The sequence below is a fragment of the Sphingomonas sp. UYAg733 genome, from assembly GCF_054057355.1.
This window is the reverse complement of the sequence record NZ_JBSRZE010000001.1, coordinates 857,501-915,171: the sequence shown is the minus strand read 5'-3', so window position 1 is coordinate 915,171 and position 57,671 is coordinate 857,501. Positions and strand designations below refer to the sequence as shown.

Here is a 57,671-nt window from a genome sequence, read left to right as displayed (position 1 = left end):
GACGCGGACAGCTGCACCCTGCTCGGCATCGCCTATCACAAGGGTAATGGCGTGCCGCGAAGCGCGGAGCGCGCGTCCGCCTATTTCGCTCAGGCCTGCGAGAAAGGCAGCCCGGCCGATTGCGGCAATTTCGGCCTGTCGCTGGTCAATGGCGATGGCGTGAAAAAGGACGTCGGTCGCGCGTTCAGCTATTTCTCCGCTGCCTGCAAAGACGGCAATGCCGCGAGCTGCTCCAGCCTGGGCGCGGCCTATTCGTTGGGTGTCGGGGTCAAGGCGAATGCGCGCGAGGCGAAGCGCCTGTTCAAAAAGTCATGCGACGGCGACGATGCCGGCGGCTGTTATAATCTCGGCGTGGTCTATGATCAGGGTCTGGGCGTGAAGAAGGATCCGGCGCGCGCAGCGTCGCTCTATATCAGCGCCTGCGATCAGGATGATGGCGGCGCGTGCGGTAATCTCGGATCGCTCGTCCGGGATGGTCGCGGCATCGCTCAAGATGTCGTTCGCGCCGCTGAGTTGTTCCGCAAAGGCTGTGACCTTGAGGACACAGACGGGTGCCTCAATCTTGGCCGGGCATATCAGGCCGGTTCTGGCGTGACGCAAGACCCGGAACAGGCCGTCCTCTTCTTCCGACGTGCGCTGGAGATCGAGCCGGACAAGGCCGATGCCCGTCGCGCACTCGCGGCGATCGAGCCGAACTGATCGCCGGCCGCCCTCAAGGCGTCGTTTCGGTCGCTTCAGCGGCAGACGGAGTTGCGACCGGATCTTCACACCCGCCCGGCGGGCAGAAGGGTTCAGCTGACGCCATGGGCTTGATCGCGACGCTATAGGTGATGCGGTCGGGCAGCGCCTGTTTGATGGTGATGGCGAGGCTCAGGATATTGACCTTCTTCTCGCCGGGATAGGCCGACTGGCTCTGGCCCGACCCGGGATGGACGAGGTCGTCGATCGAATAACCGCGGACCTCGAACTGGACCCGCCCGTCCTTGATCCCCTGATAGGCGATATCGTAGATTCGCCCGACTTCGTTCGACGGATAATCTTTCGGGTCGGGGATCTGCGGACCCTTAGCATAGTCGCGTGGCGGCACCATTGGCTGGCCCAGCTTGACGGTCTGGATTTTGCCGAAAGTTGACGTCGCCGGCGCGGTCGACCGGATCACCACCACGGCGGGATCGGCGAGCAGACGATCCTGCAGTGCGCGCGGTGAAAGGCCCTTGTCGGATTCGGCCAGCAAGGCTTCGGCAAAGGCCGCGTCATCGACGCCCAGGGGAAAGGCGCCGCCCGCCTCACGCGCCTTCGCGTCGGCGCAGGCGAAATCCAGTTCGGCATGGCTGGCGGCATCGACGGCATCCTCCATCTCCGCGTCGGGGCGGGTCGAGGTGTCGATCACCGCTTCGTCATAGCCGAATCGTTGAATGCCGGACCAGCCAAGCCTCCGCTTCGTGCAGTCTGCACGCATGAAATTGACCGTCATCGCCGCCGGATCGCCCTGCTTGCGGATCACGGTCTTCGACGAATAGGTGACGATGTCCTTGTCGCGCTGGATCGAACCCGTATCGATAAACACGACGCGATCGGCCCCACGCGCCGCATACCACCAAGGGGCGGCCGTCGCCGGCGCGGCCAAGACGAGGAATGGCAAAGCGAACAGGCTGACAGGTCGATGACTGAGCATTCGATTTCGATCCTCTTTCGAGCTGGTTCACCTGTGACCCGATGCGGCGAAAGCCACGAACGGAAAGCATGTCGGCGTTACGCTTGTGACAGTGTTTCGATCCGCATAAACCATGGCCCATGCAAACGCCCTTTACCCTGGAAGACATAGACCGGACCCATGCCGGCGTGACGCGGATGACCGTTCGGAAATACCTTACGGACCTGCACGATCTCGGCGTCGTCTCCTACACCACCTATATCTCGGACGGCCATTCCAACTATTTCGACAGCGAGGGCAACAGCCTCTCCTCGGCGCCGGTCCATGAGACCTATGAGATTTCGGATCAGGCCGATCGAACCGCTGCCCGGCAAGCGCTCGACGCACATGGCCGGGGAGAGACGAACTATCTTGCCTTCACCAGGCAATTGGCGGCCGCGGGCGTGTGCATATGGGTCATGGATCCGGTCGAAATGACCTGCACACTCCATTCCAAATCCGGCGAGCGGCTGCTGGTGGACGATGTGTGAATTAAATACCGGCGTTGAAGATTGCGCGGCGTGCGCCCCGCGCTAAAGCACTGCTCAGATATATCGGCCACTGGTCGCCGTTCGGTTTCGGGTGCTGGATGCTCCGCGACGCCAACACAGACGCTTCGTTGGCAAGCGGGCATCGTCTGTCAATACCGCGCCGGTATTCCTGCGCTACACGATGATCCGGAAGCCGGCTGGGCGCTCGCCTGGGATCAGCTCAGCGCCGCATCGGCCGCGCGCCGGAATTCGGTATGGAGCGGCCGTGTCTGATCCATAAGGCCAAGTGTTTGCGCCGTTCGCTAACTCACCGCGATCGCGTCGATCTCGACCAGTGCGCCCGGCACCGCGAGCGCGGTGACCACGGTGGCGCGCGCCGGATAGGGCGCGGCGAAGCGCGCGGCATAGACCGCGTTGAACGCCGCGAAATCCTCGATCCGCGTGATCCACACCGTCGTCTTGACGATCGCGGCGAGCGTCAGGCCCGCCTTGTCGAGCACGGCTTCGATCGCGTCGATCACCGCGCCGGTCTGAGTCGCGATATCGACGCCGACGATCGCGCCGTCGCGCATCGGCAATTGCCCCGACACGAACACCAGCCCGTTCGCTTCGATCGCGGCCGAGAGCGGCAATATCTGTCCAGTGGGTGTGACAACGGGGCCGCCGATCTGTTTCATGGTCGTTCTTCCTGTGTTCAGTGGGCAAGCGCGTGTTCGAAGGCTGCGGTGCGGGTGGGGCCCGCAACCGCACCCATCGCCTTGAGCAAACCGGCAGTGGTGCGCGGTGCGCCCGGTCCGGTAAGCAATTTATCGAGTGCGGGGCGACCGATATCCTGTTCCAGATCGAACAGCATGACCGCTCCCTTCTGGTACATCGCCGCGTTGCCGGGCCGCTCGCCCGGCGTGATCAGCGGCCCCGCCGTCGCCAGCGCTGGGCGCTTGCGCTCAAGCATCTTCTGCCGTTCGGCGAGGCCGAACCTCGATTCGACATAACGCATCCCGTAATATTCGGCATAAGCCTCGGACATCCAATAATCCGCATAATCGGCACTGAAGCCAGGTCGCCAGGCATGAAAGATCTCGTGCGCGACGAAGCGCCCCGGGCTGCTCTCATCATATTTGGGTATCGGCGCACCGGGTTTGCGGAAATCGGGCATGACCACGAAGCCGGCGCGGGCATATCCCCCGCTCGCTTCGCGCGGCACGATAGTCATGCGAACCGGCGAGTGCGTCGCCGGTCCGAACAGGCCAGTGTAGAACCGCACCGCACCGGCGGCATGCGTCTTCATCAGCGCGACCAGCGGATCGGCCGGGTTGGCCGCGGCGAAATCCAGCCCGTCCTTGTCCTCATGCGTCAGTCCCGGCACCGCGATAATCGGCAGATCGATATCGGCATAGTCGCGGTGGATGATGACGGCACCGTCCCGCCCCCTGCTTAGCTTGCCCTGCGAAACGAGATCCATGCCCGCCGGAATCCCGGCAATCCGCGCATCGATCGCATATTCGAGCGTCAGGTCGCTGCGGAATGGGATCCAGCCTACTTCAAGCGACAATTCGATTAGGCCAGGCGAGAAAAAGTCGCTGCTGCCCGGCGGGTCGATCGGCCCGGCATAATTGAGCCGGACCACCACCGCCCGCGTCGGCGTGCCGCGCGGGATGACGCGGATGCTGGTGAGACCCTGCATCGGGCGATCGGTCTTGCCGATCACGACCCGTGCCGGCCCGGTGACCTTGACTGGTTTGAGCACGAAGCGGTTGGCCAGCACGAACTCGATCTCCCTGGCCGCGTCACCTGGTGGAAGCGTGATCGTCACTTCGGCGCTGAGCTTGTGCGCGGCGTCGAAGCTCGCCTTCACATCATAAGCCGGCCTGGCCTGAGCTGGTGTCGCGACCAAGCCCAACCCCAGGTACAATGTGAATGCGGCTAATCGCGCGACGAATTTCATGGGATGACCTTCATATAACGGTCGCGCAATTCCAGCGGCCGGGCGGTGAGGGGCATTTGCCGCCCCCTGATGAACAGCGCGAGCGGGCGCGACAACGGTTCGAGCGGATCGCCATTCCACAGCACCAGATCCGCCTCCTTGCCCGGTTCGAGCGAGCCGATGCGGTCGGCCACGCCGAACACGCGTGCCGGGTTGATCGTGATCGCGGCCAGCGCCGTGTCGAACGGCAGCCCCCACGCGACGGCATTGCCCGCGCCATAGCGAAGCTCGCGCGCGCGGTGCGCCACGCCGCTGCCGGTCTTGATGATGACCGTGACGCCGGCCGCGGCGAGCTTGGCGGCATTGTCCATCGTCGCCCCGATCTCCGAAAAGCTGCGCGGCAGATCGGCGAGCGGATCGACCACCACCGGCACTTGCGCCGCGGCGATGGCGGGCGCGACACGCCAGCCCTCACCGCCGCCATCGACGATGATCCTGATCTTCTCCGCGCGGGCAAAGGCGATCATCTCGATGATGTCCGACGCGCGATCGACCTTGACGATCAGCGGCATGCGGCCCTCGACCATCGGGATCAGCGCTTCGAGGTCGATCCGAGACAAGGGCTGCGGCCGGCCCGCGCCGCGATCATAGGCCGCGCGGTTGCGCATGAAGTGGCGCACATCGGAAATCGTTTCGCGGAGCTGGACGATCGCCGCGCCGCGCGCGCCGCCAGCGCGTTCCGCCCCGCCTTCGCCCATCTCGATCACCATTGCCACGCGCGGCTGCGTGACCATGTCGGGCTGCTGGCCAAGGTCGATCACCGCCGCCTGTCCGGCGAACTGAAGTTCGCGGCCGTTGCTGTCGTCGTACAGCGGCGCGGTCACCGCGCGCGTGATCCCGGCGAGGCGCGCGACCGGCAACAGGATCGAATCCGGATTGAGCCCCTGCGAGATATCAAACCCTGCGCTGATCGTCGCGCTGTGCGTCGCGCGATCGGCGCTCGGCGGCACCTGGCTGACCTCGACCGCGCCGAGCGTGCTGTCCGCCTGGATGAAGCCGGGCGTGACGATCCCGCCCTTGCCGTCGATCACGCGCGCATTCGCGGGCACCGCGACCGCCGGCCCGACCGCGACGATGCGGCCATCGCGGATCACGATCGTGCCGTTCGCGATCTCGCCCGCCGGCCCCATGGTCAGGATATGCGCATCGACGATCGCAACGGTTTCGGCGGCGGGGGTTTCGGCAGCGGGTGTTTCGGCAGCGGGGGTTTCGGCGGCAGCGGGCGCAGCGGCAATCAGCGCGACCGCCAAAAAAAATACGGCCGAGTTTCGGCGGATCATGGCGTGGCTCCCGCTTGGCCCAGCGTGAAATCGGAATGGCGGCGATAATGCGGGTCGGCCCGGTCGAAGACCGTGTTGCCCTCGATCCACACCCGGTCGGCACGGGCGTAGATGCTGAACGGATCCGCGCTCCACAGCACGACATCGGCGAGCTTGCCGGGTTCGAGTGTGCCCGTTTTGTCGGCGATGCCAAGCGCCTTTGCCGGATTGGCGGTGAACCATTTGACCGCGTCCGCCTTGGGGATCTTCATCCCCGCGCGCCAGGCCGACGACAGCGCCACCGCCGCTTCCTGGTTGAGCCGCTGAATGCCGATCGGGTCGTCGGAATGGATGATCGCGCAGCCACCCGCCTGATGGATGATCGGCGCGTTCTCCTCGATCGCGTCGTACACCTCCATCTTGTAACCCCACCAGCTCGCCCAGGTGGCGACGCAAATGCCTTCTTTCACCAGCAGCGGCGCGATCTTGTACGCTTCGTTGGCATGATGGAACGCGCTGATCCTGAAGCCGAATTCGTGCGAGATATCGATCATGTTGGCCATCTCGTCGGCGCGGTAGCAATGATTCTGGACGAGGATCTCGCCCTTCAGCACGCCGGCCAGCGTCTCCATCTGCAGGTCGCGCTTGGGCGGGTCGTCGGTCTTGCCGCCCTTTTCCCATTTGTCCCGGCGCCGCGCATAATCGGCGGCGTCTATCCACGCCTTGCGATAGCCCGCGACATTGCCCATCCGGGTCATCGGCGCGCGGCCCTTGCCACCATAGACGCGCTTCGGATTCTCGCCACAGGCGATCTTCAGGCCATAGGGCGCGCCGGGAAATTTCATCTCCTGCATCGTCGTCGCCGGCACGTTGCGCAACGTCACCGTGCGCCCGCCGAACAGATTGGCCGATCCGGGCAGGATCATCATCGTCGTCACGCCAGCCTCGCGCGCGGTGTCGAAACCGGGATCCTGCGGCCACACCGAATGCTCGACCCACACCTGCGCGGTGTTGGGATCGGTCATCTCATTAGCGTCGTTGACCGCATCGACCGTCTCGGGCTGCGCCCAGGCGCCGAGATGCGAATGCGCATCGATCACCCCGGGCGTGACCCATTTCCCCCGTCCATCGACCGTCGTATAGCCATCCGGCACGGCCAGCCCCGCGCCGACCGCGACGATCTTGCCGTCGGCCATCAGCACGGTGCCGTTGGCGATCTCCGCGCCGGTGGCGGTCAGCACCGTCGCGCCGACCACCGCGATGCGTCCCGATGGCGCCGCGTGATAAGTGCTGGGAAACGCGATCGGTGCAGGACGGGCTTCTGCCGCCGGCGTGGCGGACAGCGCTCGCGGATGCTCGCCGGTCGAGCACGCCGCGAGCGCGGTCAGGATGAGGGGAGCGCAGCGCTTCATTTGCCGTCGGGCGTCACGGAGCGCTGCACGGCACCCTTTTCATCGAGGAAGTCGATCGAGGCTTTACCGTCCTGCGCCACCTTCATCAGGATGCGCGGGCGGCCCATTGCGTCGTTGAGCATGACCGCGGATTCCCGGTCGCGGGTCTTGCCGACATAAAGGCGCTGGCGGCCGAATGTGCCGTCCGCCTGGACCTTTTGCAGTGCGGCGGTCTTGGCCGGACCGTCGGGCATCTTGGTGATGCGTGTCGCCAGGTCGAAATCGATCGATTCGCCCGGCCGGTCGTTGACGATCATCGCCGCCCAGCGGCGCCCGTCATATTCACTCTGGGTCAGCTGGATGACCTGATCCTGCTCATACTGGTCGAAGCTCAAATGTCCGCCACCCGAAACCTTGCCGTCCTTGTCCTTCTCGCCGCTGAAGGTCAGCCCGCCATTCTCGGTGCCTTCATTGTTGAAGAAGATGATGCCCGCGCCGCGATTGCCGCTGGGATGGGGGCGTTCCTTGCCGTGGAAGATGATGCCCGGCGACCGGCTGGTGTTGGACACGACCATGCGCAGCGTACCATCATCCTCGCGAACATTGATGCGCTTCACGTCGATCTCGTCAAACGCGACCTTTTGCGGCTTGGTGTCGGCCGACGCGCTGGTGCCGATGGCAAAGGCCATCGCGGCGGTGAGCACGCCCGAATAGATGAGCAGGAGCTTGTTGGCGTTCATCGATCGTCTCCGTTGATTCAGCGTGGTTTGAGGGCGGGAAGATAGCGGTCACGAAGTTGCGTGGGGCGCGATGTCATCGGCTGGTCGACGCCGCCGATCAGCACCGCGACGGGCCGCGCGGTGGTTTCGAGCGGATCGCCGTCCCAAATCACCACATCGCCATCCTTGCCCGGTTCGAGCGAGCCGATGCGGTCAGCCAGGCCGAAGATACGCGCCGGGTTGATCGTGACGGCGGCGAGCCCCGCCTGCCAGGGCAGGCCGTTGGCGACGGCATTGCCGGCATTGTAACGCATTTCGCGCTCGCGGTGATTGCCATTGCCCTGGATCGCGATCGTCACCCCGGCCTCGGCCAGCCGCCGCGCATTGCCAAGCGTCGCGCCGAGCAGTTCGAACGATGCCGGGCTATTCTCGATCGGGGTGATCAGCACCGGCACCTTGGCGGCGGCGATATCGCGCGCGACACGCCAGCCTTCGCTCGCGCCTTCGAGGATGATCTTGACCCGCTCCTCGTGCGCCATGGCCAGCGCGTCGCGGATATCCGAAGCGCGGTTGACGCTGACCAGCAACGGCATCCGTCCCTCGACCACCGGCACAAGCGCTTCGAGATCGGCATGCGACAGCGAATAGGCCCGCGTCTCGCCGCGATCATAGGCGGCACGGCGCGCGAGAAAATCGCGCACTTCGCCAAACACCGCGTGCAGCGCGACGAGCTCACCCGCACGCGCGCCACCGGCACGTTCGGCGCCGCCGTCACCCATTTCCAGGATCATCGCCACGCCGCGCTTGCGTAGCATTGGCGCACCGCCGAGCGACACCGCCGCCGCCTGCCCCGCGAAAAGCAGTTCGCGGTTCGGCGCGTCGTCATAGACCGGTGTCGCGATCGCGCTGGTGATGCCGCCGAGCCGTGCGACCGGGATCAGCATGGTATCCGGATTAAGCCCGTACCCCGCATCGAACGCCGCGCTGATCTCGCTATTATGACTGCCGCGATCGTCGCTCGCCGCGACGAAGCGAACCTCGATCAGGCCGAGCGCGGTGCCCGACGCGACCAGTCCCGGGGTGACGATCCGGCCCGTCGCATCGATGATCCGCGCCCCGGCCGGAACCGGCGTATCGGCACCGACCGAGACGATCCGGCCGTCGCGGACGACCACCGTACCGCGCGCCAGCTCGCCCTGCGGCCCCATGGTGACGACCCGCCCGCCGGTGATCGCCACCGTCTCGGCGGCGGCGGGCGCGGCAATGCCAAGCGCCGCGATAGCGGTCAAAATGCGGATCATCGCGCGAATTCCTGTCCCGGCTGGCCGAGCAGGAAATCCGAAGGCCCCTGATAACGCGGATCGACACGGTCCCAGGTTAGCGCCCCGTCGATCCAGACCTTTTCGGCGACGGCATAGACGCTGAACGGGTCGGCGCTCCACAACACGACATCCGCCATCTTGCCCGGATCGAGCGACCCGGTGCGATCGGCAATGCCCATCGCTTTGGCAGGATTGGCGGTGATCCATTTGATCGCCTGACCACGCGTGATCGCCATGCCGGCATGGTTCGCCGCGGTCATCGCGATCGCCGCCTCCTGATTGAGCCGCTGGATCAGCAGGCCATCATCGGAATGGATGATCGCACAGCCGCCCGCCGCGTCGATCATCGGGGCATTTTCCTCAATTCCGTCGAGCGATTCCATCTTCGCCCCCCAGCTATTCGCCCAGATCGCGACGCAGATGCCTTCCTTCGCCAGCAGCGGCGCGATCTTGTACGCTTCATTGGCGTGGTGGAACGCGGTGATCCTGAAACCGAATTCCTTCGCGATATCGATCATCACCGCCATCTCGTCGGCGCGGTAGCAATGATTCTGCACGAGGATCTCGCCCTTGAGCACGCCGGCCAGCGTCTCCATCTGCAGGTCGCGCTTGGGCGGGTCGCCGGCCTTGCCGCCCTTTTCCCATTTCTCCCAGCGCCGCATATAGTCGGCGGCGTCGATCCATGCCTTGCGATAGCCCGCGACATTACCCATCCGCGTCATCGGTGCGCGGCCCTTTTCGCCGTAAACGCGCTTCGGATTCTCGCCGCATGCCATCTTCAAACTGTACGGCGCGCCGGGGAATTTCATGCCCTGAGTGGTCACTGCGGGCACATTCTTCAACGTGACGGAGCGTCCGCCGAACAGGTTTGCCGACCCCGGCAGGATCAGCAACGACGTGATGCCGCCACCGCGCGCGAGGCGGAATTTCGGATCCTGCGGCCAGACCGAATGTTCGGCCCAGACCTCCGCCGTATTGGGCGAGGTCGCCTCATTGCCATCCTCATGCGCGGGCACGCCCGGCGAAGGATAGACACCGAGATGCGAATGCGCGTCGATGATCCCCGGTGTGACCCATTTGCCGCGCCCGTCGACGCGCTGATACCCATCGGGCACTGCCAGGCTCGCGCCGACCGCCTCGATCTTGCCGTCGCGGACCAGCACCGTGCCGATGGCGATCTCCTCGCCCGTGCCGGTCAGGATCGACGCGCCGACGATCGCCAGCGGCGCCTGCGGCATGGGGCGATAGGTCGAAGGAAAGGCGCCGCCATCGGCAAAATCCTGCGCGACCGCCAGATAGCTCGTGCCCGGCAAGATCGCGGCACAGGCGACCCAGGCGGCTCCGCCGGCGAATTTCCTGAAGCCCACACCCATGCTCGCGTTCCTCCGCCCATATCGGATGAGCGGCGGGGCGAAGAAATCCGCCACTCGCAATTTCGCATGTGTCCGAGTGGCGGATTTGCCCGCGCGGCGCATCGTCTCAGGCAGAGGGTATCCGCTCCCCCGAGCGGACCGAGGGGCTTGAACTTGTGAGTGAAATTCGCCTGGCGCGTCGTGCCGCAAAGCTGTCGACCAACTTTCCCGCCCCGCATTTTCCGTCGGAACTCGGCCCCGACGTCATTCCGTTCGATTCCGGCTTCGCCGCGCCCCAATTGCTTCCCGACCTGACCGAGTTCGCGCATGCAGCACTCAACACGCATCGCGCAGAGACGCTGCAATATTCGCCGACCCATGGTCAGCCCGAACTGCGCGGCTGGCTGGCCGGGCTGATGAACGAGGACGGTTGCGCGCTCTCCCCCGATCATTTGCTGATCGTTAACGGCGCGAAGCATGGGCTCGAGCTGATCTGCAAGCTGTTGCTTGACGAAGGCGACGCGATCGTCGTGACCGCGCCGACCTATTTCACCGCAATCCCCATCTTCCGCAGCTTCGGCGTCGAGTTCATCGAGATCGGCCAGGACGATGACGGCATCGACATCGCCGCCCTCGAAGTCGTGCTGGCGCGGCGCGTCGCCCAGGGCAAAGCGCTGCCCAAGCTGATCTATAACGTCGCCGATTTCCACAACCCGACCGGCGCGACCATGCCGATCGAGCGGCGCAAAGCGCTGATCGACCTGGCCGATCGGCTCGGCATCTTCGTGGTGGAAGACACGCCTTATCGCCGCGTCCGCTTCGAGGGCGAGACGATCGCGTCGCTCAAGGCACTCGACCTGACCGGCAACGTCTTCCATCTCGGCACATTCTCGAAACTGGTCGCGCCGGGCCTGCGCATCGGCTGGGTCGCAGCCGAACCCATGTTGATCGCGCGGCTGATCCAGCTCAAGGCGGATGGCGGTTCCTCGCCGCTGGTGCAGCGGATCATCTATGAATTCGGCCGTTCGCCCGCCTTTGCGGCGCATATCGACCGCGTCCAGTCGGTCTATCGCGAGCGGCGCGACCGGATCGTCGCGGCGGTGCGGCGCGAGCTGCCCGACGCGGTGCTCGCCGTGCCGGAGGGCGGTTATTATGTCTGGCTGACCTTGCCGCCACAGGTCGATGGCGACGCGCTAGCCACCGATGCGGCGGCACGCGGCGTCAATTTGATCCCCGGCAGCAAATTCTTCGCCAGCAGCGGCGATACGGCCACGCCGCGCAATCATATCCGCTTGTCCTACAGCTATGCGACGCCCGAACAGATCGACGAGGGCGTCCGTCGCCTCGCCATTTCCTACCGGACGATCGCCGGCTGATGCCCCCCGCCGCGCCGCCCCTGGTCGAGTTCCGCAAGGTCGAGAAACGCTATCCCGGTGGCGCGCGCGCGGCGGTGAGCGGGCTCGACCTGACGGTGCGCAAGGGCGAGTTCCTGACGCTGCTCGGGCCGTCGGGCTCGGGCAAGACCACCACCCTGATGATGCTCGCCGGGTTCGAGACACCCGATTCGGGCGACATACTGCTCGACGGGCGCTCGCTGGCGAAGCTGCCGCCGCACAAGCGCAACATGGGCGTCGTGTTCCAGAATTATGCGCTGTTCCCGCATATGAGCGTGGCGCAAAACCTCGCCTTCCCGCTCGGCGTGCGCGGCATTCGCGGTGCCGAGGCGATGGCGAAGGTCGATGCGGCGCTGGCATTGGTGCGGCTCGACGGGCTCGGCCATCGCCGTCCCGACGCGCTCTCTGGCGGCCAGCGCCAGCGTGTCGCGCTCGCCCGTGCGCTGATCTTCCAGCCCGACATCGTGCTAATGGACGAACCGCTCGGCGCACTCGACCGGCAATTGCGCGAACGGCTGCAGAGCGAGATCAAACGTATCCAGCGCGCGCTGGGCCTGACCATCGTCTATGTCACGCACGACCAGAGCGAGGCGCTGACCCTGTCGGACCGGATCGCGGTGTTCGCCGACGGATCGGTGCAGCAGGTCGACACGCCCGAGGCGATCTACGAACACCCTGCCAACGCCTTTGTCGCCGGCTTCGTTGGCGAGAATAACGGCCTGGCGGGCCACCTTATCTCGCGCACCGATGGCGAATGCGAAGTCCGGCTCGATGGCGGGCAGACGATCCGCGCGACGCCGGTCGGCGATATCGCACCCGGCGCGCGGATCGTCGCCACCATCCGGCCCGAGCATGTCGAGACCGGCGGCCTGTCGCAGCTGTGCAACCGGATCGACGCGCAGGTCGAGGAGCTGGTCTATCATGGCGATCACAGCCGCATCCGCGCGACACTGGCCGGCGGCGGCCTGTTGACCGTCCGTGCGCCACGCCAGCCGGTGCTCGCGCCGACCGACAGTCTCGCGCTCGGCTGGTGCACCGATCGCTGCTTCGCTTTTGCCGCCATGGGCTGGACCAATGATCCGCTGGGGGACGCCGGATGAGCTGGAGGAAAAGCATCATCGGGGCGGCCGCGCTGGGTGCATCCCTGCTCGCCATCGCCTCATGCGGGCCGACCTCGACGGTGCGCCCGCTGACCATCGTTGGCTGGGGTGGATCCTCGCAGGACGCGCATCGCAAAGGCTATTGGACATCCTTCACCAAAACCAGCGGCGTGGCGCTGCGCGAGGATACCTGGCACGGCGGCGTCGGGGTGATCCGCACCAAGGTGATCGGCGGCAATTCGAGCTGGGACATCGTTCAGGTCGAAACCGAGGACCTTATTCTGGGCTGCGAGGAGGGGCTGTTCCAGCCGCTCGACTGGGCCAAGCTTGGCGGGCGCCGCGCCTTCATCCCGACCGCGGTGCATGACTGCGGCGTGGGTGCGATGCTGTGGTCATATCTGATCGGCTATGACGGCGACCGCATCAAGGGCAAGGGGCCGCAAAGTTGGGCCGATTTCTGGGACATGAAGCGTTTCCCGGGCAAGCGCGGCATGCGCAAGACACCCAAATATACGCTGGAATTCGCACTGATGGCGGACGGCGTACCGCCGGCACAGGTCTATGCCACGCTGCGCACGCCAGCCGGCGTCGACCGCGCTTTTCGCAAGCTCGATCAGCTCAAGCCGCAGATCATCTGGTGGTCGTCGATCTCGCAGGTAACCGACCTGCTCGGCTCGGGTGAAGTGGCGATGTCGGTGACCAGCCCCGGCCGGCTGATCGTCGCCAACCGCACGGAAAACCGCCATTTCAAGGTCGATTGGCACCAGAATATCTATGCCGTCGATTATTGGGTGATCCTGAAGAACAGCCCGCGCCGTGAGGAAGCGAACGAACTGCTCCGCTACATGACGCGGCCGGAGAACCAGATGCGGCTGGCGATGTTCATGCCGACCGGCCTGACCAGTATCGAGGCGAGCCGGCGGATCGACCCGGTCTACAAGCGCGACACGCCGACCGACCCGGCCAACATGACCGACGCGCTGCAGCTCGACGGCGATTTCTGGGTCGAATATGGCGACCAGCTCACTCAGCGATTCAATGCCTGGGTCGCGCGCTGAACCCGCCGCCCGCGCGGCGAAGATCAGGCCGCGCTGGTGGATCGTCGCGCTGGTCGCGCCGCTGCTGATCTTCCTGATCGCGACTTTCGTGTTGCCGGTGGTGATGATGTTGTCACGCGGGGTCAGCGATCCAGAACTGCCGCAAAGCTGGCCGCGTGCCGCTGCCGCGCTGCGGCAATGGGACGGCGCTGGCCTGCCGAGCGACGCGCTTGCCCGCACCGTCGCCGGTGATATCGTCGCGGCGCACCGCGCCGGTACGCTCAACCGCGTCGCCAACCGGCTCAATTACGACAGGGTCGGATCGCGCAGCCTGCTTTATCTGACATCGGCGCGGCTCGCCGCGGGCTTGAAAGTCGACGGCTTGTCCGATCTCGCGGCGATCGACCCGCGCTGGCGCGACCGCGCCTATTGGGGTGCGATGCGCCATGCGGCGGGGCCGGGCACGAGCTTCTACCTGCTCGCCGCGCTGGACCGGCGGATCGACGCCGACGGCCGGCTGACCAGGGTTCCTGCCGATCAGGCGGTGTTCGTCGATATCCTGCTGCGCACCTTCAAGATCAGCGCGGTGGTCGCGCTGCTCTGCGCCGTGCTCGGGTATCCGGTCGCCTATCTGCTCGCGTCATTGCCCGACCGTAGGGCCAATCCGCTGCTTATCCTGGTGCTGCTGCCGTTCTGGACCTCGGCGCTGGTGCGCACCACCGCCTGGGTCGTGCTGCTGCAGACCAATGGCGTGGTCAACGGATTACTCGAAGGGATCGGCCTGATCGATGCGCCGCGCCAGCTGCTCTACAACCGGGTCGGCGTCTATATCGCGATGACGCACGTCCTGCTGCCCTTCTTCATCCTGCCACTGTACGGCGTGATGAAGGGTATCCAGCCATCGGCGATGCGCGCCGCAAGCTCGCTCGGCGCGACGCCGCCGACAGCCTTCGCCAGAGTCTATCTGCCACAGACCTTGCCCGGCTTGATGGCTGGGACGATCATCGTCTTCACGCTTGCGCTGGGGTATTATCTCACGCCCGCCCTGATCGGCGGCGGCGCGGATCAGATGATCAGCGGGTCGATCGCTTTCTACACCAATCAGTCGCTCAACTGGGGCATGGCGGCGGCGCTCAGCCTGTTGCTGCTGCTCCCGCTCACGCTGATGCTGTTCGCCGGGCGCACACTGGCGCGGACCGTGCCGGCATGAGCGGTTATCGTTCGCCGGCCGACCGCGCGGGCCGTGCCATGCTGGTCGGATTCTGCGCGCTGGTCTTCGCTTTCCTCGTGCTGCCGATCCTCGCGGTGGTGCCGCTCTCGTTCAACCCGAGCGCCTTTCTCGTTTTTCCTGAGAATGGCCTGTCGCTGCGCTGGTATCGCACGCTGGCGGACTCCCCGCACTGGAGCCGCGCGCTGATCAACAGCCTGTCGGTGGCGAGCGTGACCACGCTGATAGCGACGCCGCTCGGCACGCTCGCCGCGATCGGGCTGTCGGCGATGCGCTCGCGCGCCAAGCCGATGATCGTCGCTTTGCTCACCGCGCCGATGGTCGTGCCGGTAGTGGTGGTCGCGATCGCGATCTATTTCCTGTTCGCGCCGCTCGGCCTGGTCAACAGCTTCACCGGGCTGGTCATCGCCCACACCGTGCTTGCACTGCCCTTCGTGGTGATCGTGGTGCACGCTGCGCTTCAGGGCTTCGATTATGAGCTGCTGCGCGCCGCGAGCAGCCTTGGTGCGCGCCCGGCGACCGCCTTGCTGCGCGTACTCGCCCCGCTGATCGCGCCGGGCATTGGTGCCGGCGCGGTGTTCGCCTTCATGACCTCGTTCGACGAGGCCGTGATCGCCCTGTTCATCGCCGGGCCGGAACAAAAGACGCTGCCGATGCAGATGTTCGAAGGCGTGCGCGAACAGATCAGCCCGGCGATCACAGCCGCCGCCACCTTGCTGGTGATCGCATCGACCCTGTTGCTCGGCACCGCCGAACTGCTGCGCCGCCGCAGCGACCGGCTGCGCGTCGGCCGCCGATGATTATCGTACCCGACCAGGCCGGATTGCGTGCGCGGAGCGGACGTAAATGGGGCAATCACCCCGCCGATGTGATCCCGGCCTGGATCGCCGATATGGACCTGATGCCCGCGCCCGTCGTCGCCGAAACGCTGGCCGAGGCGGTGCGGCTCGGCGATTTCGGCTATGCTATGGCGGGCGACCTGGGCGGCATTCCCGAGGCGTTCGCGCGCTGGGCAGCGCGGCGCTGGGACTGGCAAATCGATCCGGCGGATGTGATGGTCATGCCCGATGTGGTCGGCGGGATCGCCAATTGCATCGAGGCGCTGACCGAAGCGGGCGATGCGGTGCTGGTGCAGACCCCCGCTTATCCGCCGCTGTTGGGTTCGGTGCGCATCGCCGGGCGACGGCTGATCGAACATCCGCTGGTCGATGGCATCACCGATTTCGCCGATCTCGAACGCGTGGTCGCGGCACAGCGTGTGCGGATGATCCTGTTCTGCCACCCGCACAACCCAAGCGGCCATTGCTTCCGCCGCGCCGAACTGGAGACGCTGGCGCGAATCGCGCGGCAGCATGGCGTGACGATCGTCGCGGACGAGGTCCATGCCGATCTCACTTTTGCCGGATACACGCATATCCCGTTCGCAACGATCGCACCGGAAATTACGGTGACGCTCAACGCGCCGAGCAAGGCGTTCAATCTGGCCGGGTTGAGGACCGCGGTGTGCGTGTCGTCGGGCGCGTTGCGGACGCGGCTCAAGGGATTGCCGCCGACCCGGTGGAACGCGTTTTCGACGCTCGGCGCGCGCGCCGCGCTCGCCGCCTGGAGCGATGCGGGAGAGGCATGGCTGACCGACTGCGTCGCCTATCTGCAGGACCGGCGCGACCGGTTGCTCAGGACGCTCAGCCGCGACTGCCCGATCATCGGCTTCGCGCCGCCGGAAGCGGGTTATCTCGCCTGGCTCGATTGCCGCGCGCTCGGGCTGGACGATCCGGCGCGCTTTTTCCTCGATTCGGCCAGGGTCGCGCTGTCGCCCGGCCCGGATTTCGGCGCGCCGGGCCGTGGCTTCGCTCGGCTCAACTTCGCGACGTCGGACGTGATCCTCGACGAAATCGTCGCACGCATGGCGACCGCGCTGTCAGCCGCCCCAGACATCGGCGCATAACCGCGCGAAATTGCCGCCAAGCAGTTTCTCGATCCGCCGCTCGGGCCAACGCCGCGCGGCAAGATCGTCGGCAAGCCGCAGGAAGCGGGTCGGCTCGTTATAGTCGGGCACGATGTTGAGCACATCGGGCGCTTCGCCCGGTGCCGCGACGCCAAGCGCCTTGCGCTCGTCATAGAATTGCCGTTGCTCGGCCAGCGCGGCCGCGCCGGTCGGCGCCGCGCGGATGCCGCCATCGGTGCCGAGCGAGACATGATCCTCCCCCGCCACCTTCACCGCATGTTCGATATGACGGATCACATCCTCGCCGCGCGGCTGTCCGGCGGCGCGCAGGAAAGGCATGAAATAAATGCCGGCAACACCGCCCTTGTCGGCCAGCGCTCTAAATTCGGCGTCGGGCGTGTTGCGCGGCACATCGACCAGCGCGCGGCAGCCGGTATGGCTGATCGCGATCGGCGCTGTCGAGGCGGCGATCGCATCGGCGATGGTTCGCGCACCCGCATGGCTGGTATCGACCATGATGCGCCGCGCGTTGAGACCGGCAACGACCTCTCGGCCATAATCGCTCAAGCCCCCATTGGCGGTTTCCAGGCAGCCGTCACCGACCAGGTTGCGCTTGTTATAGGTCAGCTGGATGATGCGCACGCCGAGCTGGTCGAACAAATCGAGCCGGTCGATCTCGGTCTCGAGCGGCACACAGTCCTGGAATCCGAAAATCACCCCAAGCCGGTTGCTGTCCTGCGCCAGCTTCAGATCGGCCGCGCTGCGCACATGGAGCAGCCGGTCGGGAAAGGCGCGGATGAACCGCTCGTAGCGCGCGATGCGGCGCAATGTCTCGCCGAAGCGGTCCGGTGTATTGCCCGCCGCGCCGACGGTCTGGTTGATCGCGGTCAGGCCCGAAGCACGGAAGACATCGAGCTGCGCGCGAACGCCTGGCGCCTTGGGGTCGAGATTGCCGATCGACGACAGCCCGTCGATCACCATCGCGCGGCGATAGCGGTCCGCCCCGGAACCCTGCGCCCCCAGGCCTTTCGCCCCGAGCGGCCCGGCGATCGCCAACGCCGCAGCGCCGACGAGTATTGACCGGCGGCTCGGCATCACCTGCGCCCCAATCACGAAAGCCCCAGTCACGAATGTAGCGCTGTGTCGAACCATTTGGCGGTATCGGCCCCGCCGATTTCGGTCAGATGCTTGAGGAAGATCGGCGTCGTGTGCACCGGCTCGCGCGCCATGGTGATCATCAACTTGTCCATCGCCGGGCGGCCGATGCGCTTGTCGAGATCCCACAGGATCAGTGGTCCCTTGCCATAGAGCTGGATGCGGTTGGGCCGGCCATGCCCCATCACCGGCCCGGCATCCTTGCTGCCCGTCATTTTGGCATCGATATTTTTCTGCAGCTCGACCGCGCCGAATTGTGCCTCGACATAACGCATCGACATATATTCGGCGGCGGATTCGACCAGCCAGAAATCGTCGGTCAGCGGGCTCGCCAGCATCCACCAGGCATGCGCGATCTCATGCGCGACATACCGCGCCGGGCCGATCTCCGGAATATCAGGTGCCGAACGCCCGCCCTCCGACAGCACGGTATAGGCGGTGCGCGCATAACCCAGCCCCTTTTCGCGCCACACCATCGCCATGCGCACGGTATGCGGCAGCGGCCCGAACAGCGTCTCGAAATAGCGCGCCGACAAATCGGCATTCTTCACATGGAAACCCGACAGCCGGCTGTTCAGGTCACGCGAAAAGAACTCAACGCCATGCGCCTCGGCACGCTGCAGTCCGCGCATCGCGACCATCGGCAAGTCGATATCGACAAAATCGCGGTGGATCTGCACCCCCGTCTTCGTGCGCGTCACATCGCCCTGCGCGACCACCACGAGATCGGGCGCGAGACCCTCGATATCGGCATCGACGGTGAAACGCGTCTGGATGTCGGCCCCGACCGGGAACCACATATGATCGATGAACAGCTCATAACCCTCGGGCCTGAGTGCTGGCGCGCCGCTATCATGTTTGGTCTGGATCGGACCGGAGTAGCGAAAATTGAGGTTCACCGGCTTGGCCGTCGGTTTGGCGAAGTGGAAGGTGTATTTGGTCAGTTCCTCGACCGGCGATTCGGCATTCTCGCTGGTCACCGTCACGCCCCTGGGCAGCTTGATCGGCTGCACCACAAATCGGCGCGACAGCAGGAACGCCTTTTCGGGCAGTGCCTCGGTCAGCGTGACGGTCACGACTGCGTCGAGCTTGCCCGCCGGATCGAAACTCGCCGCCACCTTGTAATGCGGTGGTGCGGCGTGCGCGGTGCCCGCAAGCAGACCGGCCATGACCAGGCCCAGGATCTTGTGCATGATGCTTCCCCTATTTTTTGTAGATCTGCCCCGTCTTCATCACGAAGCCGATATGCTGAAGCACGCTCACGTCGCGCAGCGGATCGCCGCGCACCGCGACGATATCCGCCGGCTTGCCGACTGCGATCGTGCCGGCCTGATCGCCGATGCCGAGATGGTCGGCGGCGTTGACCGTGGCGGTACGGATCGCCTCGATCGGCGACAGGCCGGCCTGCACCAGCAACGCGAATTCGCGCGCATTGTCGCCATGCCGGCTCACGCTGGAATCGGTGCCGAACGCGATCCTGACACCCGCCTTGTGGGCCCGCGCCGTCGCGCCGACCATCTTCGGTCCGACCAGCAGCGCCTTGGCTTTGGCGGCGGGGCTGAGAAATCCGTTGGGGTCGTTGCCCCATTTCGTCACCGTATCGCCGGCAAGCAGGGTCGGCACGAGATAGATGCCGGGCTGGCGAAACAGCCGGATCGACTCATCGTCGAGATACGTGCCATGCTCGATCGAATCGCCACCTGCGCGCAGGAACGCGTTGATGCCGTTTGCACCATGCGCATGCGCGGTGACCTTGCGGCCGAGATTATGCGCGGTCTCGACGATCGCCTTCATCTCGTCATCGGTGAATTGCTGGCCCAGCCCCGCCGCCAGATCGGACAGGACCGCGCCGGTCGCGACGATCTTGATGATGTCCGCGCCGCGCTGGATCTGCTCGCGCACCACGCGCCGGCAATTGTCCGCGCCGGAACAGAGATTGGGCCGCCGGATGGCCTGCGTCACGTCCCAGCGATAGCCGTAGAGATCGCCCTCGCCGCCATGCGGGCTGATCACATTGCCCGCGGCGATCACGCGCGGCCCCGGCACCCGACCCATGGCGATCCCGTCGCGCAGCGCGAAAATCGCATCATTTTCCTCGCCCAGGTCGGCGACCGTGGTGAAGCCTGCCTCCAGCGTCAGCTTGGCATAATAGGCGCCGTCGATCGCGATCGCGGCGGCAGTCTGGGTGACGCGGCGGATCTTGTCGTCCGGCCCGTTCTGATGACCAAGATGGACATGGCTGTCGATCAGCCCGGGCAGCACGAAACTGTCGCGCAAGTCGATCGCATCCGCGCCACCGACATAACCGGCGCGGATCGCCACGATTTTGCCGTCGCGCACCACGATCGTGCGTTCGGTCTCGACCTTGCCCGTCGCCGGGTCGGCAAGCAGCCGGCCGGCATGGATATAGGTTTCCGCGACCGGCTGCGCTCCCGCCGCCCCGACGCCCAGCAACAATGCCAATGCCGCGATTCCCCTGATCAGTTTCATCGCCCAGGATCCTTCGGTGTGGCGAGCGCGCGGAAATCCACGTCACTATCGGCGGCCAGCCAGACCAGCGACGCCAGCGCCGCGACATTCTGGTCGAGCGCGGTCGGCTCGATCTTGTCCAGCGTGTCGTTGGCGGTGTGATGATAGGCGAAATAGTGCCCCATATCCTGCTCCAGCACGAAGGTCGGCACGCCGCGCGCGACCAGCGGTCCGATATCGACCCCGCCGCTGCCCGGCCCCTCGCGCGATCGCACGATGCGGAGCGGCGTCAGCACGCGCATTGCCGCCTCGGCAAAGGGGCTGGCATCGACGCCCTGGGGCAAGGACAAGGCATAGACACGATCGGCGCCGGAATCGCTTTCCATCGCCAGGACATGCTTGTCGATCGCCAGCCCGGGCGCATCGCTATAGGCCCGGCCGCTGACATCGGCAGCGCCCGGCTGGGTCACTTCCTCCGACCCGTACAGGACGACGCGCACGGTACGGCGGGCTTTACGTTTCTGCTCGCCGATCAGCTTGGCCGCCGCGATCACGATCGCGACACCGACGCCATCGTCGATCGCTCCGGTGCCGAGGTCCCAGCTGTCGAGATGCGCGCCGAGCAGGACGATTTCATCCGCCGCGCCAATGCCCATAATGTCGCCGCTGACCTGGCTGGTTATCGCGCCCGGCACATAGGCCGCGCTTGAAAACAACCTCATGCGGACGGTCTCGCCAAGCGTCGCCAGCCGTTCGACCTGCTCCGCATCGGGCACCGCCAGCGCGAAGCTGGGGATCGCCACCACGCCGTCGATATAGCGCGTCGATCCGGTGTGCGCGAAACGCTCGTTGCCGGTGGCGAGCGAGCGCAGCAGGAACGCCACCGCCCCGCGCTTCGCCGCCTCGGACGGGCCAAAGGCGCGCGCCGGGCCGACCTGGCCATAGCCATAACCGCGCATCGCGTTCGGCATCGCCTGGGTGATCATGGCGATCTTGCCGATCAGCGATCCGATCGGCGCACGCTTGAGCGCGTCCAGCGACTCGAACAGCACGACATCGCCCTCCACCCCGCTGGCGGGCGTCGCGGGCGATCCGCCGAGCGCCGTCGCGATCAGCGATTGCGGGTTCGGCCCGACGATCTCGACACTTTCGCGTCCGCGCGTCCAGCCGGTGATCGGATAGCTGTGTATCTTCACATTGCGAAACCCGAACGCGCGCAGCCGCACCGCGAGCCACTCGGCCGAGGCGCGTTCGGACGCCGAACCCGCCGGCCGCGCGCCGAAGCGCGTGGTCAGCTCACTCACCATTTCCATCGCCACGCTGTCACCTGCAACCGCGCGATCACGCAGCGCAGCGGCGGTCTTCTCATCGGGCGGCGGTGCCGCCGCCATGAGTGCCACCGTCGCGGCGAGGAGCAGCGCGATCCTCACGCTTTGCGCCCGCCCGCGGCGATCCACCCGTCGATCGTCTCCTCGAGCATCGGCAAGGGGAGCGGCCCATTGCCGAGCACGACATCATGGAACGCGCGCAGGTCGAACGCCTTGTCCAGCTTCGCCTTGGCCCGCTCGCGCAGGGCGAGGATCTTGAGCATGCCGATATAATAGGACGTCGCCTGGCCCGGGAGCACGATGTAGCGGTCGATCTCACGCTGATTGTCATAATGGCTCGACGGCATGTTCTGATCAAAATAGGCGGTCGCCCGTTCGCGCGTCCATTTGAGCTGATGGATGCCGGTATCGACGACCAGCCGACACGCCCGCATCAGCGCCAGCGAGAGCCGACCGAAATCGGCATAGGGATCGGCATAAAGTCCCATCTCCTTGGGCAGCCGTTCGGTATAAAGCCCCCATCCCTCGCTGAATGCCGCGATGCTCGCGAACCGCCGGAATTTGGGCAGACCGGTCATCTCATGCGCGATGCAGGTCTCGATATGATGGCCGGGCACCGCCTCGTGATAGAGCGTGACGGGCAGTTGATAGCGCGGCTGCGCCTTCATCTCGGCAAGGTTGATATAGAAAATGCCCGGCGCCGATCCGTCCTGTGGCGGATTGCGATAGAATGCCTTGGGTGCCGACCGTTCGCGCCACGCCTCGACCGGCCGAACGACGACCGGCGCCTTGGGCAGCACGCTGAACAATTCGCTTTGCCGCGCGCTGATCTCGGCAAGCAACGCTTCGGCTTCTGCGATATAGGCGGCGCGCCCTTCCGCCGTATCGGGATGATAGAATTGCGGATCGCTGCGCATGAAGGCGAAAAAGGCTTGCAGGTCGCCCTTGAACCCGACCCGCTTCATGATCGCGCGCATCTCGTCATGGATGCTCGCCACTTCGCGCAGGCCCAGCGCATGGATTTCATCCGCCGTGATCGGCAGCGTCGTATAGACCTCGAGCTGCGCTTCGTAATAGGCCGGGCCGTCGGGCAGCTTCCAGATCCCGTCGGTCGTATCGGCCTTCGCCTCGGCGGCGCGCAGATGGACGATCAACGCGCGATAGCCGCTGGCGAACCCGCCGTTCAGCGCGGCCGTCGCGCGCGCGATCAGGTCGGTCCGTTCGGCGTCGCTGAATTTCGCCTTGGTCAGTTTGCCGCGAAAGTCGGCGAGGATCGGGCCATCCTTCCCGCTCGCATCGAACGGTGCGCCTTTCAGCATATTCTCGCATGGTTCGATCACCTGCGCATAGACGAAACGCGGTGGTCGGATGCCCTTTGCTTCCTGCCGCGCCATTTCGACGATCGCCTGGCGCATCAGCGGCCCGACCCCATCGAGCCGCGCGACATAGGCATCGGCATCGGCGCGCGTGACGATCGGATGGCTGCCGGTGAGCGTGTTCGGTACGTCGGTGTGCAGCCCACCCATCTGGGTCATCGCATAATCATGGTCACGCCAGCGGAAATTGCGCACCGATTGTTCGGCGAATCGCCTGAACATGCGATAGCTGAGCCGCGCCTGAGGCGAGAGCCTGGCGGGATCGAACCCGCCGATCGCCTTCAGGTCCTCGCGCACCAGCGCCGCATTCTCCAGCGCGCGCGCCTCGCTCACATCGTCCCACTTGTCCTGATTGGTACGGATGCCAAGCGAGGATTGCCGCATCGGGCTGCGCGCCAGCCCACGCTGGAAGACGCGCTCGAAAAACGCATCGAGCCGCGCGTCCTCGTCGGTCTCCACCGCGAACACCGGCATTGCGAAAGATGCGGCGAGCAATGCCGCCGATCCGGTAAAGGCGCGCCGGCTGATCATGTGGATTTTCCTCCTCGGGCCACCCAGGCCCGGACATTGGTTTCGAGCATCGGCAGCGGCAGCGGCCCGCTGCCCAGCACGACGTCGTTAAAGGTGCGGATATCGAACCGCGGCCCCAGCGCGGCGCGGGCGCGATCGCGCAACGCCACCATCGAAAGCTTGCCCATCTCGTAGGCACAGGCCTGACCCGGCGTCACGATGTAGCGCTGGATCGAGCCGATATTGTCGGTATGCGTCGCGGGCGTATTCTCGTCCGCCCAGGCGATCGCCCGTTCGCGGCTCCAGCGCAGCGCATGCACCCCGGTATCGACGACCAGCCGCCCGGCACGCATCAGCTCCATCGAAAGCCGACCGAACTCCTGCCAGGGATCGTCGTACAGCCCCATCTCCAGCGGCAGTTGCTCGGCGAACAGCGCCCAGCCCTCACTGAACGCGGTATAGTCGTTGAACGCGCGAAAGCGCGGCAGCCCGGTCAGTGCGCGCGTCACCGCCTTTTCGAGGTGATGGCCGGGCACGCCTTCATGATAGGACAGCGCCGACAATTCGAAGATCGGCAGGTTCCGCATGTCGCGCGTGTTGACATAGAGGATCCCGGGCCGCGATCCATCGGCCGACGGCGCGAAATATCCCGCCGTGCCGGCCGACGCTTCCAGCCACGGCTCGACCGGCTTGACCAGTATTTCGGCGCTCGGGACATGCGTCATGATCTCGCCGAGCCGTGCGGTCACCGCGGCGATCTTGCCGCGCATCGCGCCAAGATAAGCCGCCTTGCCCGTCGCCGTATCGGGGTAATAGAATTGCTCGGCGCTCCGCACATGCGCGAACAATTCGGGCAGTGAGCCGGTGAAACCCGTGCGCTTCATCAGCGCGCGCATTTCGCCGTGCAACCGCGCGGTCTCGTCCAGGCCGATGCGATGTACTTCCTGTGGCGAGGTCGGCAGCGTCGTCTCCCAGCGCAAAGCCGCCGCATAATAGGCCTCGCCTTCGGGCAGCCGCCACACGCCATCGTCGCAATTCGCGGTGCAGCGCACCTTTTCGAGATGCGCGATCAGGTGACGGAAACCCGGCCCGAAACCCTCGACCAACCCGACCTTCGCTGCCGCGATCAGCGTCGCCTTTTGCGCATCCGTAATCGCCAGCGCTGCAACCTTGCCCCTGAAATCGGCAAGGATCGGGCTGTCGCCACCGCTCTGGAACGGCGCGCCCATGATCAGCTTCTGGCAATTGCCGATCACCAGTCGATTGGCGAAGCCCGGCGGGCTCACCCCGTTCGCCGCTTGCCGTTCCAGCTCTGCGACGACCTGCGCCAGATGAGCCTTCACATTGTGCAGCCGCCCGACATAGGCCTCGGCGTCGGCCACGCTTGCAATCGGATGGTCGTTGATCAGCGTCTGCGGGATCCAGCGCTGCGGCCCGCGCATCTGGCACACCGGATAGCGATTGCCGCGCCAGCGATGGCGCTCGATCGATTCCCCGGCATCATAGTCAAACAGGCGATAGCTGAGCTCTGCGGCCGGGTTCAGCTTGCTACGGTCGAAACGGCGCAACGCTGCAAGGTTGTCCCGCACCAGCGCGATCTCCGCATCGGCATGCACCGTGCCGACATCCGGCCAGCGGTCCTGACCGTCTTTCAGCCCCAAATCCGACTGGGCACCCGCGTTGCGCACCAGATTGCGCTGGAACACGTCCTCGAAAAACGCATTGAGCCGCGCACTCTCATCTTGCGGCACACCCGCCAATGCTGGTGTCGCGGCGAGCAGCGCGCCCGCCGCGATCACTTCCCGCCGCGAGAACGCGCCGTTGATCACTTGCCGATCGGGAAATCGCCGATCGACGACACGTCGTGCGAGCCGGGACTCGCAGCAGGGGCCGTCGCGGCGGGAACGCCCTTCACATGCGTATCGAGAAAGGTCTTGATCGCGCGATAGGCGGCGATCTGGTTGGCTTTCTTGCGGAAGCCATGGCCTTCGTCGGGGAACACGACATACTCCACCGGAACGCCATTCGCCTTTACCTTGGCGACGATATCCTCGGATTCGACCGGCAGGACGCGCGGGTCGTTCTGCCCCTGCAGCACGAGCAATGGCCGCTTGATTTGCTCGGCATGGAATACCGGCGAGATCTTGCGCAGATAGTCGGCGTCCTTGTCGGGATCGCCGACCTCGGTGAACAGCAGCCGGCGCAGATCCTCCCACCAGCTCGGCGTATTGGCGAGCAGCCGCGGCCAGTTCGCCACGCCGTACAGATCGACCCCGGCGGCGAATTCCTCGGGGCGGAAGGCAAGCCCGGCAAGCACCATATAGCCGCCATAGCTTTGCCCCTGGATCACCACCCTGGCCGGGTCGACCATGCCAGTCGCGGCAAGCATCTTCTTGGCCGCGACGACATCGTCGAGATCGGCATCGCCATGCTTGTGGTCGTCGAGATGATAGAATGTGCGCCCCGACCCGCTGCTGCCGCGATTGTTGATCTCGAACACGACATAACCGTTGTTGACGAGATACTGGACGAGCGGACGATAACCGATCGCGCTCTCATCGCCGGGGCCGCCATGGACGTGGATCACCGCGGGGCGCTTGTCGCCCTTCTTCGCGCCCTTCGGCATATAGAGAATACCGGGAACCTGTTGCCCGTCATAAGAGGCGAAGCGCACCACTTCGCCCGCGACCAGGTCGCTCGCGGCGATGCCCGGCGCCTGCGCGCTGAGCAGCAATTTCCGCTTGCCGGTCTTCAGGTCGAGCAGGAACACATCGCCCGGCATGCTGCCGTTCGAGGCGCGGAGCAGCGCCAGCGGCCTGCCGTGCGCAAGCTGCAAACTGACGCTCGCGCCCGGCATCGGATTGGTGAAGGCAAGCGGCGCGAAACTCTTCGCGTCGAGCAGATAAGGCCGGCCCCGCGCATCATCATTGACCGATACGGTCAGTATTTTGCCGTCGTGTGAAAAGCCCGCGCCCTGCACATCCCATTTCGGCTTGAATACCGTGACGACCGTACGCGTGGTCAAATCCTGCCGTGCGAGAGAGGTGAACTCGCCGCCATCGTCGGTGGTGTAGAACAGCGTGGCCCCTTCGGGCGCAAAAGTCTGCGGCTCGCACGCCACCGGCTTTCCCTCCGGGGTCAGCTGAACCAGCTTCGCCTCGGTCCGGTCATAGACATAACAATGCTTGGTCGCGTTATCGACGATCCGGCTCAGCGCGACGTACCGCCGGTCGGGGCTGACCGCGCGCACCTGATAGGCCTTGTCGTTTTCGAACAACCGGGTCTTGGCATAGCCATCGCCCTGGATTTCATAAAGGTCGAAATAACGTGGGTCGCGTTCATTGGTCTGCACGAAGAAGGATTTGCCGTCCTCCGCCCAGTCGACGAAGCGCGCAACATGCTTCGCGCCGGGGGTCGTGTCCCTGGTCTTGCCGTCGAGCTCACGGACATAGATATGCGCAAGCTCATTACCGCCCTGATCGCTCGAAAACAGGATGCGTTCGTCGTTCGGGAAATAGCTGATCGCGCTGACCGACTCCTTGACCGAGCTGGTCAGCGCGGTCGCCGGGCCGCCCGACGACGGCATCACATAGATATTGGCGATGCCGGTGCGATTGCTGGTGAAGACCAGCTTTGAATCGTCCGGCGACCAGGACATGCCACCAACCGAGTCCGCCGCCATCAGCTGCTCGATGGTGTAATGTCCCGGTTGCCGATCAGCGGCGGCCGCGGGAGCCCCCAAGCCTAGGGTCAGTGCCAGAAATCCCGTCACCCTGCGCAAATGTCGCCTCCCGCGAACGCTCAACATCGATTGCCTCAAAGTCCGGCGGTCACGCTGAACAGGAAGCGTCGGCCGATCAGGTCGTAGGTGCCGAAGCTGCTCGAAAAAATCTGCGAAGCCGATGGCTGGCGATCGAACAGGTTGTTGACGACGAGCTGGAGTGAGAAGCGGTCGTTGACCCGCACGCCGAGCGTCGAATTGAACCGCCAGTAAGACCCGATATTATTGTCCTTGTCGGCAATCGTGGTCGGATCCGCGAGGATATCGTACTTGACCGGGCCGGTGTAGATGCCCTGCAATAACAGGTCGAGCGCCGCTCCCTGGTACCCGACATTGAACTGACCCGACCATTTTGCCAGACCGACGCCGCCAACCGCGTTCGAGGCCGGTACGCTGTCAGTCGTCTGGAGCTCGTACTTGCTGTTGTGGAATGCCTTGACGCCCAGTCTGATCCGGCCCTGTTTCTCAAGCGCGGCCATGCCGAAATTATACTCGGCGGCAACAATCATGCCGGCGAATTTAAGGCTCGCGGTGTTGATATAACCGCTGCGATAGCCATTCGCGATGTCGCCATTGACGCGGGTTGGATTTGCGGAGCCCGCACCCGATTCCGCGGCGGTCAGGCGGCGGAACTGATTGCAGCCCGGCGCATTCGGAAAATCGACGCCATCGTAACATGCGTTGAGCACCTGCTGGATCGACAAACTCTCGATTCCGCCGGTTAGATGGATTTGCGTCCAGTCGGCCGACAATCGCAAGCCGGACACCAGCTTGGGCTGATAGACGATGCCCGCCGACCAGGACCGCGCTTTTTCATTTTCGAGCGCGGCATTGCCCGAAATCGTGCCGATCGGCGACAGGGCGAAGGTGGTCGGATTGAACGCCGCTGGACTTGCCACGCCAAGCGCTTGAAGCGCCACCGCGCAATTGGCCGCGCGCACCGTCGGATTGTCACCGCGCTGATAGTTGCTCGCCGAACAGGGATCGTCGATCCGGCCGCGCGTCGGCGAGGCACCTGAGAAAAGTTCGGTGACAGCGGGCGCGCGGATCGAACGGGCATAGGTGCCGCGCAGCAACAGGCCATCCAGCAACCCGGGCAGACGTGGGGCGAAGCGACCACCGACCGCCCAGGTCAGGTCGCCACCAGCGATCGAATTGTCGACATAGCGCGCCGAGCTGTCGATGCTGAGGTTCTTGATGACCGGGATGTCCTGCGATTCCGATACGATCGGGATCGAGAGTTCGCCGTAGATTTCCTTGGTATGGAAACTGCCCTTGCCGGGAAGATAGGGGCTGGCCAGATCGAGGCCGAGCAGGCTGGTGCCCGCCGCAAGCACATTATTGACCGTAAACTCACCTTGCTCCTTGCGGTATTCGGCACCGATGTTGAACGCGATCGGCTCGGGTGAAATACGAAACGGAAGCGCGCCGTTGAAGTTGGCCGTGAAGACGAGCTGCTGGTTCAGGCTGACCGCACGCCCCCGGTCGAGGACATAGTTCGCCGCCTCGTCGCTAAACGCATTTTCGCCGAAGATGTTGAACGGAATGCAATTGCCGCCGGTTGCGCAGACGATGTTGCCGCTGCCGTCGCGTACCGCATCGACGGCGGCGAGAAAGCGGCTTTCGTTGATATAGCTGGACTCGGTTATCGCACGGCTTCTGCCGTAATTGACCGACAGATTCCACGCCGCCGGTTCGCCGAACAGGCTGGTTTTGCCTTCGAGCCCGCCGACAAAGCGATAGAAATTGACCGTGTTGACGCTCAGCCCACCGCGATCGAGCAGATCGCTGAAATTGCGCGCCAGCACGAAATCGCCAGTGATGCCGTTGGCCAGCAGCGTATTGCGCGCCGCCGCCGAGATGAACGGGTTGTTGACCGAAACGGGCAGGATTGTTCCGCTGACATAGGGTGAGGTGAACGCAGCAACCTCGCTCAACTCCTTACCCTCGCTGCGCGCATAGGATCCTTCGAACACCACGCGAACCGACGGCGTCAGATCATAATGTCCAATCGCACTGACGATTGCGCGCTCGGTCGGCGACAACAAGCTATAATGATTGGCCATGCGAACGCCGTCACCGCCGTTGAAATACGGCCCGAGGACATTTTCGCCTTCCACGTAGCGGTTCAGGTCGCCGCCCTGGAATTGAAGGGCATTGCCGCCGCTGTCGCGAATGAAATCGAACGTGTTCGGATCGAACGGCAGGCCACCTTCTGTGAAATAGCCGAGCACCAGATCATCCGTGACGACATTGTCAGGCGGCCCGCCCGCGGCATTGGGCAGCAGGTAACGCAGGCCGGACCGCTTGCTCAGCAGTATCCCCTCCTGCTTGTGATACTCGCCACTGACAGCGATATTGCCGCGACCTTCGTCGAAATTGATCCCCGCCAATCCCCTGATCGAATAACCCGGCGCATCACCCCGTTCGGCGACGCCGTACTGACCGGTAACGCTCAGGCCCTGATAATTGTCCTTCAGGATGATGTTGACGGTGCCGGCGATCGCGTCGGAGCCGTAAATCGGCGCGCCGCCGATCGCGATCGTCTCGACCCGCTCGATCAATCCGACCGGAATCACGTTGAGATCGACCTGCTGCCCGGGGGCCGCCGCATTGCCGCTACCCGCAATCGAGTTGGAACTCACCGCGCGACGCCCGTTGATCAAGGTCAGCGTCCGCTGCGACCCCAGACCGAGGAAATCGACGAAGCTCTGGCCGGCGTTGAAGGTACCCTGCGTAGCGCCGATCGGGTTGACGCCAGAAGCGACGAAGCCCGGCGTCTCGTCGAGCGCCTGTGCGACATTGGTATAGCCGCGCTGCGCAATTAGCTCTCCACTGGTGACGATCGTCGCCTCCAGCGTGTCGAAGCCGGGACGGCGGATGCGCGAACCGGTGACGATGATGTCGGGATCGGTTTCCTCGCGGATCGGCGCATCGACCGCCGCCGTTTCCACCGCGCGGCGAATGACGACGGTGTTCTCGCCGCTCGCCACCACCTCGAGCCCGGTGTTCGCCAGCATCCGCTGGAGCGCTTCGACCGGCGTGTAATCGCCCTTGACCGCGTTGGTCTTGATCCCCGCGAGGTCGGCATTGGGGGCCATCACCTGGACACCCGATTCGACCGCGATCTTCTGCACATTCTGCGCGGCGTCGCCGGCTGGAAGATTATAGCTCTGGCGGCTCTGCGCCGCGACCGGCGCCGCCCACAACATGATTGCCGCAGCGCTGCTGAACAATGCCGCGCGCTTGTCGAACCGGACTTTCTTTGCCCACCCCATCGAAAATCTCCCTACCACCCGGTGCGAACCAATCGCCCTCATGCCTAACGAGTGCCGGGGAAACGAAATCCGCCATTATGGTCCGAATTGCCATGGTGGTCCGAATTGCCATGGTGGTCCGAATTGCCATGGTGGTCCGAATTGAGAGCCTGATCCTAAGGTGGATCGACATTCAAGTTCATTGACAGACCGTCGGCGAAGAAGGGTGTTCATGCGACCCACTTCCTCCCTGACCGTCAGGCCAACGACATTCGCTGCATGTTTGCTTGATTCAGATTCTTTCCTGGCATCGTCAGGCCTGCTCTGCGGCGCATTGGTAAAGGCCCGTTGGACGGACCATTGAATCGACAAAACCGGAGAACGTACAGACCACGACCCCCGCCTCTGACATTTCCCGATATTCGCGTAAGCGCACCCGAAGAGCTCCCGTGCCGTTCCCACAAAATTCCCGCAGGTTTTCCCGTAAATTCCCGCAGAATCCGCGAAAATGCATTTTCGCGTATCGGTTCCCGCAGCAACGGGAATTTTGAACGCTCGCGGCCGCACCGAAACGCGCTGCGGCACGCCGAAATAATCCGGCTGATTCAATACCGCCCGTCGAGCCGTTAGAGGGTTTTCGAGCTGGATTGATCCACCCCAATCCAACTCGAAAACGCTCTTTCACATGACGAACACCAACACCGCCGTTCCGCCGGAACAGGGAGCTTCCGATCCTTGCGTCCAAACCAGGTCGAGCGTGAAGGTCGATCTAGTGCGAAGGGGAGTTCTGCTGGCGCACCAGGCGCAGTTCCTTACCCTGTTCGATCACTTCGCCGTTGAACGCATGCGCCGCCGCCTTGGCGAAGGCGCGTGCGTCGCCGACCTTGAACACGCCAATGAACTCGGCGCGCGCCAGCGTGGGATCGTCGATCACCACTTGCAGGTCGGTATAGCGGTTCACATCGGCGGCAGCGGCGCCAAGCGACTGGCCGTTGAACACCAGCAATCCCTTGCGCCATGCGGTGCTGCGTTGAACATCGCCGGCATCGAGCTTGGCCATGCGCGGGCCGGTGGTCGCGGCGACGAACTGTTCGTTCTGGCGCAACAAGCGCGGCTGGCCGCCCGTTCCGGTGACGCCGGCGATCGAAACGACGCCTTCCTCCACCGTCACCTCGACATCCTTGTCTTCCAGGCCGACGACGAATTCGGTGCCGACCGCGCGCACCGCGATGCCATTGGCATCGACGATGAACGGTCGCAACTTGTTGTGCGCCACCTTGAACGATGCCTCGCCACGGCGCAGCACGATGCGGCGCGTGCCGGCCTCGTAACGTACCTGAATCGCAGAATCGCCGTTGAGCACGACGGTCGAGCCATCCTCCAGCGCGATCGTGCGCACCTCGCCCTTCGCGGTCGAGATCCGTCCGGCCATATGGTCATAAGTCACCCCGCCGCCGAGCACGGCAAGTGCGATCGACGCGGCCATCGCATAACGCGGCCAGCGCGCCGCGCGTTCTTCGACCGGCTCGACGCGTGAACCGCTGTCCAGCGCCACCACCCGATCGACATCCAGCCATAGCGCCTGGGCGCGCACATAGGCACCCAAATGCCGGCGGTCGCGACCGAGCCAGGTTTCGAGTTGCTCGCTGTGGGAAGGATCGAGGGGATGTTCGGCGGATCGGATCGCCCAGGCAGCCGCCTGGGCGTCGATCTCATCCCCATTTCCAGAACCTGGGTTCACCGGCAATCCTGTTCCTCGCGCCCGTCGGCGCTTCCTTGATCTGTTCCGACACCAGGCGAAGCGCCTTGGCCAGATGTTTTTCCACCGTGCTTTCGGCGATGCCCATCCGCTCGGCGATCTGCCGCTGCGACAGTTCGTCGAACTTCTTCAGCTGAAACGCCTGCCGGCATTTCGGCGGAAGCTGCGCCAGGATGGCATGCAATCGAGCCACTTCCTCCTGACCGCTCAGCCGACGATAGGCACCCATCTCGTCATCTACGATGTTCAGCGACTCCAAATCCGCCATAAGCTCGATCGAGACAATGCGCGAGCGCCGGATATGTTCGCCGACGATGTGGCGCGCGGTGACGAAGAAATAGGCCCGCGCATTGATGATCGCATCGGCATCGGCCGACCACAGCCGGGCATAAGCCTCCTGCACGACTTCATCGACTTCGCAGGATTCGAGCCCGCGCACGCGCCCGGCAAGCCATTTGCGCACGTCGCCTTCGTGCGGCAGCACTTCGCGCGCGAACCAGCGGAGTCGGGCCTGATGTTCCATCGGATGCGATGGCAACAGCAATCGCGTTCGCCGTCAAGAAAAAATGACGAATAGATGAACTATTCGTGAAATAAATCAGTAGGTTAGATGAATAATGCCGACGCGCCGCCACGCCGGAAAGCTTGGTGCTTCCGACGTCGCGTCGCTTTTCGGATGCGCTTCACTGGGTGATGCGCTTGACCACCTTTCCTTGGGGGTCGAGAAACTCGATGCTCGGCATGCCGTCGGCGCCGACCTTGAGCAGCAGTCGCGGCTTGCCGCTCTTGTCCGCCAACCGGACGATCGCGTCGTCGATCGCCTTGCCGGCAAAGACACGTTCGGCGCCGCCGCCGCCATTGGCATTGGCGAAGGCCTGCATCTCGCTACGGATCTTCTGCTTTTCCGCATCGGTCGCGGCGCGGGCCGCGCGATCGCTCATCTCCATCAACGGCTTGATCGAATAATCCGGCCGGTCCCAGACGCGCAGGCCAGCGGTACGCCGGCCGCCACTTTCGCTATATAGGAGGCCGACGGTCTGATCCTGCTTATACTGGTCGAACATCAGGCCGGCATTGGCCGAGCGCTGGCCGCCGGCGCTGTTGCTGCCATAGGTCAGCCCGCCGACCTCATCGCCCTCGTCGTTGAAGAACAGCATCCCGCCGCCCGAGCGGCTGTGATGCTTATATTCCTTGCCCTCCATGAACAGCCCGGGGAAGCGCTCGCTATTGGCGAGCACCAAGCGGTACTTGCCGTTCGGCTCGACGATGTTGAGCCGCTTCACGCTGACCTCGTCGAACACGGCCTTTCCGGGGCCGCCGCTCGCCACGACCCAGGCAGCGGGCAGTGCCGCTCCGGCCAGCAACCCGGCGCCCACCAGTGCCATGCGCATCCGTTTCGATCGTATGCCCGCGCTCATCTCAATAGGTCCAGTCGGCAAGCGGCGCGCCCGTGGGTGCGGTCTTGGTCACGTGCGTGGCGATCTCGCGCACCACCCCGGCCCAGTCGGTATGGTGCCAGTTATGGCCCTTTTTCGGCCGACCATAGAGGAAGCGGATCGGGTAATCCTTGCCCCCGATTTCGCCGATCATCTCCTCGACCTTGTAGACGCCGAGGTTGAGCGAGAAATCGTCCATCTCGCCGGCGAAGAAATTGAGCTTGCCGCTGAGCTTCGGGCCGAGAGTCGCCCAATTGTCGCGCATATAGCCGGACAGGTCATAACCTTTCTCGCGCATATATTTGACGACGTCCTTGTTGATCACGCCGGTCTTCTTGTCGAACAGCAGCACCGGATAGCCATCCGCACCGACCGGGCCGTGTGTCGCCTGCCAGATATCGAGCTGATAGAAGGACCGCCCCTTCGACCCGAGCGCACCTTCGAGCGCGGACAGGTCGCGCATCGTGAAGAGCGGAAAACCCTCGCGGCTGCGGCGGAAGAGCTTCTCGTTCGCGATCCACTCACTCAAGCGGAGGGTGAACATATTGTCCTCCTTGTAGATATCGGTCTGCTGATAGCGCGTGAAATCGATCGGATCGGGATTGAACACCCAGGCGCCACCGAACAGGTCTGGATAATGGAGCTGCATCGCCAACGCTTCCCAGCCGCCGGTCGAGGCGCCCTCGACGATCCGGCCATAAGGCTGATCGATCAGGTGAAAGGTCTTTTCCAGATAGGGCATCAATTCCTTGGTGATCGCATCGCCCCAAGGCCCGTTATTGGCAGAATTGAGCGCATAGCTTTCGATGAAATAAGGCCCGGGCGAGACCAGCGAGATACCGACCATGCGGGGGAATTTTTCCGATTTCCATTCCTGCGAGAATTGATAACCGGTCTTCACATTCGCATCGGCGGCATTGCGTCGCTCGCCTTCGGTATCGCTCTTTGGATCGTCATCGAAAGTGAACGGGCCGCCGAAATGGCCGAAGGTATAGATGGCGGGATAACGCGCCTTGGGATTGTCCTGGAACCCCTTAGGGATCAGCACTTCGGCGCCGATCGTCATCGGCACGCCCCAGAAATCGGACAGGATCTTGCTTTTGATCGTCACGCGCTTGATCCACGGCGTGTCGACTTCCTTGTCCATCGGCCCGATCGTTTCGGACAAGGTCAGCGCGACCGGCGCGGTTGCTGCGGGATCGAGCGCAACCTTGGCGACCTTGCTGTAGGGATTGCCCGGATTCATGAACGCGATGACGCGTTCCTGCGTCACCGGCACCCAGATCGTATGACCATCGGACCGCTTGGTCTGGGTATAGGCGATCAGCACCGCCTGCACGCTATAGTCGCCGGCCGGCAGCTTGCTCATGTCGAACGGAAAGCCGTCCGCCCTGGCATCGACCACCCTGGTCTCGCCGGGCTTGAGCCCCTCGACATCCATGCCGAAGACCGGCGGGCCGTTCATCCCGATCGCCAGCCGCGGTTCGGGCGTGTCCTTGCGCGCGGTGATGACGATCAGGCGACCGGTCACCGGCCCCTTCACGGTCGCCGGCAGGGTGACCGCGAAACGCACCTGCGCCGCCGCCGGCAAAGCCGTCGCGCCCGCGATCAGCGCCGGGACTAGGGCAATCACTGCTCTGGATATCTTGGCGAAAAACACGCGCGTCCCCCTCATCACCCGGCCCCGATTCACTCGGGTCTGCAGGTTATGATGGGCGAGATCGTATTTTCCGCCATTCCCGCCGCGTCGGGTCGCCGGAGCTAGTCCAGCGGCAATTCGGTGGTCGACTTGATCTCCGACAGCGCGACCATCGAGTTGATTTCCTGGATGCCGGGCACTTGCGACAATTTGTCGAAGAAGAAGCGTTCATAGGCATCGATATCGCGCGCGACGATGCGCAGCATGAAATCGACCGGCCCCATCAGCACGAAACAGTCGAGCACTTCGGGAAACTGACGGATCGCTTCCGAGAATTCGGCAAGGTTCGACCGGCCATGCGCCGATAATTTGACCTGCGCGAAGACCTGCGCATTGAGCCCGACCTTGCGCCGGTCGACCAGGCTGACTTGGCCGCGGATATAACCGTCCTGCTTCATCCGCTGGATACGCCGCCAGCACGGCGCCTGCGACAGGCCGACCGCATCGGCAATGTCCGTGGTCGAGCGCGAAGAATCGACCTGCATCAGCTTGAGGATCTTGCGATCGAACGCATCGAGCTCATCCGGCATAATTTACTCCAGAAAATTCATCCCAAAGAATGAACTATTCTCAATCATGCCTTTGGGAAACGATCTGCGCAATTTTTCTCAGCGCATTGGCTGTTAGTTTGTCAGGGCTGGAGGAAGCCTGATGACCTATATGACATTCGAGAACGGCGCCGATTTTCAAGAAGAGCTGGTCGTCATCGACGATCCCGCCGCTGGACTGAGCGGCGTGATCGCGATCCATTCCACCACGCTCGGGCCGGCGGCTGGCGGTTGCCGGGTGTGGCACTATGACGGCACCGCCGACCTGGCGCGCGACGCGGTGCGGCTGGCGCGCGGGATGAGTTACAAGAATGCGCTGGCCGGGCTGCCGCTCGGCGGTGGCAAGGCAGTGCTGCGCCGGCCGCCGGGTGAGTTCGACCGTGTCGCCTTGTTTCATGCGTTCGGCGAGGCGGTGGCCCGGCTAAACGGCCGGTACGTGACCGCCGAGGATGTCGGCACGTCGGTCGCCGACATGAAACTGGTGCGCGAACGCACCCGGCATGCCGCCGGGCTCGACGCGCTGCCGGGGCGCGCCGGCGGCGATCCCTCGCCCTGGACCGCGCTCGGCGTGTTCGAGGCGATGCAGGCGGCGGTCGGCATGCGCTTCGGCCGCGGCCTGCGCGGCATGACCGTCGCGGTGCAGGGTGTCGGCAATGTCGGCGCGGCGCTGTGTCGGTTGCTCCACGCCGAAGGTGCGCGGCTGATCGTCGCCGACACCGATGCGCGGCGCGTGGCGCGGCTGGTCGAGGAGCTTGGCGCCGAGAGCTGTGGTGTCGACGAGATCGCCGTCGCGCCCGCCCAGGTGTTCGCACCATGCGCGCTTGGCGGCGTGCTCAATGACCGGACCATCCCGCTGCTCCAGGCGAAGCTGATCTGCGGCGCCGCCAACAACCAGCTGGCGACCGACGAGGACGGCGCGGCGCTGATGCGGCGCGGCATCACCTATGCGCCCGACTATGTCGTCAATGCGGGCGGGATCATCAACGTCTCCGCTGAATATCTCGGCGAGACCGGCGAACAGGTCCGCACCCGGGTCGGCCTGATCGCCGCACGCCTGATTTCGGTCCTGCGCGAGGCGGAGGATAGCGGATCGCCGACCAACAGGGTCGCCGACGCGCTTGCCGCACGGATCATCGCCGATGCCCTGCCCGGGGCGGGAACGAGTGCCGCAGCGGCACGAGCGGTCGCGCCGCCGGTCCGCCCGCCACTGGTCTTCGCGCCAGCCACCGGATGATGGTGGTCGCAGGCCTGCCCGTGTTCGACCGAGCCCTCGAGCATAGCGAATGAGCCGATGAGCGCGCCACATCCGCAATATCCGGTTGCCGCGGCCACCTTGCCTGTCACTATCCGCAATCTCTTCACCCGGGGGCAAAAGATGAGATGCACTCTCGCCGTCATCGCGGCCGCACTGCTGATCGGTGCCGCGCCGGCACCGGAGTTCGATATCGTGATCCGGCACGGTCGCGTGCTCGACGGGGCGGGCAATCCGTGGGTCGCGGCCGATATCGCGATCAAGGACGGGCGCATCGTCACGATCGGGCAGGTCGACGGCACCGGTCGGCAGGAGGTCGATGCGACGGATCGTTATGTCGCGCCGGGCCTGATCGACATGATGGATCAATCGGGCGAGGTGCTGCTGAAGAGCGGCGGCGCGGAAAACAAGCTGCGCATGGGCGTCACCACGCTGATTGCCGGCGAAGGCGGGACGCCGGTCGAGGCAGCGAAGATTCCGGACTATTTCGCTCAGCTCGAACGGCAAGGCATCGCGGTCAATTTCGGCGCCTATTACAGCGCCGCGCAAGCTCGGGTGAAAGTCATGGGCGATGGCGATGGCCGCCCGACACCGGCTCAACTGTCCGCGATGCGGACCGAGGTGGAGACGGCGATGCACGCCGGCGTATTCGGCATCGCCACCGCACTGATCTACCCGCCCGACAGCTTCCAATCGACCGAGGATCTGATCGCGCTGGCCAAGGTCGCCGGTGCCTGTGGCGGTTTCTATGTCAGCCATATGCGCGACGAGAGCGCCGGGTTGCTACCGGCGATCGACGAGGCGATCCGCATCGGCGAGGAAAGCGGCGCAAAGGTCGAGATCTTCCACCTCAAGGCCGCCTATAGGCCGCTCAGCGGCAAGCTGATGCCGCAGGCGGTGGCGAAGATCTCCGCCGCGCGCGATCGCGGGATCGATATCGCCGCCGATCTCTATCCCTATAGTGCTGGCGGCACCGGGATCGACATCACCGTCCCGACCTGGGTCTTTGCCGACGGGCAGAAGAAGGGCTGGGAGCGGCTGCGCGACCCGGCGATCCGTGCCCGGCTGAAGAAGGAAGTCGCCGCCGGATCGCAACCGGGATGGTCGAACCTGGTGCAAGCCTCGGGCGGCTGGGACCATGTCATGCTCGCCAATGCATTCGACCCGAAATATGACGCGTATCGCGGCAAGAGCTTCGCGGCGATCGGCAAGGCGCTCGGCCGCGATCCGGCGGATATCGCCTGGGACATTGCCGGCAACGCACTGCCCAACCGGGCGATGGCGCTCTATTTCATGATGGATGAGCGCGACATCGACCTCGCCATCAAACAGCCCTGGACGAGTATCGGCACCGACGCCGGAGCCTCGGCCAAGTTCGGCGAAGTGGATGCGCTCGGCCTGCCGCATCCGCGTGCCTATGGCACCTTCCCGCGTGTCCTCGCCTCCTACGCGCGCGACCGCGGCGTGCTGACCCTGCCCGATGCCGTGCGCAAGATGACATCCTGGCCGGCGACCCGCATGGGCCTGGCCGATCGCGGCGTGCTGCGCGAAGGGCTGCGCGCCGATGTGATGATCTTCGATTATGCCAGGATCAGGGACGCGGCGGACTGGGCGCATCCCGTCGCCGCGCCGGTCGGAATCGACGACGTCATCGTCAACGGCGTACTGGCGATCCATGGCGGCAAGGCGACCGGCGCGCGTTCGGGCAGGGTGCTGCGCCATCGTTGTGGATGATCGGCGGGCCGGTCAGGCTTCCTGCATGATGCCCTGATAGGCCGGGTCTTCCAACGCGCGACCGGCACCCATCGCGACGCACGTCAGCGCTTCGTCGGCGACGATGACCGGCAGGCCGGTCGCCTGCGCCAGCACTTCGTCGAGGCCGACGAGCAAGCTGCCGCCGCCGGTCATCACGATACCCTGGTCATAAATGTCGGCGGCGAGTTCGGGTTCGGTCTTTTCGAGCGCGGAAAGCACCGTGCCGACGATCTGGCCGACCAGATCGGCAAGTGCTGTCGCAAGCTCACCCTGGCTGACCTCGATCTCCGAGGGCACGCCGTTGACCAGGTCGCGGCCCTTGACGCGCATCACCTTGCCGACGCCGTCGTCGGGCATCATCGCGGTGCCGATCTCGACCTTGATCCGCTCGGCGGTCGATTCGCCGATCATCAGATTATGCTTGCGCCGGATGCTCGATGCGATCGCCTCGTCCATGCGGTCGCCGCCGACCCGCGCTGAGGTGCTATAGGCGAGGCCGCGCAGCGAAAGGATCGCGACCTCGGTTGTGCCGCCGCCGATATCGACGACCATCGCGCCGGTCGGCTCGGTCACCGGCAGGCCGGCGCCAATCGCCGCCGCCATCGATTCCTCGATCAGATAGACCTTGCCGGCACCGGCATTGCTCGCCGCCTGTTGAATGGCGCGGCGCTCCACCGTGGTCGCGCCCGACGGCATGCAGATCGCGATCTGCGGGCGACGCGGCAACCGGCTCGCGCCGCCATGCGCCTTGTCGATGAAATGCTTGATCATCTGTTCGGCGACATCGATGTCGGCGATGACGCCGTCGCGCATCGGCCGGATGGTACGGATCGTATCGGGGGTCTTGCCGAGCATCAGCTTCGCCTCGGCGCCGATCGCGCGAATCTTGGATACGCCGTCGAGCGTTTCGATCGCCACGACCGAGGGTTCGTTCAGCACAATACCCTTGTCGCGCAGGTAGACAACGGTGTTCACCGTGCCGAGATCGATCGCCATGTCGTGCGACGCGCGAGAAAAAAGGCGGGAAAATCGCATTGACGGACAATCTGTTAGGCATTGATTACAAGGGGGTGACGCGGGCGTGTCGATGGCGAAAGCGGTCGCGTGGGCGCTCGTGCCCAACCGGTCAAGGTACCTGCGCCCGGACGAACCGCGCGCGCGGTGATCGGCGCGGCGCACGATTTCCTAAATGGGCAGGGCCGTGGTGTACTTCGTCATCGACAGCGCGAAGTGAGACGACCCCCCCGCGACTGAGGGATGGGCGAGCAAAGTCTGCATAAGGAAATGATTATAATCCGCAACGTCGGCGACGACGATGCGCAGCAAATAATCCCAATCCCCCGACATCGAGAAACATTCCACAACCTCCGACCGGCCGTCGATGAAGCGCTCGAAGCTATCCCGCGCGCCGATCGCGTGGCTGAGTATGCGGATGTTGCACAGCACGTTGACGCCGCGCCCCACCACGGCGGGGTCAACCAGTCGAACCGTGCGGGTGAGCACGCCGGCGGTCTCCAACGCCTTGACCCGGCGCCAGCAAGAGGCGCTCGACGCGCCGACCCGCTCGGCGAGATCGGCGTGACTGAGGGTGGCGTCTTCCTGCAATAACGCAACGATGCGACGGTCGATCGAGTCCAGTGCGCGATTTTGTTTCATGTTGACCCGACTTTGCGAATTTTCGTTTCGCTCAACCCTTTATTCGTGACGATAAAGACAAGCAATCATCGCCGGTCGGTGCGATCCTGCATCACATGAGCGATGCAAACATGACCCGTCCCAATGGAACCGCAGAAGATTGGACCATCCCGCAGGGCTGGGACGCCTATATGCCCGAGGAACACGCGACCTGGGACACGCTGTTCGCACGGCAGGTGGATATGCTGCCGGGGCGTGTCACGCCCGAATTTATCGAGGGCCTCGACGTACTCCGCCTCTCGAAACCCGGGATTCCCGATTTCGAGGAATTGTCCGCGCGGCTGATGAAGGCAACCGGCTGGCAGGTCGTCGCGGTACCGGGCCTGGTGCCCGATGAGGTGTTTTTCGACCATCTCGCCAACCGTCGCTTTGTTGCCGGCAATTTCATCCGCAAGCCCGACCAGCTCGACTATCTTCAGGAACCGGATGTGTTTCACGACGTGTTCGGCCATGTTCCGCTGCTCGTTCATCCGGTGTTCGCTGACTATATGCAGGCCTATGGCAAGGGCGGGAAGCGCGCGGCCGCACTGGGCGCGATCGACCGGCTGGCGCGGCTCTATTGGTACACGGTCGAATTCGGCCTGGTCCGCTCAGGCGACAAACTCAAGCTCTACGGCGCGGGGATCGTGTCGTCCTATACAGAGTCGGTCTTCGCGCTCGACGATCCGTCGCCCAACCGCATCGGATTCGATCTGAAGCGGCTGATGCGCACCAAATATCGCATCGACGATTTCCAACAGAATTATTTCGTCATCGACAGCTTCGAGGACTTGCTCGATCAGACGCTCAACACCGATTTCGCGCCGCTCTATGCCGCGCTGGAGGGGCAGTCCGACATCGAGATCGAGGCGATCCTGCCGACCGACAAGATCTACACCCGCGGTACGCAAACCTATGCTCCCGCGTAGGGAGGCGGCATGAACATCACGCTCGACCACCACCCCGCACCCAGGCCAATGTCATCACCACCGACAATTCGGATTGGGCAACCAATTGCCCCGAATACAAGGTGACGGCGGTGCAGGTCGGCTGGCAGGAGCGCTATGAGGCGCGGACGCTCCTTTCGCGGCAGATTGAGACGGTCGCCGCCGAATGTGCGCGACGATCGACAAGCTGGTCAGGATGGCCAACCAGATCGCGATCGAGCTGGAGCATCAGCAAGGCGCGAACGCGGCGACCGCGACCTGGGATCATCTCTGGCACTTCTGGGATCCGCGAATGTGTGCGCAGATCATTGCTTATCTCGATCAGGGCGGCGATGGCCTGAATGACATGGCAAGGGAGGCGGTGACGATGTTGCGCGACAAGGGCATGGCGCCCTCCCAGACTCCCGCCACCGACGTCGCCGTCGGGGCGGACGGTGTGCCGCCATCAGACGCCGGATGAGCGGGACGACCCGGCCGGTCTTCTTCGACCGGATCACGCCGGATGGCGGACATGACGACGTGGTGCGTGCGGTCGCGGTCGAAGCGCCGGTTTCGCTGGAATTCAATGGCATCGGCTATGCGGTGATGATGGCGAGCCCGGCCGATCTGGAGGATTTCGCGATCGGCTTCGCGCTCAGCGAAAGGCTGGTGGAGGATCGCGGCGAGATACTGGCGATCGATCACCATGTCGCCCCTGCCGGCCATATCCTGCGCGTCACCCTGGCCGAAACACGCACCGAAATATTGCTTGGCCGCGTCCGCCACCGCGTGTCGGATTCCTCATGCGGGCTGTGCGGGATCGACAATCTGGAGCAGGCGCTGCGCCCCCTGCCCGTCATCACCGCGGCGAGTCAGGCGGACGAGGCGGCCATCTTCGCGGCACTGGCATCGCTGCGCAAGATGCAGCCGCTCAACCGGAAAACAGGCGCCGTCCATGCCGCCGCACGATGCCGGTCGGACGGAACGATCATTGCCGTCCGCGAGGGTGTCGGGCGGCACAATGCGTTCGACAAGCTGATCGGCGCGATGGCGCGCGCGGGTCGGGACTGGGACGGCGGCTTCGCGCTCCTGTCATCGCGCTGCTCCTATGAGCTGGTTGAAAAGGCGGCGCTCTCCGGCTGTCCGTTGCTCGTCACGATTTCCGCGCCGACCACGCTCGCGGGCGCGCGCGCGCGCGCAGCCGGCGTCCGGCTCGTCGTTCTGGCGCGGCCCGATGCCGCGCTGGTCATGGCCAAAGGTAATGGGCCGTGACGCAGTTGCTCGGCGCGATCCTCGCCGGCGGGCGATCGCAGCGGTTCGGGTCGGACAAGGCGGTGGCGCTGCTTGCCGGACAAAGCCTGATCGACCGCGTCGCCGCGGCGCTTGCGCCACAGGTCGATAGCGTCGTGCTGGTCGGCCGCGGCGAGCGGGCCAAGGTCGGCAAAGCCGCGATCGCGGCGATACCCGACCGCCCCTTTGCCGACCTTGGCCCACTTGGCGGGCTCAACGCAGCGCTTCACCATGCGCGCGCGCAGGGCCATACCGCGGTGATGACGGTCGGCTGCGACATGCCGGTCCTGCCGCCGGATCTGGTCGAACGGCTCCGAGCGTCGGGGTGTCCGTCGTTCGTCGAAGCGATACCGATCATCGGTTTGTGGCCCGCCGACCTTGCCGACCGGCTCGACATTTTCCTGGCCAGCGATCGCCGACGATCGATGCGCGGATGGGCGGTCGAGGTCGGTGCGGCTGTGCTCTCGCTGGCCGAGGACCTGCCCAACATCAACACGCAGGACGATTTGTCGATGCTCGCACGGACATTCCCGCGTGACTGAGCGCGACTATGCCGCCAAGCCGGGGTTCGACGAAGCGCGCGCGCGCGTCGCGGCCGTGGCGCCTCCGCCGGTCGAGCTGCTCGTGCCGCTGCCCGACGCGCTGGGCCGCTGGACGGTCGCCGACCTGTTCGCCGCGCATGACTATCCCGGCTTCGACGCATCGGCGATGGACGGCTTCGCCTTTGCTGCGAGCGCCGCCGAAGCGGCGACGGCGCAAATGCCGGTCAGCCTGGCGATCGCCGGAGCGCATCGGGCCGGCCATTCGCCGATCGCGGCGATCGACGGCGCGGCTAATCCGATCAGTACGGGCGCGAAGATGCCCGCCGACTGCGACACAGTGATCACCACCGAGACGATCGGCGCGCTTGCCAGCTACGGCCTCCGCCATGTTCCGGTATTCCGCTCTCCGCGACTCTCGCTCATCCCGACCGGCGACGAACTTGTCGGGTCGTCCGTGCCGAGCACCATTCCCGATGCCAATGGCCCGATGATCCGGGCGTCCGCCGCAAGCCTTGGGCTGCCCGTGCAGTGTCACCCGCCGGTCGGCGATGATCCGGGGCAGATCGAACGGGCATTTCGCGCCATTCTGGCAAGCGGTTCCACCGATATCCTCATCTCCACGGGTGGCGTATCGGCCGGCGATCACGACCATATCGCCGCCGTCCTGCGCGCCATGGGAGCCAGGATATATTTCCACGGAGTGCGGATGCGTCCGGGCAAGCCGGTCCTCTTTGCAAGCTTTGCCGATGGCACGCTGTTTTTCGGCCTGCCCGGCAACCCCGTTGCCTCCCTGCTCGGCTTCCGTTTTCTCGTGCTGGCAGCGGTTCGGGCGATGCTGGGCCGGCCGCCGGAGACGGGTGAGCCGGAGATCATCGATGTGGCGGGCGATGTGGCGGGCGACGTGGCGGGTCGCGAGCGCACGACAATGTTCCTCAGGGCACATCGCAGTTCGTCGCATGGCCAATCGAGCATCGAGATCCTGCCGGGGCAGCAATCTCACATGATGCGTTCGTTGCTCGAGGCGAACTGCTGGTTGTCTGTCGATCTCGCTCTATCCGGGGACTCGCTGGTGCGCAGCTACGATTTGCGCGCAAACCTGGAATGAGCCAGGTACCGGGCTGACAACGAGAGCCTCGGTCAGAAGATCAGCTTGCCGCCAACGATTGCCAGCGTCCCGGCGAGAACCGCGCGCGATATCCGATCTGGAATGCGTGCCGAGATCAGGCTGCCGACAATGATGCCCGGCACCGATCCGATCAGCAGCGACAGCAACAGCCCGAAATCCACCGAGCCCATCGCCCAATGCCCCATGCCTGCGATCAGGGTCAGGGGTACCGCGTGAGCAATGTCGGATCCGACGAGGCGGTTTGTCGACAGCTTGGGATAAAGGACCAGGAGCGCAGTCATCCCGAGCGCGCCCGCGCCGACCGACGACAGCGACACGAGGACACCGAGCGCGACGCCCAGAATGACCGTCAGGCGCTTCACCTGGCGATCGGTCATCGCGTCGATGGTGTCCGCATAATAGGCCAGGATCTGACGACGAAAGCCCATGGCGATCGCTGTCGCAATGAGGGCAAGACCGAGCGTGACCGTAACCACATGCTCCATCCCATCGAACTTCGTGCCGGCATAACTCAGGACCAGAAGCGTCAACAGGGTGGCGGGCACGCTGCCCAGGGCCAGCCGCCGTACGATTTTCCAATCCACCGTGCCGCTGAAGCCATGGACCACGGTGCCAACGGTCTTTGTGGCAGAGGCATAAAGCAGATCGGTGCCGACCGCCGTGGCCGGGTGAAAGCCGAACGCCAGGACAAGCAACGGGGTCATCAGCGATCCGCCACCGACGCCTGTCATGCCGACGAGCATGCCCACCGCGACACCCGCGATCGAGTAGAGGGGATGGATCTCGAACATCATCGGCACTCTCGTCTCGGGCCAGGCTCGAACAGGTCTTGCGAATGTTGGCGTCCTATCGGCCGGACCATTCCCGTCCGAAGCTTCGTCGCATTCGACAACGCGCGCGAGGTAGATTTTCTCCTGCGCGCCATCGCCAGACTCTTCCGCAGTATTCCGGCCCGCAAAATTCCGGTCCGCAATATTCGGGCAAACCGCGCCCGAATGCGCGTTCGCCGACCGACCCATGATGTCAGATGAGCAAATACCCCCCGCACTCCTGCGCGGCGAGCCAGCACCGAAAATGTGACCAACGCCGGCCCTCCGCCAAAGGTGAATTCGCGGGATCCGGCTCGCCTCCGTATAATTACGGCACCGCATTGTAAGGTCCGAGTCATCGCCCACTGCGACAAGCGGCACTGGGCGCATTTGCCGCTTACGGGCCGCCACGCCGAACGGTTGGCCTGAAACCAGCCGGTTTGACGGGATCGTTTTTCGATGCCGCCGATCCGAACGGCAGAGGATGAATGATGATGCTCACCAGATTACTGCGAGAGCATGACAAGCTTCGTTCAATCGGCGCGGACCTGGCGGTGCTGGTTTCGTCCAGCGAGCCATGTGATCTCGACGAATTGGCACAAAAACGATGCGAGATGACACGAACGGTGCATCAGCATCTTGCCTATGAGGAGCGACATCTGTTCCAGCATCTCCGGGATGATCCGGATCCGGCATCGCGCAGGGCCGTGGACGATTGCGTGGCCGGCATCGAGCAGCTCCATATCGCCTATAAGGCACATGTGGCGATGTGGACGGCCAAGGAGATAGCAGCCCGCTGGCCCGATTTTCAGATAGCCGTGAAGACGCTGATCATCAGCATGCGGACGAAGCTGGATCGCGAGGAACGCCTGCTGTTCCCCCTCGTCACCAAAACTGGAGAACTCGAGCCACTCTGGCTCCCCGGCACCCGTAACTGGGCCGGCGACGGGATCACGATCCAGGCAGCCATAAGGCGCTCAAGCGCCGGATGCGACGCGGCTCCGCCCTTCATCGAAACAGCTTCCCCGAAGATCTCGCGACCGACGATATGATTCCCATCCGGGTATTGATCGTCGACGATTCCGTCACGATCCGGGCGATGCTCGAACATATCATCTCGCGAGATCCGGAATGCCAGGTGGTCGGCATTGCAGCGGATATCGACGACGCCCGCACCTTGATGCTCACCAGCCGACCCAATGTGATAACGCTGGACCTGGCCATGCCCGGCGTGGGCGGCCTGCATTTCCTGCGGGAATTAAGCGAACATCCGCATCCACCGATCATCGTCCTGTCATCATCCGCCAAAGACGGCGCATTCGAAGTTGGGGAGGCAATGGCGAGCGGGGCGGCAGCGTGCTTCGACAAAGGCAAGTTGCTCAGCGCCTGCCCCTTGTTCGTGAGCACGCTGAAAAAAACGGCGCGGCGGAACAGCGCAACCGCGTCGGCCAAATTCAAACGCCAGCCGATGCCGGTCGTCCGCCAAGCGACTAGGCGGTCAAAGGCTCCGCACTCTCGGCCAGAAACGTTAGGGTAAACAACATGACCCGGTCGGCGTCGGAGACGGTCATCTTCCACGCTTCACAGTCCCAGAAGCGTTCCGGCATTTCCTTGAGGACTTCGGCCGAATACCGCACCGCCTCCATTCTGGCTGCGGCCAAATCGGGCCATTCAGATCCCTCCAAGTCGGGCAAATCCTGACCGTCCACGATATCGAAGAAATAGTGGGGCATAACGTCTTCCAGCTCGGGGCGAGAGCGCCACGGCCCTCGGTCATCTACGCCTCTTGCGTAAGAAGGCGATGGCGAATCTACAGCGAAACACCACGCGGTGCAATATAGTGGATATCCATAGGGCACCGGATATGGGACAAATTCACCGCGATTATTTGAGCTTTTTCGTCACAATACTGGCTCATGCAAGACAACCGATCCGCCCAATACAAAATGATCGATCAGCATTTGGGTCATTGTTTTCACACCATAATTGACGCCGCCTCCTCGCTCAAGCGAAGCCGCGCTACCTTGACGCCCCGCACCACGGCCATTGCCGTCGAGGGAAATTACCTAAAGTCGCCACAACGGATATGTAAGCAGCGCATGCGATTCCGACATGGCATCGACATGGTCGCCATTTAGGTATTTTCCCGAGCAAGCCGGCCACGATGACGTCGCTAACATGATCCGTCCGGGGTCTTCAGATACGGGAAATCGTCCAAGTGAAAGGAGATCTGCTGACATTGATGGTTCGCGACCTTGGGCTGCGCAGCGCGTTAATCGGGCGTTTGTCGATGCTGGGGGAGAGCATTCTTTCGTTGGAAGGGTCATTTGACCAACCCGCGATCCACCGCCACGCGCGTCCGCCGGCGATCCTGATCATCGATCTGGAGAGCATTGATGGCCGGCTCGATGAACTGCTTGAAACGCGACAGTGGAAGGGGATCATCATCATTGCCGAGGCAGCGGCGCCATCGGACAATGACCACGTCCGAATCATAGCTTTACGCGATGCACTTTCGCGTGTCGTGGAAACGCTTGCCGACTGGCGACGCGATCCTCGGCCTATCCAGGCGGAATGAGCCCCGCAGCAAAAGCGATGCGCAATGCCTCGGGCAGATTACGCACACCCAGTTTCGTCATCAGGTTGGCACGATAGATCTCGACCGTCCGCGGGCTGATTTCGAGCTCGTGCGCGATGACCTTGTTGGCCCGCCCCTCGATAAGTCCGGTCAGCACGTCGCGCTCCCGTGGCGATAGCGCAGCGATCTTGGCCGTGGCCTGTTGCATATGTGCCGCGGCGGCGCCGTCTTCTGTCAGCCTGGCAAACGCAACCTCGATCGCAGCGAGCAGTTTTTCGGCCTGATAGGGCTTTTCGATAAAGTCGATCGCGCCCGCCTTCATCGCCTGCACCGCAAACCCTATATTACCCTCGCCGGTAACGATGATCGCCGCGAACGCCTTAGTACCTTGATCGCGAATTGCCTGCAACACGTCGAATCCGCTGACTCCTGGCATCTGAAAATCGAGCAGCAAAACGCCCGGGTCGAGATCGGGCACTTCCTCCAGAAACCGGTCGCCGCTGCGGAAACTCCGCACCACCAGATTGGGTTGCAGCGACAACAAGGTGTGAAGCGACGCGCGCACCGCGTCGTCATCATCGACGATATAGATTGTGCGTGTCATTCCTCCAACTCCTCCAGCTCTTCGAGCGCCGGCAGCGTGAAGCGGAATTCCGCACCGCCGCCGATCCGGTCCATCGCAACGAGCGTGCCGCCATGCGCCTCGACGATGCGTCGCGATATCGACAGGCCGATGCCCATGGCGGACCCCGATTTGGTCGTCGCGAACCGCGAATGGAGCTCGCCGCCGATCGACTTGGGCAAGCCGGGGCCATTGTCGCTCACCGAAAGCTCGTTCATGCCATCCGCCACCCGGCGCGAAGCGATGATGATCTCGCGCGCGCCGGTCGGTTGCTCGCGCAGCGCATCAACCGCATTGCGCAGGAGATTCACCATCACCTGTTGTACCTGAATACGATCGGCGAACACCATGTCGGCGGCGGGATCGAGGTTATAAACCAACTTGATTCCGAACTGGGCGGTGCCGAACAAGACCAGATCGACCGCTTCACGAACCGTCTTGGCGAGCGATTCGACGCGCATTTCGGTCTCGTTCTTGGCGAGGAAGTCGCGCAACCGTCGGATGATCTCGCCCGACCGCAGCGTCTGGTCCTCACCCATTTTAAGCAAGTCGGCGACCCGCGCATTGTCCTCCCCGCGTTCGATCAGCATACGCGCCGAAGCGAGAAAATTGGCGGTGGCGCTGAGCGGCTGGTTCAGTTCGTGCGCCAGGTCGGCCGCAACCTCGCTCATCGCGCTCTGACGCGAGATATGGGCAAGCTCGGCATTGAGCTCGCTCATCCTTTGTTCCGTTGCATGTCGATCGGAAATGTCGCGAATGACACCGGTGAACATGCGTTCCCCACCAAACCAGGCCTCCCCGACATTCAACTCGACCGGAAAGGGCGAGCCGTCCATGCGCCGGGCGGTCAGTTCACGGGCGGGCTCGCTGGCGTGCCGCTGCCCCGGATTGAGCGGATGGATGATCGACAGACCATGCGCCGCGGCGATCACCTCGGGGATCAGCAGTTTGACGTCGCTGCCGATCGCCGCCGTACTGTCGCAACCGAACATGCGCTCGGCCGCCGCGCTGAAGCTCCGGATCGTGCCCGCCAGGTTGAAAACGATCGTCGCGTCCGGAACGACGTCGATGATCGACCGCAATTGCTGCGCCGCTTCGCGTTCATGGCGTTCGGTGACGTCGACATTGGCCGCGATGACCGCGCCAAGCTCACCATTCTCGTGATAGATTAGCCTGGCGGATCCCTCGATCGTCCGCATCGCGCCGGCCGGTTGCCTAAAACGATACTGGAAGGTGATCCGCTCGTCGTGATTGGCGACTGCGCGTGCAATCGAGTCCATCACGCCCTTTGTATCCTCCGGCTCGACCAGCGCTTTCCACTGCGCGAAGCTGCTCAGGCTGCCGGGTTCCAGGCCCAGCCGCTGCTCAGAGCCTGGCGACCATTCAAGCCGACCGCTGACGATATCCCAATGGGATACGCCAAGCTGCTGCGCTTCGGCGGCGATGGCGAAGCGGGCTTCACTTTCGCGCAGCGCCTCCTCGGCGCGAATGCGGTCGGAAATGTCCAGCATCTTGACCACGAACAACGCTTCACGACCGGGGCGTTCAACCACCTGAGTCCTCTGGAGTACTCTGATCCGCGATCCGTCGCGGCACCGGACACTCAAATCAATTTCGCCGACCACAGGTGTCCCGGAAATCTCGCCCCCATTCGCGCTTACGCTATGCGGCTGCAGCAAATCATTCTTTTGTCGGCCAATCGCATCGATCGCCGACCAGCCATAAAGCTGTTCGCAACCGCGCGACCAATGGACGATTTTACCGTTGGGCCGGGTCAGCACGATCGCCGCGACATCCAGTGCGCTGGTGATTTCCTGTGATTTGGCCTGTTCATATGCGAGGCGATCGACGGAAAGCCGGACCAGCAATCCGACAATGCCGACATTGCATAGAATGGCGATCAGGTCGGTGGCGAGCGGCGATACTTGCAACGCGATAGGCACCCAACGCGCGACAACCACGGGCAGGATCGGCAGCAGCACAACCAACCCGACGAGCGGCCATCGGAGGCGGTTTCGCGAACGAAAAAGATTCCAGCGCGTTCCCTGACGCCAACACAGAAAGGCGGACGCGAGCAGTATATTGGCGAGCGCCGCAGGAAAAGGGGAGATGAGGATCTGCGTCACGGTGTCGCGCGCCGGAATGATTGCCAACAACAACACCATCGAAAACAGGCCGACACACAGCGACGCCGTGGCGAGCAGATTTGCAAGCCCCGCGCTGACGTTGCTGCGATTTGCCGACAGCAGCAACGCCGTGCTGAGAAAAGCGAATGCAACGATCGAATTCACCGCAGGCGGGCCGCGAAATCCGCTGGTGACCTGTGCCAACCGGTCAGCGGACAGCGGCGCGTTACTGCCCGACAACCCGCCACCTCCATGCCCGGCGAACGCGAACAATGCGATCAGGAGAGGAACGGCGAGCAGCAACGGCGCCAGGCGATAGTCCAGCAGAGTCATGGCGAAACCGGCGAAGAGAAACAAATAGCCCAGCGCCGCCAAAGGCCATATCGGGTAACCGACAATACCGAAACCCTGAAGCACCGGCACATCGACCAGCCATCCGGTAAACCCGATACCGCTGACAAGTCCCGCGGCCGCGACAAGGCCGAACACGATCCTCTGCTCTTCGACTGCAGCGTTCGTCCGACGCGCAGCGAGTTGCCGCTTCAATTATTCGCTTTCCCTTCCCGGTAGCGCTTTTTGCGGAGTCGAATACTTAGCACTACCAGAACTAAGAGGCGCCGAATGATCATGAAAGCAACTATCTGATCCAAATTGGGCCTAATCCTTCGCGGCGGGGCCCGAGAAGCGCCGCCCTCGGGCTCGGCCAGGCTCACCCCATCGACAGACGCCGCACGATCTCGCGCCGTGGCCGCTTCTCCCGCAACAAATCGATCAGCCGCCAGTACAGCACCGCGCCACCGATACGCAGGACATCCCCAGACATCGTGCTGTGCCGATCAGGCATGGGCCGCGATCCGTTGCCGCCCGGCACGGCATGTGGGCCGCGCACGACGCGAAAGCCGCTTGGCACGCTCCTCCACTCAGTTGCCGGCCGCGCCTTCGCCGACCGGATCATGTCGCGGCCGCATCGCCGGCAGCGGCCGAAGGCAAACCCCTGATTGATCCGCACGTCGAGCGCCAGGGCATGACTCAGCAGATGACAGCGCAGGGACATGGAGAACCTCCTTTCCTATATGAATCATGAGATGATGGGTTGCGAGTATGATGAGATCGGAGGGGCCCCGCTTGAGAACGTGAGCCAGATCCCAGATTTCGAAGCGCCGCCCGGTCGCGACAAGCAACACCGAGTGCCCGATATGGCCGCGCTCACGCATCAGCGCCGGCAGGGCCATCATGCCGTCCGGCGCGATCAGCGCCGATTCGACAAAGCCATAATCCCGGCGCAGGCGATGTGCATCGGCCGGGATATTGCTCGCCTCAGCATCAAACTGGCGCTGCATCGCATAGCGACGATCAAACGCAACAAGGCACTGTGCGTCCTCATGCAAGCCGATGAAAAGCATTTGATCCAGCGAGCGGAGCCGGATGGTTTCCACGAAGCGACGCGGCAGCGAGATATCACCTCCGCTGGTCACATCGCACACGGCGCTGCCGAAAAAGAGCTCGTCCATTCGAATCCCCATTGCCATCATACAACGTGGTTAACCGAACCCGTTCGAGTCGCAGAATTCCGTTAAAGTACGATTGTGATATTCCGGACCCGTTATATTGCGTAGCTTGCGTGACCAGGGAATAAAATCACCGGCCAATGCAGTAAGTGTTACGGCATAACATCGGTGAATTAATTCACACAGCCCGAGACCCGCCCTCACCGCGTAGTTATACTGGATCGCGACTCTCCATTCATCTGGATATCTTTCCGATCGCGGCGCGACTCGGCGCGGCGGGAGCATTGGAATGGCGAAGGCTCAGGTGGAATTTTGCGTTGCCCCCAGCGTTACTGTGTTTGGCGTTGGTGGCGCGGGAGGCAACGCTGTGGCGCAACTGATGGCGCGCGATTGCCGCGGCATGAAGATCATCTGCGCCAATACCGATTTACAGGCGCTCCGCGCCGTTCCGGCAGCCAGCCGACTGCAGCTTGGGCGAAACCTGACCGGTGGATTGGGCGCCGGTACGCGGGCCGAAATCGGACGCGCTGCAGCAGAGGAGGCGATGCCGGAGATTGTGCGCGCGCTGGAGGGTTCTTCGCTCTGCTTCATCGCGGCGGGGCTTGGCGGAGGCACCGGTACCGGTGCGGCGCCGATCATTGCCCGCGCGGCCCGCGATAGGGGTATATTGACCATCGGCGTCGCGACCATGCCCTTCGCCTTTGAAGGCAAAAGGCGCATGCACGCCGCGGAAATCGGCGCGATCGATCTGCACGACAGCGTCGATGCACTGATCACGGTATGCAATCAGAATCTGTTCGACGTCGCCGGTCGCGAAGCCACGTTACGCACCGCGCTCGGCCTGTCGGATTCGATCATCCGCGAAAGCGCGACCGACTTTGCGCTGTTGCTCGGTGAACCCGCGTTGAAGCGCGTCACCGCCGCGGATCTGCGCGCGATCCTGTTGTCCAGCGGCAATGCGGTGGTCGGCTATAGCGAGCAGTGTAGCGGTGCGGGCCGGGCGGCCGAAGCGGCGAAATCGGCGCTGAGCAATCCCCTGCTGAAAGGAGTGCCGGCGACGGCGCAGCGCCTGCTCGTCACCGTGGCCGGCGGCAGCGATCTCAGCCTGTTCGAAGTTGATGAGGTGATCGCGTTGATCCGGGCCGGCGCGGTGAGCGAAGTAGAGCTGGCCTGGGGGGCGGTGATCGATCCGGCTCTGACCGGGCGGCTGCGCGTGGGCATCGTTGCCGCCGGCCTGCCCCTCGCCCAGCCGTTGGGAGAGCGCGCGGCGGTCTATATCCTGACCCCACGAGCAACCGTGCAGGCGACAGCGTATCCAGCCGCGGCAAACGATGTCTCCACCGCGCTCACCCTCCCCCGTGCGCAAAGCGTTGTCGCGACCCCCGCGGCGGCAGCGATCATGGTATCGGTCTCCGTCGATGGAATCACCGCTTGCGCGAGTGCGACCGGGGCCAGCGCCAAGCGAGTTTTCGCCAAACCGGAGTCCATACCACACACGGAAGAGCCCCTCCTGATATTGACGCACGACTTGACCGCCCTGGCCGACAAAGGGGCCGAAGAGATGGCGGGGTCGGGCATAGCGCGTCAGGCCAGGCCGTTCAGCCTCGCGGACCGTATCTTCGGCGCGACCCGCGATCTAAAGCGCCGCCTGGGTCGCCGCCTGAAATCGACCAGTGGTCATGCCGCTCCCGCGACATCACGTAAGTTTTATGTCACCAAGGCATTTGCCCTAACGCGCCATTAGGCGGGATCGACATTCAGGATTTCCAAAACGGTTGATGTCTGATCCATGAAGTTCCGTGTTTGGAGCGCGGAGCGGACAATGGGGATCAAGCGGTGCGAGTTGAACGAAGCACAATGGGCGAGGATTGCGCCATTGCTGCCGGGGAAGGCGAGCGATCCCGGTCGGACGGGATCGGGCAACCGCTTGTTGGTGAACGGATGTTTGTGGGTGTTGCGCTCGGGCGCACATTGGTGCGACCTGCCGGAGCGTTACGGTCGCTGGAAGGCGGTGCATCGCCGTTTCAGCAGATGGTGTCATGCCGGTGTGTGGGAGCGGGTGTTTGACACGCTCACGGCCGACCGGGACAACAACTACCTCATGCTCGACAGTACCATTGTTCGCGCCCACCAGCAGGCAGCGACCGGAAAAGGGGGCCCAAGGATCAGGCGCTGGGGCGGTCCCGGGGTGGATTGACGACCAAGGTTCATATGCTGGCCGACACGTTGGGGGGGAGGCCGTTGTGCTTCCGGATCACGGCTGGCCAGGCACACGACATCACCGCCACTGCCGATCTCTTGGAAGGGCAGACAGCCAAGGCGGTACTCGCCGACAAAGCCTATGACAGTAACGACTTGCGTGAGCTGATCGCCGGCATGAACGCCGAGGCGGTGATCCCGTCAAAGCGCAACCGCAAGATCTTCATCCCCCACGACGAAGCCGTCTACAAGCATCGCAATCAGATCGAACGATGCTTTGGCCGCATGAAGCATTTCAGGCGCTTCGCCACCCGCTACGATGTAAGCGTGGCGCGTTGACCGCCTTGCGGCTGACGGTGATGCTGCGATGCTTGTGCCTTTCGGCGGAGCGGCGCGGTGGATGATGAAGTCGGGGCGGATGCGATGGCCGCGCAGCGGCAACGACCCGCACCGGGCCTGATCCACCACTCGGACAGGGGGTCGCAATATGGAGCTGGCGCCTATGTCGACCACTTGTCGGCGATCGGCGCAACACCCTCGATGAGCCGGACCGGCAACTGCTACGACAATGCCCCGATGGAGAGCTTCTTCCCATACTTTGAAGGTCGAACAGGTCCATCAATGTCGCTGGACGACGCACGCCGAGGCACGGCAAGCACTGTTCGGATACATCGAAGGATATTACAGTCGGCACCGCATGCACTCGGCCCTCGGGTATCTCACCCCAGAACAGGCCGAGCAAAGCATGACGGGCTAACCCAGATGTCCGTGCAATCAGGGGAAGATCAGACCCGGCTCGCAGACCTGCTCCCGTGGAACTGGCGGATGCCCGAAGCCCTGCTTATAGCAGCGTAGCTGTGGTCCTCACCGGAGGCCTACATGGCTCGGGAGGATGGTTGTGGAGATTGGGACCTGCAGGGCCGGTTGGGCCGCGATCATGCGCTGAACGCAAGAAGGGCCGCTCCCCAAAGGGACGGCCCGACTGTTCTGAAGTTGGTTGCGGGGACAGGATTTGAACCTGTGACCTTCAGGTTATGAGCCTGACGAGCTACCGGGCTGCTCCACCCCGCGCCAAGGTTCTTCTCCCGCAATGAAGCGGGGAAAGACATGTGAATGGGTTCCGTACTAGAATTCGTTTTTCGCTGCTCACCGGCTACAATGCCTGGCGACGACCTACTCTTCCATCGCTTAAGCGATAGTACCATCGGCGCAGTCAGGTTTCACGGCCGAGTTCGGGATGGGATCGGGTGGGGCACTGACGCTATAGCCACCAAGCAATGAAGCCGGTGAGAACACCCATCTGGCAAACCAGATGGGGCCCATAAAGGGAGCGAAAAACGGTTCTAAAATCAATGCACACTTTACCTAGAATTCAAGTGTAGTTGTATTAGGCGTAGCTCTTAATCATCCGACATTCCCGGACAAACGCTGGTGTTACCCAGAGTTGTCGTTGATGGCGGGACTCTCAAGCGCAAATAGAGCAATTAGTATCGGTTAGCTCCATGCGTTACCGCACTTCTACATCCGATCTATCAACGTCGTGGTCTCCGACGGCTCTATGAAATCTTATCTCGAGGGAGGCTTCCCGCTTAGATGCTTTCAGCGGTTATCCCGTCCATACATAGCTACCCTGCTGCGCTTCTGGCGAAACGACAGGTACACCAGAGGTATGTTCAACCCGGTCCTCTCGTACTAGGGTCAACTCCTCTCAAATTTCGACGCCCACGGCAGATAGGGACCAAACTGTCTCGCGACGTTCTGAACCCAGCTCACGTACCACTTTAATTGGCGAACAGCCAAACCCTTGGGACCTGCTCCAGCCCCAGGATGTGATGAGCCGACATCGAGGTGCCAAACAACCCCGTCGATATGAGCTCTTGGGGGTTATCAGCCTGTTATCCCCGGCGTACCTTTTATCCGTTGAGCGATGGCCCTTCCACAAGGGACCACCGGATCACTATGACCGACTTTCGTCTCTGCTCGACTTGTCAGTCTCGCAGTCAGGCTGGCTTATGCCATTGCACTCTAACAGACGGTTTCCAACCGTCCTGAGCCAACCTTCGCGCGCCTCCGTTACTCTTTAGGAGGCGACCGCCCCAGTCAAACTACCCGCCACAGAGGGTCCCTGATCCAGTTTCATGGATCGAGGTTAGACATCAGAAAACAACAGGGTGGTATTTCACCTATGGCTCCACGACAGCTGGCGCCGTCGCTTCAAAGCCTCCCACCTATGCTACACAGTTCTTTCCTAATGCCACTCTGAAGCTGCAGTAAAGGTGCACGGGGTCTTTCCGTCTAACCGCGGGTACTCCGCATCTTCACGGAGAATTCAATTTCGCTGAGCATGTCCTGGAGACAGTGGGGAAGTCGTTACGCCATTCGTGCAGGTCGGAACTTACCCGACAAGGAATTTCGCTACCTTAGGACCGTTATAGTTACGGCCGCCGTTTACCTGGGCTTCATTTCGGAGCTTGCACCCCTCCACTTAACCTTCAGGCACCGGGCAGGCGTCAGGCCCTATACGTCGTCTTGAAGCCGACTTAGCAGAGCCCTGTGTTTTTGCTAAACAGTCGCTACCCCCTGGCCTGTGCCCCCTCATAACGGTTGCCCGCTGTGAGGGCCTCCTTCTTCCGAAGGTACGGAGGCAATTTGCCGAGTTCCTTCAGGACACTTCACTCAAGCGCCTTGGTATACTCTACCTGACCACCTGTGTCGGTTTCGGGTACGGTCTATACGGTGGGGCTATTTCCTGGAACCTCTTCGAAGCCAGACCAATCCAATAAGGTCTGACAACACACGAGATCCGTCACACACCACCAGGTCACGGAATATTAACCGTGTTCCCATCGACTACCCCCTTCGGGCTCGTCTTAGGGGCCGACTCACCCTGCGCGGATTAGCCTTGCGCAGGAACCCTTGGTCTTTCGGCGAGAGGGCATCTCACCCTCTTTATCGCTACTCATGTCTGCATTCGCACTTCCGATACCTCCACGACCCATTACCAGATCGCTTCACCGGCTTACGGAACGCT

General features: G+C 63.7%; 49 protein-coding genes, 1 tRNA gene, 2 rRNA genes and 1 pseudogene (2 of these 53 running past the window's edge). 21 read left to right on the top strand and 32 right to left on the bottom strand.

Features of this window, described 5'->3' with window-relative positions; all coding sequences use genetic code 11:
• Positions 1-699, top strand: the 3' portion of a protein-coding gene (locus ACVWZA_RS04585) for a tetratricopeptide repeat protein (RefSeq protein WP_457309949.1). It extends 291 nt beyond the left edge of the window; only the last 699 of its 990 coding nucleotides appear in the window; the start codon falls outside the window, past its left edge; it ends in the stop codon at positions 697-699.
• Positions 700-712: 13 nt separating this feature from the next.
• Here the strand turns inward: ACVWZA_RS04585 and ACVWZA_RS04580 are convergent, their stop codons facing one another.
• Complete coding sequence (locus ACVWZA_RS04580; RefSeq protein WP_457309948.1) at positions 713-1,675, bottom strand: hypothetical protein; 963 nt, start codon at positions 1,673-1,675, stop codon at positions 713-715.
• 119 nt (positions 1,676-1,794) lie between these two features.
• Between ACVWZA_RS04580 and ACVWZA_RS04575 the strand changes: the two genes are divergently transcribed.
• Positions 1,795-2,184, top strand: coding sequence for a DUF1398 family protein (locus tag ACVWZA_RS04575; RefSeq protein ID WP_457309947.1), 390 nt, complete (start codon positions 1,795-1,797; stop codon positions 2,182-2,184).
• Between the two features lie 302 nt (positions 2,185-2,486).
• Here ACVWZA_RS04575 and ACVWZA_RS04570 read toward each other — a convergent pair whose 3' ends face one another.
• Genes ACVWZA_RS04570 through ACVWZA_RS04540 form a run of 7 tightly spaced genes read right to left on the bottom strand, consistent with a single transcriptional unit; the run spans position 2,487 to position 10,232 of the window.
• Entirely contained in the window at positions 2,487-2,861 is a 375-nt protein-coding gene (locus tag ACVWZA_RS04570; RefSeq protein ID WP_457309946.1) for a Rid family hydrolase, read from the bottom strand.
• A gap of 17 nt (positions 2,862-2,878) precedes the next feature.
• Entirely contained in the window at positions 2,879-4,129 is a 1,251-nt protein-coding gene (locus ACVWZA_RS04565) for a hypothetical protein (RefSeq protein WP_457309945.1), read from the bottom strand.
• Entirely contained in the window at positions 4,126-5,448 is a 1,323-nt protein-coding gene (locus tag ACVWZA_RS04560) for an amidohydrolase family protein (protein ID WP_457309944.1), read from the bottom strand. The genes ACVWZA_RS04565 and ACVWZA_RS04560 overlap by 4 nt, the downstream gene beginning before the upstream one ends.
• Entirely contained in the window at positions 5,445-6,839 is a 1,395-nt protein-coding gene (locus tag ACVWZA_RS04555; RefSeq protein ID WP_457309943.1) for an amidohydrolase, read from the bottom strand. The genes ACVWZA_RS04560 and ACVWZA_RS04555 overlap by 4 nt, the downstream gene beginning before the upstream one ends.
• A complete protein-coding gene (locus ACVWZA_RS04550) occupies positions 6,836-7,558 on the bottom strand; it encodes a hypothetical protein (protein ID WP_457309942.1) in 723 nt (240 codons plus the stop codon). The genes ACVWZA_RS04555 and ACVWZA_RS04550 overlap by 4 nt, the downstream gene beginning before the upstream one ends.
• 17 nt (positions 7,559-7,575) lie before the next feature.
• Positions 7,576-8,838 (bottom strand): amidohydrolase family protein, encoded by a 1,263-nt coding sequence (locus ACVWZA_RS04545; protein ID WP_457309941.1) that lies wholly within the window; start codon positions 8,836-8,838, stop codon positions 7,576-7,578.
• The gene (locus ACVWZA_RS04540) at positions 8,835-10,232 is read right to left on the bottom strand and encodes an amidohydrolase (protein WP_457309940.1); all 1,398 of its coding nucleotides are present in this window, start codon (positions 10,230-10,232) and stop codon (positions 8,835-8,837) included. The genes ACVWZA_RS04545 and ACVWZA_RS04540 overlap by 4 nt, the downstream gene beginning before the upstream one ends.
• Positions 10,233-10,387: 155 nt before the next feature.
• Here ACVWZA_RS04540 and ACVWZA_RS04535 point away from each other — a divergent pair, with 155 nt between their 5' ends.
• The 6 genes from ACVWZA_RS04535 to ACVWZA_RS04510 are packed head-to-tail and all read left to right on the top strand — an operon-like array spanning position 10,388 to position 16,915.
• On the top strand, positions 10,388-11,587 hold the full coding sequence (locus tag ACVWZA_RS04535; RefSeq protein ID WP_457309939.1) for an aminotransferase-like domain-containing protein: 1,200 nt from the start codon (positions 10,388-10,390) through the stop codon (positions 11,585-11,587).
• Complete coding sequence (locus ACVWZA_RS04530) at positions 11,587-12,705, top strand: ABC transporter ATP-binding protein (protein WP_457309938.1); 1,119 nt, start codon at positions 11,587-11,589, stop codon at positions 12,703-12,705. Before ACVWZA_RS04535 ends, ACVWZA_RS04530 begins: the two co-directional genes overlap by 1 nt.
• Positions 12,702-13,763 (top strand): ABC transporter substrate-binding protein, encoded by a 1,062-nt coding sequence (locus tag ACVWZA_RS04525; RefSeq protein ID WP_457309937.1) that lies wholly within the window; start codon positions 12,702-12,704, stop codon positions 13,761-13,763. Before ACVWZA_RS04530 ends, ACVWZA_RS04525 begins: the two co-directional genes overlap by 4 nt.
• Positions 13,717-14,952 (top strand): ABC transporter permease, encoded by a 1,236-nt coding sequence (locus ACVWZA_RS04520; protein WP_457309936.1) that lies wholly within the window; start codon positions 13,717-13,719, stop codon positions 14,950-14,952. Before ACVWZA_RS04525 ends, ACVWZA_RS04520 begins: the two co-directional genes overlap by 47 nt.
• The gene (locus ACVWZA_RS04515) at positions 14,949-15,770 is read left to right on the top strand and encodes an ABC transporter permease (RefSeq protein ID WP_457309935.1); all 822 of its coding nucleotides are present in this window, start codon (positions 14,949-14,951) and stop codon (positions 15,768-15,770) included. The genes ACVWZA_RS04520 and ACVWZA_RS04515 overlap by 4 nt, the downstream gene beginning before the upstream one ends.
• A complete protein-coding gene (locus ACVWZA_RS04510; protein WP_457309934.1) occupies positions 15,767-16,915 on the top strand; it encodes a MalY/PatB family protein in 1,149 nt (382 codons plus the stop codon). Before ACVWZA_RS04515 ends, ACVWZA_RS04510 begins: the two co-directional genes overlap by 4 nt.
• Here ACVWZA_RS04510 and ACVWZA_RS04505 read toward each other — a convergent pair.
• The 13 genes from ACVWZA_RS04505 to ACVWZA_RS04445 form a co-directional block, all read right to left on the bottom strand.
• On the bottom strand, positions 16,889-18,043 hold the full coding sequence (locus ACVWZA_RS04505; protein ID WP_457309933.1) for a dipeptidase: 1,155 nt from the start codon (positions 18,041-18,043) through the stop codon (positions 16,889-16,891). The two genes, ACVWZA_RS04510 and ACVWZA_RS04505, sit on opposite strands and share 27 nt — an antisense overlap.
• Positions 18,040-19,263, bottom strand: a complete 1,224-nt coding sequence (locus tag ACVWZA_RS04500; RefSeq protein ID WP_457309932.1) for a hypothetical protein — start codon at positions 19,261-19,263, stop codon at positions 18,040-18,042. The genes ACVWZA_RS04505 and ACVWZA_RS04500 overlap by 4 nt, the downstream gene beginning before the upstream one ends.
• A gap of 10 nt (positions 19,264-19,273) precedes the next feature.
• Positions 19,274-20,560: an amidohydrolase family protein gene (locus ACVWZA_RS04495; protein WP_457309931.1), complete on the bottom strand. Its 1,287-nt coding sequence runs from the start codon at positions 20,558-20,560 to the stop codon at positions 19,274-19,276.
• Entirely contained in the window at positions 20,557-21,969 is a 1,413-nt protein-coding gene (locus tag ACVWZA_RS04490; protein WP_457309930.1) for a M20/M25/M40 family metallo-hydrolase, read from the bottom strand. Before ACVWZA_RS04490 ends, ACVWZA_RS04495 begins: the two co-directional genes overlap by 4 nt.
• On the bottom strand, positions 21,966-23,774 hold the full coding sequence (locus tag ACVWZA_RS04485) for a DUF885 domain-containing protein (protein WP_457309929.1): 1,809 nt from the start codon (positions 23,772-23,774) through the stop codon (positions 21,966-21,968). The genes ACVWZA_RS04490 and ACVWZA_RS04485 overlap by 4 nt, the downstream gene beginning before the upstream one ends.
• On the bottom strand, positions 23,771-25,582 hold the full coding sequence (locus tag ACVWZA_RS04480) for a DUF885 domain-containing protein (RefSeq protein ID WP_457309928.1): 1,812 nt from the start codon (positions 25,580-25,582) through the stop codon (positions 23,771-23,773). Before ACVWZA_RS04480 ends, ACVWZA_RS04485 begins: the two co-directional genes overlap by 4 nt.
• Positions 25,579-27,435 (bottom strand): S9 family peptidase, encoded by a 1,857-nt coding sequence (locus ACVWZA_RS04475; protein WP_457309927.1) that lies wholly within the window; start codon positions 27,433-27,435, stop codon positions 25,579-25,581. Before ACVWZA_RS04475 ends, ACVWZA_RS04480 begins: the two co-directional genes overlap by 4 nt.
• A gap of 134 nt (positions 27,436-27,569) precedes the next feature.
• Positions 27,570-30,812, bottom strand: coding sequence for a TonB-dependent receptor domain-containing protein (locus ACVWZA_RS04470; RefSeq protein WP_457309926.1), 3,243 nt, complete (start codon positions 30,810-30,812; stop codon positions 27,570-27,572).
• Between the two features lie 748 nt (positions 30,813-31,560).
• On the bottom strand, positions 31,561-32,532 hold the full coding sequence (locus ACVWZA_RS04465; protein ID WP_457309925.1) for a FecR family protein: 972 nt from the start codon (positions 32,530-32,532) through the stop codon (positions 31,561-31,563).
• Positions 32,504-33,088 carry an RNA polymerase sigma factor gene (locus tag ACVWZA_RS04460; protein WP_457309924.1) on the bottom strand — a complete coding sequence of 195 codons (585 nt, stop codon included), beginning with the start codon at positions 33,086-33,088 and terminating at the stop codon, positions 32,504-32,506. The genes ACVWZA_RS04465 and ACVWZA_RS04460 overlap by 29 nt, the downstream gene beginning before the upstream one ends.
• Before the next feature lie 145 nt (positions 33,089-33,233).
• Positions 33,234-33,935 carry a hypothetical protein gene (locus ACVWZA_RS04455; RefSeq protein WP_457309923.1) on the bottom strand — a complete coding sequence of 234 codons (702 nt, stop codon included), beginning with the start codon at positions 33,933-33,935 and terminating at the stop codon, positions 33,234-33,236.
• 34 nt (positions 33,936-33,969) lie between these two features.
• The gene (locus ACVWZA_RS04450; RefSeq protein ID WP_457309922.1) at positions 33,970-35,661 is read right to left on the bottom strand and encodes an alpha/beta hydrolase-fold protein; all 1,692 of its coding nucleotides are present in this window, start codon (positions 35,659-35,661) and stop codon (positions 33,970-33,972) included.
• Between the two features lie 86 nt (positions 35,662-35,747).
• Positions 35,748-36,215 carry an Lrp/AsnC family transcriptional regulator gene (locus tag ACVWZA_RS04445; protein WP_457309921.1) on the bottom strand — a complete coding sequence of 156 codons (468 nt, stop codon included), beginning with the start codon at positions 36,213-36,215 and terminating at the stop codon, positions 35,748-35,750.
• A gap of 121 nt (positions 36,216-36,336) precedes the next feature.
• On the opposite strand from ACVWZA_RS04445, the gene ACVWZA_RS04440 reads away from it, so the two are divergent.
• A complete protein-coding gene (locus ACVWZA_RS04440; RefSeq protein ID WP_457309920.1) occupies positions 36,337-37,467 on the top strand; it encodes a Leu/Phe/Val dehydrogenase in 1,131 nt (376 codons plus the stop codon).
• A gap of 57 nt (positions 37,468-37,524) precedes the next feature.
• Positions 37,525-39,219 carry an N-acyl-D-amino-acid deacylase family protein gene (locus ACVWZA_RS04435; protein ID WP_457309919.1) on the top strand — a complete coding sequence of 565 codons (1,695 nt, stop codon included), beginning with the start codon at positions 37,525-37,527 and terminating at the stop codon, positions 39,217-39,219.
• Positions 39,220-39,231: 12 nt separating this feature from the next.
• Here ACVWZA_RS04435 and ACVWZA_RS04430 read toward each other — a convergent pair whose 3' ends face one another.
• Complete coding sequence (locus ACVWZA_RS04430; protein WP_457309918.1) at positions 39,232-40,275, bottom strand: rod shape-determining protein; 1,044 nt, start codon at positions 40,273-40,275, stop codon at positions 39,232-39,234.
• Positions 40,276-40,425: 150 nt separating this feature from the next.
• The gene (locus ACVWZA_RS04425) at positions 40,426-40,896 is read right to left on the bottom strand and encodes an Lrp/AsnC family transcriptional regulator (RefSeq protein WP_457309917.1); all 471 of its coding nucleotides are present in this window, start codon (positions 40,894-40,896) and stop codon (positions 40,426-40,428) included.
• 95 nt (positions 40,897-40,991) lie between these two features.
• On the opposite strand from ACVWZA_RS04425, the gene phhA reads away from it, so the two are divergent.
• The 5 genes from phhA (at position 40,992) to ACVWZA_RS04400 (ending at position 44,777) form a co-directional block, all read left to right on the top strand.
• Positions 40,992-41,843 carry a phenylalanine 4-monooxygenase gene (phhA, locus tag ACVWZA_RS04420; protein WP_457309916.1) on the top strand — a complete coding sequence of 284 codons (852 nt, stop codon included), beginning with the start codon at positions 40,992-40,994 and terminating at the stop codon, positions 41,841-41,843.
• Between the two features lie 184 nt (positions 41,844-42,027).
• On the top strand, positions 42,028-42,321 hold the full coding sequence (locus ACVWZA_RS04415; protein WP_457309915.1) for a formate dehydrogenase subunit delta: 294 nt from the start codon (positions 42,028-42,030) through the stop codon (positions 42,319-42,321).
• Entirely contained in the window at positions 42,318-43,112 is a 795-nt protein-coding gene (fdhD, locus tag ACVWZA_RS04410; protein ID WP_457309914.1) for a formate dehydrogenase accessory sulfurtransferase FdhD, read from the top strand. The genes ACVWZA_RS04415 and fdhD overlap by 4 nt, the downstream gene beginning before the upstream one ends.
• Complete coding sequence (locus tag ACVWZA_RS04405) at positions 43,109-43,672, top strand: molybdenum cofactor guanylyltransferase (RefSeq protein ID WP_457309913.1); 564 nt, start codon at positions 43,109-43,111, stop codon at positions 43,670-43,672. Before fdhD ends, ACVWZA_RS04405 begins: the two co-directional genes overlap by 4 nt.
• A complete protein-coding gene (locus ACVWZA_RS04400) occupies positions 43,665-44,777 on the top strand; it encodes a molybdopterin molybdotransferase MoeA (protein WP_457309912.1) in 1,113 nt (370 codons plus the stop codon). The genes ACVWZA_RS04405 and ACVWZA_RS04400 overlap by 8 nt, the downstream gene beginning before the upstream one ends.
• A gap of 32 nt (positions 44,778-44,809) precedes the next feature.
• On the opposite strand, the gene ACVWZA_RS04395 is transcribed toward ACVWZA_RS04400, so the two are convergent.
• Positions 44,810-45,589 carry a sulfite exporter TauE/SafE family protein gene (locus tag ACVWZA_RS04395; protein ID WP_457310067.1) on the bottom strand — a complete coding sequence of 260 codons (780 nt, stop codon included), beginning with the start codon at positions 45,587-45,589 and terminating at the stop codon, positions 44,810-44,812.
• Positions 45,590-46,095: 506 nt separating this feature from the next.
• Here ACVWZA_RS04395 and ACVWZA_RS04390 point away from each other — a divergent pair.
• Complete coding sequence (locus ACVWZA_RS04390) at positions 46,096-46,659, top strand: hemerythrin domain-containing protein (RefSeq protein WP_457309911.1); 564 nt, start codon at positions 46,096-46,098, stop codon at positions 46,657-46,659.
• Positions 46,656-47,144 (top strand): response regulator, encoded by a 489-nt coding sequence (locus ACVWZA_RS04385; RefSeq protein WP_457309910.1) that lies wholly within the window; start codon positions 46,656-46,658, stop codon positions 47,142-47,144. Before ACVWZA_RS04390 ends, ACVWZA_RS04385 begins: the two co-directional genes overlap by 4 nt.
• Here the strand turns inward: ACVWZA_RS04385 and ACVWZA_RS04380 are convergent.
• Positions 47,098-47,340 (bottom strand): DUF6894 family protein, encoded by a 243-nt coding sequence (locus ACVWZA_RS04380; RefSeq protein WP_457309909.1) that lies wholly within the window; start codon positions 47,338-47,340, stop codon positions 47,098-47,100. The two genes, ACVWZA_RS04385 and ACVWZA_RS04380, sit on opposite strands and share 47 nt — an antisense overlap.
• Before the next feature lie 485 nt (positions 47,341-47,825).
• Between ACVWZA_RS04380 and ACVWZA_RS04375 the strand changes: the two genes are divergently transcribed.
• On the top strand, positions 47,826-48,185 hold the full coding sequence (locus ACVWZA_RS04375) for a hypothetical protein (RefSeq protein ID WP_457309908.1): 360 nt from the start codon (positions 47,826-47,828) through the stop codon (positions 48,183-48,185).
• On the opposite strand, the gene ACVWZA_RS04370 is transcribed toward ACVWZA_RS04375, so the two are convergent.
• The 4 genes from ACVWZA_RS04370 to ACVWZA_RS04355 all read right to left on the bottom strand — a co-directional run bounded on the left by ACVWZA_RS04370 (position 48,169) and on the right by ACVWZA_RS04355 (position 52,444).
• Positions 48,169-48,789 (bottom strand): response regulator transcription factor, encoded by a 621-nt coding sequence (locus ACVWZA_RS04370; RefSeq protein WP_457309907.1) that lies wholly within the window; start codon positions 48,787-48,789, stop codon positions 48,169-48,171. The two genes, ACVWZA_RS04375 and ACVWZA_RS04370, sit on opposite strands and share 17 nt — an antisense overlap.
• Complete coding sequence (locus tag ACVWZA_RS04365; protein ID WP_457309906.1) at positions 48,786-51,422, bottom strand: PAS domain-containing sensor histidine kinase; 2,637 nt, start codon at positions 51,420-51,422, stop codon at positions 48,786-48,788. Before ACVWZA_RS04365 ends, ACVWZA_RS04370 begins: the two co-directional genes overlap by 4 nt.
• Before the next feature lie 220 nt (positions 51,423-51,642).
• Complete coding sequence (locus tag ACVWZA_RS04360) at positions 51,643-51,777, bottom strand: hypothetical protein (RefSeq protein ID WP_457309905.1); 135 nt, start codon at positions 51,775-51,777, stop codon at positions 51,643-51,645.
• 76 nt (positions 51,778-51,853) lie between these two features.
• Positions 51,854-52,444: a division/cell wall cluster transcriptional repressor MraZ gene (locus tag ACVWZA_RS04355; protein ID WP_457309904.1), complete on the bottom strand. Its 591-nt coding sequence runs from the start codon at positions 52,442-52,444 to the stop codon at positions 51,854-51,856.
• 286 nt (positions 52,445-52,730) lie between these two features.
• Here ACVWZA_RS04355 and ACVWZA_RS04350 point away from each other — a divergent pair, with 286 nt between their 5' ends.
• The 3 genes and pseudogenes from ACVWZA_RS04350 to ACVWZA_RS04340 all read left to right on the top strand — a co-directional run.
• Positions 52,731-54,185: a cell division protein FtsZ gene (locus ACVWZA_RS04350; protein WP_457309903.1), complete on the top strand. Its 1,455-nt coding sequence runs from the start codon at positions 52,731-52,733 to the stop codon at positions 54,183-54,185.
• Between the two features lie 84 nt (positions 54,186-54,269).
• Positions 54,270-54,979 (top strand): IS5 family transposase gene (locus ACVWZA_RS04345; protein ID WP_457310066.1). Its coding sequence is split into 2 segments (ribosomal slippage): positions 54,270-54,606 and positions 54,606-54,979, totalling 711 coding nucleotides; the frame shifts between segments, so codons are not numbered across the junction.
• A 69-nt stretch (positions 54,980-55,048) separates the two neighbouring features.
• A pseudogene (locus ACVWZA_RS04340) lies at positions 55,049-55,397 on the top strand (IS3 family transposase); the annotation flags it as partial.
• Positions 55,398-55,634: 237 nt separating this feature from the next.
• On the opposite strand, the gene ACVWZA_RS04335 reads toward ACVWZA_RS04340, so the two are convergent.
• The 3 genes from ACVWZA_RS04335 to ACVWZA_RS04325 form a co-directional block, all read right to left on the bottom strand.
• Positions 55,635-55,711: transfer RNA gene (locus ACVWZA_RS04335), tRNA-Met, on the bottom strand.
• A gap of 89 nt (positions 55,712-55,800) precedes the next feature.
• Positions 55,801-55,915 (bottom strand): 5S ribosomal RNA (gene rrf, locus ACVWZA_RS04330).
• Positions 55,916-56,104: 189 nt separating this feature from the next.
• Positions 56,105-57,671, bottom strand: a 23S ribosomal RNA gene (locus tag ACVWZA_RS04325) (it continues 1,225 nt past the right edge of the window).

What these genes read in the sequence shown, in the direction of transcription:
- ACVWZA_RS04580 (WP_457309948.1), bottom strand. Translation starts at nt 1,675, where the DNA reads ATGCTCAGTCATCGACCTGTCAGCCTGTTCGCTTTGCCATTCCTCGTC.
- ACVWZA_RS04575 (WP_457309947.1), top strand. Translation starts at nt 1,795, where the DNA reads ATGCAAACGCCCTTTACCCTGGAAGACATAGACCGGACCCATGCCGGC.
- ACVWZA_RS04570 (WP_457309946.1), bottom strand. Translation starts at nt 2,861, where the DNA reads ATGAAACAGATCGGCGGCCCCGTTGTCACACCCACTGGACAGATATTG.
- ACVWZA_RS04565 (WP_457309945.1), bottom strand. Translation starts at nt 4,129, where the DNA reads ATGAAATTCGTCGCGCGATTAGCCGCATTCACATTGTACCTGGGGTTG.
- ACVWZA_RS04560 (WP_457309944.1), bottom strand. Translation starts at nt 5,448, where the DNA reads ATGATCCGCCGAAACTCGGCCGTATTTTTTTTGGCGGTCGCGCTGATT.
- ACVWZA_RS04555 (WP_457309943.1), bottom strand. Translation starts at nt 6,839, where the DNA reads ATGAAGCGCTGCGCTCCCCTCATCCTGACCGCGCTCGCGGCGTGCTCG.
- ACVWZA_RS04550 (WP_457309942.1), bottom strand. Translation starts at nt 7,558, where the DNA reads ATGAACGCCAACAAGCTCCTGCTCATCTATTCGGGCGTGCTCACCGCC.
- ACVWZA_RS04545 (WP_457309941.1), bottom strand. Translation starts at nt 8,838, where the DNA reads ATGATCCGCATTTTGACCGCTATCGCGGCGCTTGGCATTGCCGCGCCC.
- ACVWZA_RS04540 (WP_457309940.1), bottom strand. Translation starts at nt 10,232, where the DNA reads ATGGGTGTGGGCTTCAGGAAATTCGCCGGCGGAGCCGCCTGGGTCGCC.
- ACVWZA_RS04530 (WP_457309938.1), top strand. Translation starts at nt 11,587, where the DNA reads ATGCCCCCCGCCGCGCCGCCCCTGGTCGAGTTCCGCAAGGTCGAGAAA.
- ACVWZA_RS04525 (WP_457309937.1), top strand. Translation starts at nt 12,702, where the DNA reads ATGAGCTGGAGGAAAAGCATCATCGGGGCGGCCGCGCTGGGTGCATCC.
- ACVWZA_RS04520 (WP_457309936.1), top strand. Translation starts at nt 13,717, where the DNA reads ATGGCGACCAGCTCACTCAGCGATTCAATGCCTGGGTCGCGCGCTGAA.
- ACVWZA_RS04515 (WP_457309935.1), top strand. Translation starts at nt 14,949, where the DNA reads ATGAGCGGTTATCGTTCGCCGGCCGACCGCGCGGGCCGTGCCATGCTG.
- ACVWZA_RS04510 (WP_457309934.1), top strand. Translation starts at nt 15,767, where the DNA reads ATGATTATCGTACCCGACCAGGCCGGATTGCGTGCGCGGAGCGGACGT.
- ACVWZA_RS04500 (WP_457309932.1), bottom strand. Translation starts at nt 19,263, where the DNA reads ATGCACAAGATCCTGGGCCTGGTCATGGCCGGTCTGCTTGCGGGCACC.
- ACVWZA_RS04495 (WP_457309931.1), bottom strand. Translation starts at nt 20,560, where the DNA reads ATGAAACTGATCAGGGGAATCGCGGCATTGGCATTGTTGCTGGGCGTC.
- ACVWZA_RS04485 (WP_457309929.1), bottom strand. Translation starts at nt 23,774, where the DNA reads ATGATCAGCCGGCGCGCCTTTACCGGATCGGCGGCATTGCTCGCCGCA.
- ACVWZA_RS04475 (WP_457309927.1), bottom strand. Translation starts at nt 27,435, where the DNA reads ATGGCGGCGGACTCGGTTGGTGGCATGTCCTGGTCGCCGGACGATTCA.
- ACVWZA_RS04470 (WP_457309926.1), bottom strand. Translation starts at nt 30,812, where the DNA reads ATGGGGTGGGCAAAGAAAGTCCGGTTCGACAAGCGCGCGGCATTGTTC.
- ACVWZA_RS04455 (WP_457309923.1), bottom strand. Translation starts at nt 33,935, where the DNA reads ATGGCACTGGTGGGCGCCGGGTTGCTGGCCGGAGCGGCACTGCCCGCT.
- ACVWZA_RS04450 (WP_457309922.1), bottom strand. Translation starts at nt 35,661, where the DNA reads ATGAGGGGGACGCGCGTGTTTTTCGCCAAGATATCCAGAGCAGTGATT.
- ACVWZA_RS04445 (WP_457309921.1), bottom strand. Translation starts at nt 36,215, where the DNA reads ATGCCGGATGAGCTCGATGCGTTCGATCGCAAGATCCTCAAGCTGATG.
- ACVWZA_RS04440 (WP_457309920.1), top strand. Translation starts at nt 36,337, where the DNA reads ATGACCTATATGACATTCGAGAACGGCGCCGATTTTCAAGAAGAGCTG.
- ACVWZA_RS04435 (WP_457309919.1), top strand. Translation starts at nt 37,525, where the DNA reads ATGAGCGCGCCACATCCGCAATATCCGGTTGCCGCGGCCACCTTGCCT.
- ACVWZA_RS04430 (WP_457309918.1), bottom strand. Translation starts at nt 40,275, where the DNA reads ATGCGATTTTCCCGCCTTTTTTCTCGCGCGTCGCACGACATGGCGATC.
- ACVWZA_RS04425 (WP_457309917.1), bottom strand. Translation starts at nt 40,896, where the DNA reads ATGAAACAAAATCGCGCACTGGACTCGATCGACCGTCGCATCGTTGCG.
- phhA (WP_457309916.1), top strand. Translation starts at nt 40,992, where the DNA reads ATGAGCGATGCAAACATGACCCGTCCCAATGGAACCGCAGAAGATTGG.
- ACVWZA_RS04415 (WP_457309915.1), top strand. Translation starts at nt 42,028, where the DNA reads ATGTGCGCGACGATCGACAAGCTGGTCAGGATGGCCAACCAGATCGCG.
- fdhD (WP_457309914.1), top strand. Translation starts at nt 42,318, where the DNA reads ATGAGCGGGACGACCCGGCCGGTCTTCTTCGACCGGATCACGCCGGAT.
- ACVWZA_RS04395 (WP_457310067.1), bottom strand. Translation starts at nt 45,589, where the DNA reads ATGTTCGAGATCCATCCCCTCTACTCGATCGCGGGTGTCGCGGTGGGC.
- ACVWZA_RS04390 (WP_457309911.1), top strand. Translation starts at nt 46,096, where the DNA reads ATGATGATGCTCACCAGATTACTGCGAGAGCATGACAAGCTTCGTTCA.
- ACVWZA_RS04385 (WP_457309910.1), top strand. Translation starts at nt 46,656, where the DNA reads ATGATTCCCATCCGGGTATTGATCGTCGACGATTCCGTCACGATCCGG.
- ACVWZA_RS04380 (WP_457309909.1), bottom strand. Translation starts at nt 47,340, where the DNA reads ATGCCCCACTATTTCTTCGATATCGTGGACGGTCAGGATTTGCCCGAC.
- ACVWZA_RS04370 (WP_457309907.1), bottom strand. Translation starts at nt 48,789, where the DNA reads ATGACACGCACAATCTATATCGTCGATGATGACGACGCGGTGCGCGCG.
- ACVWZA_RS04360 (WP_457309905.1), bottom strand. Translation starts at nt 51,777, where the DNA reads ATGCCTGATCGGCACAGCACGATGTCTGGGGATGTCCTGCGTATCGGT.
- ACVWZA_RS04355 (WP_457309904.1), bottom strand. Translation starts at nt 52,444, where the DNA reads ATGGACGAGCTCTTTTTCGGCAGCGCCGTGTGCGATGTGACCAGCGGA.
- ACVWZA_RS04350 (WP_457309903.1), top strand. Translation starts at nt 52,731, where the DNA reads ATGGCGAAGGCTCAGGTGGAATTTTGCGTTGCCCCCAGCGTTACTGTG.